This window comes from Pseudomonas rhodesiae (assembly GCF_007858255.1).
Classification (GTDB): Bacteria; Pseudomonadota; Gammaproteobacteria; order Pseudomonadales; family Pseudomonadaceae; genus Aquipseudomonas; species Aquipseudomonas rhodesiae.
In genome coordinates this window covers 1-57,671 of the sequence record NZ_VFEU01000008.1, presented here as the reverse complement: position 1 = coordinate 57,671, position 57,671 = coordinate 1, and the positions used below count along the sequence as shown (strand labels likewise).

General features: G+C 60.9%; 50 protein-coding genes, 1 other RNA gene and 1 pseudogene (1 of these 52 running past the window's edge). 33 read left to right on the top strand and 19 right to left on the bottom strand.

Annotation, left to right across the window (positions count from 1 at the left end; genetic code table 11):
- From FIV35_RS14180 to FIV35_RS14160, 5 genes are all read left to right on the top strand, one after another.
- Positions 1-717, top strand: partial view of a fatty acid--CoA ligase gene (locus FIV35_RS14180; RefSeq protein WP_034137007.1) — the 3' end only. It extends 966 nt beyond the left edge of the window; 717 of the gene's 1,683 nt are visible here — the last part of the coding sequence; its start codon lies off the left edge, out of view; the stop codon is at positions 715-717.
- A gap of 328 nt (positions 718-1,045) precedes the next feature.
- Positions 1,046-2,905 (top strand): DUF1302 domain-containing protein, encoded by a 1,860-nt coding sequence (locus FIV35_RS14175; RefSeq protein ID WP_034137008.1) that lies wholly within the window; start codon positions 1,046-1,048, stop codon positions 2,903-2,905.
- Between the two features lie 28 nt (positions 2,906-2,933).
- A complete protein-coding gene (locus FIV35_RS14170; protein WP_034095949.1) occupies positions 2,934-4,298 on the top strand; it encodes a DUF1329 domain-containing protein in 1,365 nt (454 codons plus the stop codon).
- 313 nt (positions 4,299-4,611) lie between these two features.
- Positions 4,612-7,341 (top strand): winged helix-turn-helix domain-containing protein, encoded by a 2,730-nt coding sequence (locus tag FIV35_RS14165; RefSeq protein WP_034137009.1) that lies wholly within the window; start codon positions 4,612-4,614, stop codon positions 7,339-7,341.
- Positions 7,342-7,458: 117 nt separating this feature from the next.
- Positions 7,459-8,103, top strand: a complete 645-nt coding sequence (locus tag FIV35_RS14160; RefSeq protein WP_034137010.1) for an MBL fold metallo-hydrolase — start codon at positions 7,459-7,461, stop codon at positions 8,101-8,103.
- Between the two features lie 41 nt (positions 8,104-8,144).
- Here FIV35_RS14160 and FIV35_RS29605 read toward each other — a convergent pair whose 3' ends face one another.
- The gene (locus FIV35_RS29605; protein ID WP_156796371.1) at positions 8,145-8,312 is read right to left on the bottom strand and encodes a hypothetical protein; all 168 of its coding nucleotides are present in this window, start codon (positions 8,310-8,312) and stop codon (positions 8,145-8,147) included.
- On the opposite strand from FIV35_RS29605, the gene FIV35_RS14155 reads away from it, so the two are divergent.
- Positions 8,311-9,078 carry a YiaD family glycine zipper/OmpA-like lipoprotein gene (locus FIV35_RS14155; protein WP_034095952.1) on the top strand — a complete coding sequence of 256 codons (768 nt, stop codon included), beginning with the start codon at positions 8,311-8,313 and terminating at the stop codon, positions 9,076-9,078. The genes FIV35_RS29605 and FIV35_RS14155 overlap by 2 nt on opposite strands.
- Positions 9,079-9,146: 68 nt before the next feature.
- On the opposite strand, the gene FIV35_RS14150 is transcribed toward FIV35_RS14155, so the two are convergent.
- The 4 genes from FIV35_RS14150 to FIV35_RS14135 all read right to left on the bottom strand — a co-directional run bounded on the left by FIV35_RS14150 (position 9,147) and on the right by FIV35_RS14135 (position 12,593).
- Entirely contained in the window at positions 9,147-9,728 is a 582-nt protein-coding gene (locus FIV35_RS14150) for a BON domain-containing protein (protein ID WP_012722284.1), read from the bottom strand.
- Positions 9,725-10,318 carry a phosphoheptose isomerase gene (locus FIV35_RS14145; protein ID WP_007904374.1) on the bottom strand — a complete coding sequence of 198 codons (594 nt, stop codon included), beginning with the start codon at positions 10,316-10,318 and terminating at the stop codon, positions 9,725-9,727. Before FIV35_RS14145 ends, FIV35_RS14150 begins: the two co-directional genes overlap by 4 nt.
- A gap of 92 nt (positions 10,319-10,410) precedes the next feature.
- Positions 10,411-10,782 carry a YraN family protein gene (locus FIV35_RS14140; RefSeq protein ID WP_034111801.1) on the bottom strand — a complete coding sequence of 124 codons (372 nt, stop codon included), beginning with the start codon at positions 10,780-10,782 and terminating at the stop codon, positions 10,411-10,413.
- Positions 10,782-12,593, bottom strand: coding sequence for a penicillin-binding protein activator (locus FIV35_RS14135; protein WP_034137011.1), 1,812 nt, complete (start codon positions 12,591-12,593; stop codon positions 10,782-10,784). Before FIV35_RS14135 ends, FIV35_RS14140 begins: the two co-directional genes overlap by 1 nt.
- 187 nt (positions 12,594-12,780) lie before the next feature.
- On the opposite strand from FIV35_RS14135, the gene rsmI reads away from it, so the two are divergent.
- The 21 genes from rsmI (at position 12,781) to FIV35_RS14035 (ending at position 34,178) form a co-directional block, all read left to right on the top strand.
- Positions 12,781-13,686, top strand: coding sequence for a 16S rRNA (cytidine(1402)-2'-O)-methyltransferase (gene rsmI, locus FIV35_RS14130; protein ID WP_162276702.1), 906 nt, complete (start codon positions 12,781-12,783; stop codon positions 13,684-13,686).
- Between the two features lie 96 nt (positions 13,687-13,782).
- Positions 13,783-14,136: RNase P RNA component class A (gene rnpB, locus FIV35_RS14125), an RNA gene on the top strand.
- A 355-nt stretch (positions 14,137-14,491) separates the two neighbouring features.
- Positions 14,492-14,947, top strand: coding sequence for a division/cell wall cluster transcriptional repressor MraZ (gene mraZ / locus FIV35_RS14120; protein ID WP_003171868.1), 456 nt, complete (start codon positions 14,492-14,494; stop codon positions 14,945-14,947).
- Complete coding sequence (rsmH, locus tag FIV35_RS14115) at positions 14,944-15,891, top strand: 16S rRNA (cytosine(1402)-N(4))-methyltransferase RsmH (RefSeq protein ID WP_034095955.1); 948 nt, start codon at positions 14,944-14,946, stop codon at positions 15,889-15,891. Before mraZ ends, rsmH begins: the two co-directional genes overlap by 4 nt.
- Positions 15,888-16,181 carry a cell division protein FtsL gene (gene ftsL, locus FIV35_RS14110; protein WP_034095956.1) on the top strand — a complete coding sequence of 98 codons (294 nt, stop codon included), beginning with the start codon at positions 15,888-15,890 and terminating at the stop codon, positions 16,179-16,181. The genes rsmH and ftsL overlap by 4 nt, the downstream gene beginning before the upstream one ends.
- Entirely contained in the window at positions 16,181-17,923 is a 1,743-nt protein-coding gene (locus FIV35_RS14105; protein ID WP_170245404.1) for a peptidoglycan D,D-transpeptidase FtsI family protein, read from the top strand. Before ftsL ends, FIV35_RS14105 begins: the two co-directional genes overlap by 1 nt.
- Positions 17,923-19,386 (top strand): UDP-N-acetylmuramoyl-L-alanyl-D-glutamate--2,6-diaminopimelate ligase, encoded by a 1,464-nt coding sequence (gene murE / locus FIV35_RS14100; RefSeq protein WP_034137013.1) that lies wholly within the window; start codon positions 17,923-17,925, stop codon positions 19,384-19,386. Before FIV35_RS14105 ends, murE begins: the two co-directional genes overlap by 1 nt.
- Positions 19,379-20,749, top strand: a complete 1,371-nt coding sequence (locus FIV35_RS14095) for a UDP-N-acetylmuramoyl-tripeptide--D-alanyl-D-alanine ligase (protein ID WP_034137014.1) — start codon at positions 19,379-19,381, stop codon at positions 20,747-20,749. Before murE ends, FIV35_RS14095 begins: the two co-directional genes overlap by 8 nt.
- Positions 20,749-21,831 (top strand): phospho-N-acetylmuramoyl-pentapeptide-transferase, encoded by a 1,083-nt coding sequence (mraY, locus tag FIV35_RS14090; protein ID WP_034137015.1) that lies wholly within the window; start codon positions 20,749-20,751, stop codon positions 21,829-21,831. Before FIV35_RS14095 ends, mraY begins: the two co-directional genes overlap by 1 nt.
- Before the next feature lie 6 nt (positions 21,832-21,837).
- Positions 21,838-23,184, top strand: coding sequence for a UDP-N-acetylmuramoyl-L-alanine--D-glutamate ligase (gene murD / locus FIV35_RS14085; protein ID WP_034137016.1), 1,347 nt, complete (start codon positions 21,838-21,840; stop codon positions 23,182-23,184).
- Positions 23,181-24,404, top strand: coding sequence for a putative lipid II flippase FtsW (ftsW, locus tag FIV35_RS14080; RefSeq protein WP_034137017.1), 1,224 nt, complete (start codon positions 23,181-23,183; stop codon positions 24,402-24,404). The genes murD and ftsW overlap by 4 nt, the downstream gene beginning before the upstream one ends.
- Positions 24,394-25,464 carry an undecaprenyldiphospho-muramoylpentapeptide beta-N-acetylglucosaminyltransferase gene (murG, locus tag FIV35_RS14075; protein WP_034095963.1) on the top strand — a complete coding sequence of 357 codons (1,071 nt, stop codon included), beginning with the start codon at positions 24,394-24,396 and terminating at the stop codon, positions 25,462-25,464. The genes ftsW and murG overlap by 11 nt, the downstream gene beginning before the upstream one ends.
- A complete protein-coding gene (gene murC, locus FIV35_RS14070; protein ID WP_034095964.1) occupies positions 25,457-26,902 on the top strand; it encodes a UDP-N-acetylmuramate--L-alanine ligase in 1,446 nt (481 codons plus the stop codon). The genes murG and murC overlap by 8 nt, the downstream gene beginning before the upstream one ends.
- A complete protein-coding gene (locus FIV35_RS14065; protein ID WP_034137018.1) occupies positions 26,899-27,855 on the top strand; it encodes a D-alanine--D-alanine ligase in 957 nt (318 codons plus the stop codon). The genes murC and FIV35_RS14065 overlap by 4 nt, the downstream gene beginning before the upstream one ends.
- Positions 27,856-27,859: 4 nt before the next feature.
- Positions 27,860-28,729 carry a cell division protein FtsQ/DivIB gene (locus tag FIV35_RS14060; protein WP_034137019.1) on the top strand — a complete coding sequence of 290 codons (870 nt, stop codon included), beginning with the start codon at positions 27,860-27,862 and terminating at the stop codon, positions 28,727-28,729.
- A 15-nt stretch (positions 28,730-28,744) separates the two neighbouring features.
- Positions 28,745-30,007 (top strand): cell division protein FtsA, encoded by a 1,263-nt coding sequence (gene ftsA / locus FIV35_RS14055; RefSeq protein WP_034137020.1) that lies wholly within the window; start codon positions 28,745-28,747, stop codon positions 30,005-30,007.
- 117 nt (positions 30,008-30,124) lie between these two features.
- Positions 30,125-31,321 carry a cell division protein FtsZ gene (gene ftsZ, locus FIV35_RS14050; protein WP_034095968.1) on the top strand — a complete coding sequence of 399 codons (1,197 nt, stop codon included), beginning with the start codon at positions 30,125-30,127 and terminating at the stop codon, positions 31,319-31,321.
- 112 nt (positions 31,322-31,433) lie between these two features.
- Positions 31,434-32,345: a UDP-3-O-acyl-N-acetylglucosamine deacetylase gene (lpxC, locus tag FIV35_RS14045; RefSeq protein ID WP_003171886.1), complete on the top strand. Its 912-nt coding sequence runs from the start codon at positions 31,434-31,436 to the stop codon at positions 32,343-32,345.
- A 192-nt stretch (positions 32,346-32,537) separates the two neighbouring features.
- Positions 32,538-32,702, top strand: a complete 165-nt coding sequence (locus FIV35_RS29600) for a hypothetical protein (protein ID WP_156796370.1) — start codon at positions 32,538-32,540, stop codon at positions 32,700-32,702.
- Positions 32,699-33,172, top strand: a complete 474-nt coding sequence (locus FIV35_RS14040) for a type III secretion system chaperone (protein ID WP_052198918.1) — start codon at positions 32,699-32,701, stop codon at positions 33,170-33,172. The genes FIV35_RS29600 and FIV35_RS14040 overlap by 4 nt, the downstream gene beginning before the upstream one ends.
- The gene (locus tag FIV35_RS14035; protein ID WP_034137021.1) at positions 33,165-34,178 is read left to right on the top strand and encodes a hypothetical protein; all 1,014 of its coding nucleotides are present in this window, start codon (positions 33,165-33,167) and stop codon (positions 34,176-34,178) included. Before FIV35_RS14040 ends, FIV35_RS14035 begins: the two co-directional genes overlap by 8 nt.
- 63 nt (positions 34,179-34,241) lie before the next feature.
- Here FIV35_RS14035 and FIV35_RS14030 read toward each other — a convergent pair whose 3' ends face one another.
- From FIV35_RS14030 to FIV35_RS14005, 6 genes are all read right to left on the bottom strand, one after another.
- Positions 34,242-35,735, bottom strand: a complete 1,494-nt coding sequence (locus tag FIV35_RS14030; RefSeq protein ID WP_034137022.1) for a sensor domain-containing diguanylate cyclase — start codon at positions 35,733-35,735, stop codon at positions 34,242-34,244.
- Positions 35,736-35,823: 88 nt separating this feature from the next.
- Positions 35,824-37,146: an OprD family porin gene (locus FIV35_RS14025; RefSeq protein ID WP_034137023.1), complete on the bottom strand. Its 1,323-nt coding sequence runs from the start codon at positions 37,144-37,146 to the stop codon at positions 35,824-35,826.
- Between the two features lie 269 nt (positions 37,147-37,415).
- The gene (locus FIV35_RS14020) at positions 37,416-38,780 is read right to left on the bottom strand and encodes a heavy metal sensor histidine kinase (RefSeq protein WP_034137024.1); all 1,365 of its coding nucleotides are present in this window, start codon (positions 38,778-38,780) and stop codon (positions 37,416-37,418) included.
- A complete protein-coding gene (locus FIV35_RS14015; RefSeq protein ID WP_034095972.1) occupies positions 38,770-39,447 on the bottom strand; it encodes a heavy metal response regulator transcription factor in 678 nt (225 codons plus the stop codon). The genes FIV35_RS14020 and FIV35_RS14015 overlap by 11 nt, the downstream gene beginning before the upstream one ends.
- Before the next feature lie 9 nt (positions 39,448-39,456).
- Positions 39,457-42,552, bottom strand: coding sequence for a multidrug efflux RND transporter permease subunit (locus FIV35_RS14010; RefSeq protein ID WP_034137025.1), 3,096 nt, complete (start codon positions 42,550-42,552; stop codon positions 39,457-39,459).
- A complete protein-coding gene (locus FIV35_RS14005; protein WP_034137026.1) occupies positions 42,549-43,715 on the bottom strand; it encodes an efflux RND transporter periplasmic adaptor subunit in 1,167 nt (388 codons plus the stop codon). Before FIV35_RS14005 ends, FIV35_RS14010 begins: the two co-directional genes overlap by 4 nt.
- Positions 43,716-43,929: 214 nt before the next feature.
- On the opposite strand from FIV35_RS14005, the gene FIV35_RS14000 reads away from it, so the two are divergent.
- The gene (locus FIV35_RS14000; RefSeq protein WP_034137027.1) at positions 43,930-44,163 is read left to right on the top strand and encodes a hypothetical protein; all 234 of its coding nucleotides are present in this window, start codon (positions 43,930-43,932) and stop codon (positions 44,161-44,163) included.
- Between the two features lie 164 nt (positions 44,164-44,327).
- Positions 44,328-45,116, top strand: coding sequence for a transporter substrate-binding domain-containing protein (locus FIV35_RS13995; protein ID WP_034137028.1), 789 nt, complete (start codon positions 44,328-44,330; stop codon positions 45,114-45,116).
- Positions 45,117-45,144: 28 nt separating this feature from the next.
- Here FIV35_RS13995 and FIV35_RS13990 read toward each other — a convergent pair whose 3' ends face one another.
- The 6 genes from FIV35_RS13990 to FIV35_RS13965 form a co-directional block, all read right to left on the bottom strand.
- Positions 45,145-45,888 carry a YkgJ family cysteine cluster protein gene (locus FIV35_RS13990; RefSeq protein ID WP_034137029.1) on the bottom strand — a complete coding sequence of 248 codons (744 nt, stop codon included), beginning with the start codon at positions 45,886-45,888 and terminating at the stop codon, positions 45,145-45,147.
- Between the two features lie 102 nt (positions 45,889-45,990).
- Positions 45,991-46,473, bottom strand: a complete 483-nt coding sequence (locus tag FIV35_RS13985; protein WP_034137030.1) for a GNAT family N-acetyltransferase — start codon at positions 46,471-46,473, stop codon at positions 45,991-45,993.
- 3 nt (positions 46,474-46,476) lie between these two features.
- Entirely contained in the window at positions 46,477-47,379 is a 903-nt protein-coding gene (locus FIV35_RS13980; RefSeq protein WP_034095979.1) for a chemotaxis protein CheV, read from the bottom strand.
- Positions 47,380-47,443: 64 nt separating this feature from the next.
- Entirely contained in the window at positions 47,444-48,418 is a 975-nt protein-coding gene (locus FIV35_RS13975) for a 2-hydroxyacid dehydrogenase (protein WP_034137031.1), read from the bottom strand.
- Between the two features lie 119 nt (positions 48,419-48,537).
- Positions 48,538-49,506 carry a LysR family transcriptional regulator gene (locus FIV35_RS13970; protein ID WP_034095981.1) on the bottom strand — a complete coding sequence of 323 codons (969 nt, stop codon included), beginning with the start codon at positions 49,504-49,506 and terminating at the stop codon, positions 48,538-48,540.
- Between the two features lie 99 nt (positions 49,507-49,605).
- A complete protein-coding gene (locus FIV35_RS13965) occupies positions 49,606-51,801 on the bottom strand; it encodes a hypothetical protein (RefSeq protein ID WP_146374987.1) in 2,196 nt (731 codons plus the stop codon).
- Between the two features lie 190 nt (positions 51,802-51,991).
- On the opposite strand from FIV35_RS13965, the gene FIV35_RS13960 reads away from it, so the two are divergent.
- The 4 genes from FIV35_RS13960 to FIV35_RS13945 are packed head-to-tail and all read left to right on the top strand — an operon-like array spanning position 51,992 to position 56,752.
- Entirely contained in the window at positions 51,992-53,503 is a 1,512-nt protein-coding gene (locus FIV35_RS13960; protein ID WP_034137033.1) for an efflux transporter outer membrane subunit, read from the top strand.
- Between the two features lie 10 nt (positions 53,504-53,513).
- Positions 53,514-55,691: an FUSC family protein gene (locus FIV35_RS13955; protein ID WP_034095983.1), complete on the top strand. Its 2,178-nt coding sequence runs from the start codon at positions 53,514-53,516 to the stop codon at positions 55,689-55,691.
- Positions 55,681-55,881, top strand: a complete 201-nt coding sequence (locus FIV35_RS13950; protein ID WP_034095984.1) for a DUF1656 domain-containing protein — start codon at positions 55,681-55,683, stop codon at positions 55,879-55,881. The genes FIV35_RS13955 and FIV35_RS13950 overlap by 11 nt, the downstream gene beginning before the upstream one ends.
- Before the next feature lie 10 nt (positions 55,882-55,891).
- Complete coding sequence (locus FIV35_RS13945) at positions 55,892-56,752, top strand: efflux RND transporter periplasmic adaptor subunit (RefSeq protein WP_034137034.1); 861 nt, start codon at positions 55,892-55,894, stop codon at positions 56,750-56,752.
- Between the two features lie 26 nt (positions 56,753-56,778).
- Here FIV35_RS13945 and FIV35_RS13940 read toward each other — a convergent pair whose 3' ends face one another.
- A complete protein-coding gene (locus FIV35_RS13940; RefSeq protein ID WP_231980871.1) occupies positions 56,779-57,234 on the bottom strand; it encodes a hypothetical protein in 456 nt (151 codons plus the stop codon).
- A pseudogene (locus tag FIV35_RS13935) lies at positions 57,224-57,671 on the bottom strand (hypothetical protein); the annotation flags it as partial. The gene FIV35_RS13940 and the pseudogene FIV35_RS13935, both read right to left, overlap by 11 nt.

Below are 57,671 nucleotides of genomic sequence, written 5' to 3'. Positions count from 1 at the left end.
GCCCGTGGGATTCAACTGACCGCTGCGTACGGCATGTCCGAGACCGGACCGCTGGTGTCCTGTGCGCATCTCAACGAAGAACTGCTGGCCGGCAGCGAAGACGAGCGCATTACCTACCGCATCAAGGCTGGCTTGCCGGGGCCGTTGGTGGAGGCGGCGATCATCGACGCCGAGGGTCGTTTCCTGCCGGCCGATGGCGAATCCCAGGGCGAACTTGTGCTGCGCGCGCCCTGGCTGACCGAGGGATATTTCAAAGAGCCGCAGAAGGGCGCCGAGTTGTGGGCGGGCGGCTGGATGCACACCGGGGATGTGGCCACGCTGGACGCCTTTGGTGTGATCGATATCCGCGACCGCATCAAGGATGTGATCAAGACCGGCGGTGAGTGGGTCTCGTCCCTGGCCCTCGAAGACCTGGTCAGCCGTCACCCGGCGGTACGCGAAGTAGCGGTGGTGGGCATCGCCGACCCGCAGTGGGGCGAGCGCCCGTTTGCCTTGGTGGTGGTGCGCGAAGGCCATGCAATTGGCGCCCGCGAGCTGAAGGAACACCTCAAACCGTTCGTGGAACTGGGCCATTTGAGCAAGTGGGCGATTCCGAGTCAGATCGCCGTTGTTACGGAAATTCCCAAGACCAGTGTCGGTAAGCTCGATAAGAAGCGTATCCGCATTGACATCATCGAATGGCAGGCCAACAACAGCACGTTCCTGTCCACCCTCTGAGCGGATTTGCCGTGCCCCTGTGGCACGGCGATGCTCTATCTCGCGCCTTCACTTGTGATTTGCCGATTTTCAGCCATCCTTCCCGCGTCGGCCCCCGCCGACATGGCGAAAGGACTGTGGCAGACGGCTCGGTGATGCAAATCACACTTTAGAGGGATCAAGCCCTACCACCTGCTGGCTATAGTCCCACTCAGAGTTTTTCAAGGATGCACCGCTTCGGGCCACGGAGGTTCAGTTGCCAGGCAGCTTTGGAATCGTTGTATTCCGGCTGTTACACGCATCATCTAGAACTCACTGCCATAACAATAATGCACATGGAGTAGCGTCGATGACCTCAGTAAACCAGTTCTGGCGCCGGGCAAAATTGCCTCTGGCCGTCAGCCTCGCCTCTACGCTCGCCGGGCCCGCATTCGGCGTCAGCTTCAATATCGGTGAAATCGAAGGGAATTTTGACTCGTCGCTTTCCGTGGGGGCGAGCTGGTCGACAGCCAAGCCCAACAAGGACTTGATCGGCGCCAACAACGGCGGTCGGGGCTTGTCCCAGACGTCCGATGACGGCCACCTGAACTTCAAGCGCGGCGAGACCTTCTCCAAGATCTTCAAGGGTATCCACGACCTGGAGCTGAAGTACGGCGACACCGGCGTATTCGTGCGGGGCAAATACTGGTACGACTTCGAACTCAAGGATGAAAGCCGTGAGTTCAAGGACATCAGCGACAACAATCGCAAGGAAGGGGCCAAGTCTTCCGGCGGGCAGATTCTCGACGCCTTCGTTTATCACAACTATGCGATTGCCGATCAGCCGGGCAGCGTGCGCTTCGGTAAGCAGGTAGTGAGCTGGGGCGAAAGCACCTTTATCGGCGGCGGCATCAACTCCATCAACCCGATCGATGTGTCTGCGTTCCGTCGTCCGGGTGCCGAGATCAAGGAAGGCTTGATTCCGGTCAACATGTTCTACGTGTCGCAAACCCTGACCGATAACCTCTCGGCCGAAGCGTTTTACCAGCTGGAATGGGACCAGACCGTTACTGATAACTGCGGTACGTTCTTCTCGCAGCCGGATGTGATTTCCGATGGTTGCAGCAATAACCTGCGGGTGCTGAACAAGCGTTCGACCATCCCGGGCGCAGCCTTGCCGACCTTGACTGCCTTGGGTGTGGACGTTAACAACGAAGGCGTACTGGTCCGTCGTGGCCCCGACCGTGATGCTCGCGACAGCGGACAGTTCGGCGTGGCGATGCATTACAACTTCGAACCGCTGGATACCGAGTTCGGCGCGTACTTCATGAACTACCACAGCCGTGCGCCGATTTTCAGTGCGCAGGGTGCGCCGTCGTCGGCCTACACCCGTCCGCTGGGACCGCTTGGCGCCTTGCGCCCACTGGTCGTGGCCGGTAACTCCAATTACTTTGTCGAGTACCCGGAAGATATCCGCCTCTACGGTTTGAGCTTCTCCACCACGTTGCCGACAGGCACCGCATGGAGTGGTGAACTGAGCTACCGTCCCAACGCACCGGTGCAGTTGAGCACCACCGATATCCTCTTCGCCGGCGTGACGCCGATCCCAGGCTTTGGCAACGCGTCCGTACTCAAAGGCACCCCAGGTCAGGATCTGCACGGTTACAACCGCAAGGAAGTGACCCAGTTCCAAACCACCTTCACACACTTCTTCGACCAAGTGATGGGCGCGAGCCGCTTGACCACCGTCGGTGAAATCGGTGTGACCCACGTGGGTGGCCTGGAAAGCAAGTCCCAAGCCCGTTATGGCCGTGACCCGGTATTCGGCCCTGGCACCTTGCCAGGTGGCTTCTGCGACAGGCTTAACCTGTCCACCGCCAATGGCGCTGGCTTGCCCAACGCCTCAGGCTTGAACACCAGCTGCAACAACGATGGCTTCACCACCGCCACCTCCTGGGGCTATCGCGCTCGCGCCATCTGGGAATACCCGGATGTGTTCGCCGGTGTGAACCTCAAGCCTAACGTGGCGTGGTCCCACGACGTGAAGGGCTACTCGCCAGGTCCTGGCGGTAACTTCGAAGAAGGTCGCAAAGCGGTCAGCCTGGGGCTGGATGCCGAATACCAGAACACCTACACCGCAAGCCTGGCCTACACCAACTTCTTCGGCGGCAAGTTCAGCACCGTGGATGACCGTGATTTTGTCGCCCTGAGCGTCGGCGCGAACTTCTAAGCACACTGAATTTCAGGAAGACCGGAATATGAAAATAACTAAAAGTCTGTTGCACGTAGGTGTGCTGGGGCTGTCGATCCTGGCGAGCAACGTCATGGCGGCGGTCTCGGCCGATGAAGCTGCCAAGCTGGGTACCACCCTGACGCCGATGGGCGCCGAGATGGCCGGTAACGCTGCCGGCACTATCCCGAAATGGTCGCCGATGCCGACCAACGCCGGCGCTGTGGATGCCCGTGGCTTCCTGGCCAACCCATACGCCAATGAGCAACCGCAGTTCACCATCACCGCGGCCAATGTCGAGCAGTACAAAGACAAACTGGCGCCGGGGCAGTACGCGATGTTCAAGCGCTACCCGGAAACCTTCAAGATGCCGGTCTACCCGACCCATCGTGGCGCTACCGTGCCGGCCGAGGTGTTTGCCTCGATCAAGAAGAACGCCACCACCACCAACCTGGTGTCCGGTGGCAACGGCTTGGAGAACTTCGAAACCGCGGTGCCATTCCCGATTCCGAAAAGCGGCGTCGAGGTGATCTGGAACCACATCACCCGCTATCGCGGCGGCAGCGTGACGCGTCTGGTTACCCAGGCTACCCCGCAAACCAATGGTTCCTACAGCCTGGTGTACTTCCGCGACCAGTTCGTGTTTCGCGACAAAATGAAGGACTTCGATCCGAAGAACCCGGGCAACGTGCTGTTCTACTTCAAGCAGCAAGTGACCGCGCCGGCACGCCTGGCCGGTGGTGTGCTGCTGGTGCACGAAACCCTGGACCAGGTGAAGGAGCCGCGTTCGGCATGGGTCTACAACGCCGGCCAGCGCCGTGTGCGCCGGGCGCCGCAAGTGTCCTATGACGGCCCGGGCACCGCTGCCGACGGTCTGCGTACCTCCGACAACCTCGACATGTACAACGGCGCGCCGGATCGCTACGACTGGAAGCTGGAGGGCAAGAAAGAAATCTACATCGCCTCCAACAGCTACAAGATCGACGATCCGAAGCTCAAGTACGCCGACATCATCAAGGCCGGTCACATCAACCAGGACCTGGCGCGTTACGAGCTGCGCCGCGTCTGGCATGTGGTCGCCACCTTGAAGGAAGGCCAGCGACACATCTACGCCAAGCGTGACTTCTACATCGACGAAGACACCTGGCAAGCGGCGGTGATCGACCACTACGACGGCCGTGGCCAACTGTGGCGCGTCGCTGAAGCCCATGCCGAGAACTACTACGACAAGCAAGTGCCGTGGTACGCCCTGGAAACCCTCTACGACCTGCAGTCCGGCCGCTACCTGGCGCTGGGCATGAAGAACGAAGAGAAACAGGCCTACGATTTCGGCTTCACCGCCTCCACTAGCGAATTCACCCCGGCGGCCCTGCGTCAGGATGGTGTGCGCTAGGTTGCACGACCCAATGTGTGAGGGGCAGGCCCCCTCCCACATGGGATGCATTCCAGATTGAACGATAATTTGGCAAAGCTCGATCAAAGGGTGGGAGGGGGCTTGCCCCCGATAGCGGGATAACAGTCGGCATTTACGTTGACTGTTACCTCGTTATCGGGAGCAAGCTCCCTCCCGCTTTTTGCCTATCGCGATATTTTTTGTCGCAGTTCTTTTTCAGGCAGTTGTTGCAAAGATCTACAAAGCGGCGGCTTTTACCGCTAGTCTGCGGACATCTGCAATGCCGACAATAGCCTTCAATAAGAGCCCGGTGATGACTGATCTGTCCCGAATCCAAGGGCCTGCCAGTGCGGTGATCCCGTCTCTGGAAGCTCGCTTTTACAGGCCTCCGCTGCCTGACGGCTACGTGCTGCGACCCCGTCTGTGCGAACGGCTGAGTGCCGGATTGCAGGGGCGTTTGTTGCTGGTCAGCGCGCCGGCCGGGTTCGGTAAGAGTTCCCTGGCGGTCGAGTTCTGCCAAAGCCTGCCGGCCCATTGGCAAAGTCTGTGGCTGGGCTTGGGCCCACGGGACAGCGACCCTGGTCGTTTCCTCGAGCGCCTGCTCGAAGGTCTGCAACAGTACTTCTCGCCGCTGGGTGCCCAGTCCCTGGGCCTGCTGAAAATGCGTCAGCGTCACCAACCCTTTGCGTTTGAAGAATGGCTCGATGGCCTGCTCGATGAGTTGGCCCACCATCTGTCCACCCGCGCGCCGCTATTACTGGTGCTGGACGACTATCACTTGGCTCAGGGGCCGGTGCTGGACCGTTGCCTGCAGTTTTTCCTCAACCATTTGCCCGATGGCCTGGTAGTGCTGGTGACCAGCCGCCAGCGCCCGGACTGGCATCTGGCGCGCCTGCGGCTGTCGCGGCATTTGCTGGAACTGAACGAACACGACCTGCGCCTGACCCATGCCGAATCCCTGGCGGTGCTGGATCGCCATAGCAACTCCTTGCGCGGCGAAGCCCTCGATAACTTGATCCGTCGTAGCGAAGGCTGGGTGGCCGGTTTGCGTTTCTGGTTGCTGGCGGCCTCCGAAGCCGGCAACGAGAGTGCCTTGCCCCAGAGCCTGCACGGCGGCGAAGGGTTGATCCGCGATTACCTGCTGGAAGAGGTGATCGACTGCCTGCCGGCCGAGGTGCAGGCGTTTCTGTTCGACACCGCGCCCCAGGAGCGCTTTTGCAGTGACCTGTGCGACGCCGTGCGCGAAGCCCATGACAGCGCGGAGATCCTGCGTTACCTGCAATCTCACCAAGTGTTTCTAGTGCCTTTGGACGAGCAGGGCGTTTGGTTCCGTTATCACCATTTGTTCTCCGACCTGCTGCGCAGCCGACGCGAAAGCAGCCCTGTGCTGCCGGCCGCCAGCCTGCACCTGCGCGCCTGTCGTTGGTTCAACGCCCAGGGTTTGATCGACGAGGCGGTGGAGCAGGCGTTGCGCGCCGGCCATCTGGATGTGGCGGCGAACCTGGTGCAAAACCTGTCCGAAGAACAACTGCTGGCCGAGCAGAATGTCGGCATGCTGCTGCGCTGGAAAATGGACTTGCCCGACAGCCTGCTGATCAGCACACCGCGCTTGATCGTGCTCTACAGCTGGGCATTGGGGCTGGCCTGTCAGTTGGATGCGGCGCAAGAGTTGTCCAGCTACCTCAGTCGGTTTCTGCCGGCGCCCTCGGCCACCGCGCAAAAATCCATGCTGGCGCAGTGGCTGGCGCTCAGCGGCATCATCGCCCGTGGTCGCGGCGATCGCGAGCTGACCCAGCGCTATTGCAGCGAGGCCTTGGACAGCCTGCCGCAGCGTCGTTACGGCCAGCGACTGATGTGCCTATCGACTCTGTCCAATCTGGCGATTGCCGATGGGGATTTATGGCGTGCCCGCGGTTTGAATCGCGAGTCGTTGGAGTTGGCGCAGCGCGTCGGCAACCCGCTGTTCGAGGCCTTGGCCCACTATGATCGCGCGCGGGTACTGCAAGCGCGCGGCGAAATTCTGCGTTCCCTCGACGAAGTGCGCCAGGGCCTGCAGCGCCTGCACGGTCTGGCGCCTCAACGGCTTTATGCGGTACGGGCTCGCCTCTCGCTGTATGAAGGTTACTTGCTGCTGGTGCGGTTTCAGCCCGAAGCCGGCATGGTCCGCCTGCGCGCTGGATTGGCTGAAGCCCGGGCCTGTCGCGATATCAGTGTGTTGATCGGGCATTGCGTGATCGCCAGTTTCGAAGGGCGGCGCGGTGATTTCCCTTTGGCGTTCGCCGAACTCGCCGAGGCCGAACGCTTGATGCATATCTGGGACGTGCCGCCGATCTACTACCTGGCCATGATCACTCTGATCAAGTGCGAGTTGTGGCTGGCCCAGGGCCGCACCGATCTGGCCGAAGCCTGGCTGGCACGGCTGGAGCAAACCTACAACGGCGAGCACGCCGCCGCCGCGCCGGAATTTCACCCGCACCTGCCGCAGCATATCGGCCTGCAACAAGCGGCCCTCGACGCCACGCGCCATCAACGCGCCGCCGCGTTGCAGCGCCTGGAAGAACTGGCGCAGCAAGCCCACGACAGCGGTCGCCAGATGATCGCCCTGATGGCCTTGACTCAGCAGGCACAGTTACTGCTCGAGGGAGGCCAGGAAACCAAGGCGCGCCCGATTCTGGCGCGGGCCCTGGAGGCGGGAGCGGGCGGCGCGCTGCAACCTTTTCAGCGTCTGTTGGACGCCCACCCGGATTGGATGCGCGAGCAACTGGGCCAGGACCCTCACGGCTTGTTGAGTCAAAGCTTGCTAGCCTTGCTGCCCAAGGCAGTAGCGATGTCGCCCACGCCCACCCATGAAGCCCTCAGTGCGCGTGAGCTGGCGGTCCTGCAACTGATCGCCGAAGGTTGTTCCAATCAGGAAATCAGTAACCGTCTGTTTATTTCACTGCACACGGTCAAAACCCATGCGAGCCATATCAACAGCAAGTTGGGCGTCGAGCGGCGCACTCAGGCGGTGGCGCGGGCGCAGGAATTGCGTTTGATTGGTTAAGCATCAAGCGAGCGTGCTTGGAGTGGTCTGCGCAGCGTTCCAGTCTGGTTTAATAGGGCGATTGTTGCGGCGCTACCCGCCCAAGACACCTGATTGATTTGCACTGGAAGACTGCCCATGGACACCACATCGCCCACGCTCATCCGCGAAACCTTCCCCGTCGGCCCCTTGCAGTGCAACTGCACGATCATCGGCGATCCCATCACTAAAAAAGCCATCGTGGTCGACCCAGGCGGCAATCATGAGCTGATCCTGGCGCGGCTCGATGCGCTGGGGCTGAAAGTGGTGAGCATCATTCATACCCACGCCCATCTCGATCACTTCCTCGCTTCGGGTCAATTGAAAGAGAAAACCGGCGCCACCCTGCATCTGCACAAGGATGACCAATTCTTGTGGGATAACCTGGAGATGCAATGTCAGATGTTTGGTGTGCCCTACACCCCGGTGCCGTCGCCCGACCGCTGGCTGGCCGATGACGAAGAACTGGCCTGCGGTTGCGGCGTGGCCTTGCACACCCCTGGGCATACGCCGGGCTCGATGAGTTTCTGGTTCGCTGAGGCCAAATTGCTGATTGCCGGCGACACCTTGTTCCGACGTGGCGTGGGGCGCACGGACCTCTGGGGCGGCGACCAGGCGACTATCGTGCGTTCGATCAAGCAGCGCCTGTACACCCTGGATGAAGGCGCCACCGTGGTGACCGGCCATGGGCCGGACACGCGGCTGGGGGATGAGATGCGTGAAAATCCGTTTGTTCGGGCCTGATGTAAGTGAGTGCATCGTTAAAGCGAAAACGCAGGTTCTATTCAGGAGGCGTCTGCTAGGGTTTTGATAGCGGCAAATGTGACCAATGTTTTGTTACAGCCGCGGCAACGGTCATGGAATTTTTGCCGTTTGTCGCGTTCCAAACTCGGCACAGGTCCATTGCCAATGTCCTTTGCACCACAGAATGCAAAAGTAGGAGCTTCTTTCATGTTCACTCCGCGTCGTCTGCTTGTTGTCGCTACCGCCGTAGCCTTGTTGTCCGGCTGCGCTTCCCCTAATCCTTATGACGGCAGCAGCCAGGGACAGGCGAATAATGAATCCGGCGGTATGAGCAAAACCGCCAAATACGGCGGTCTGGGTGCCCTGGCCGGGGCATTGGCGGGCGCTGCCATCGACCACAACAACCGTGGCAAGGGCGCGCTGATCGGCGCGGTAGTGGCAGGTGCAGGTGCCGCCGGGTATGGCTACTACGCCGACCAGCAGGAAAAGAAACTGCGCGAAAGCATGGCCAATACCGGGGTTGAGGTGCAGCGCCAGGGGGATCAGATCAAATTGATCATGCCGGGTAACATCACCTTCGCGACTAACTCCGACGCGATCTCCAGCAGTTTTTACCAGCCGCTGAACAACCTCGCCAACTCGCTCAAACAGTTCAATCAAAACACCATCCAGATTGTGGGCTATACCGACAGCACCGGTAGCCGCCAACTGAACATGGACCTGTCCCAACGCCGTGCTCAGAGCGTGGCTAATTACCTGACCTCCCAAGGCGTGAGTCCGGCCAACCTGAGCGCACGCGGTGCCGGCCCGGATAACCCGATCGCCAGTAACGCCGACGTCAATGGCCGTGCCCAGAACCGTCGCGTAGAGGTCAACCTCGGTCCGATCCCTGGCCAGCAATACGGTCAGCCGGGCCAGCAGGCTCCTCAGCAAAATAATCAGTTCCAGGGCAATCCATACCAGCAGTACCAATAAACAGCAGGCATTAAAAAGGGCGCCGTGCAATCCATGCACGGCGCCCTTTTTAGTGGGCGGCATTTACTTCAGTCGATGTACTCGAACACTTTCACAATCTTCTGTACGCCGGATACGCCTTGCACCAGGTTGGCCGCGCGAGTGGCTTCCGCCTGGGTCAGCAAGCCCATCAGGTAGACGATGCCGTTATCGGTGACGACCTTGATGCGCGAGCCTGGGATGGCGTTGTCCGTCAGCATCTGGGCCTTGATTTTGGTCGTCAGCAGCGCGTCGTTACTGATCGCCAGCAGGGTGATCGGGTCCATCACCTGCAATTCGTTGTGAACCTTCTTCACGCGCTGCACGGCCGCGGCGGCTTGTTCGGCCTGAGCCTTGAGGTCGGCGCGAGGTGTCTGGCCGGCCAGCAACACTACGCCGTTGAAGCTGGTGACGACGATGCGCGAGGCGCCATTGCCGAGGTCCGGCGCGGCCTTGGCGACGTTGACCTCGACCTTGGTTTCGATCAGTGAATCGTCGATCTTGCTGCCGAAGGTGCGCGTGCCCTTGTCGTCCTGGATGGGGGTGTCACGTGTCGCGGTGATTGCCGTGCTGCAGCCGCTGATGGCGAGGCACAGCGTGATGGCCAAAAGGCTGAGGCGGTTAACGGTCATTCTTCACTCCCGAACAGTTGGCTGTCGATCAGATCGCACAGGCAGTGGATCGCCAGCAGGTGGACTTCCTGAATACGTGCGGTGACATTGGCCGGAACGCGGATCTCCACATCTTCAGGCAGCAGCAACGAGGCCATGCCGCCGCCATCGCGTCCGGTCAATGCTACGACAATCATTTCGCGATCATGTGCGGCCTGGATCGCTTGAATAATATTCGCCGAGTTGCCACTGGTTGAAATCGCCAGCAGCACATCGCCCGGTTGGCCCAGGGCGCGGATCTGCTTGGAGAAGATTTCGTTGTAGCTGTAATCGTTGGCGATCGAGGTAATCGTCGACGAGTCGGTGGTCAGGGCGATGGCCGGCAGGCTCGGCCGCTCGCGCTCGAAGCGGTTGAGCAGCTCGGAGGAAAAGTGCTGGGCGTCGCCGGCCGAACCGCCATTGCCGCACGAAAGCATTTTGCCTTCGTTGAGCAAGGCATTGACCATGACCTGACTGGCTTGCTCGATGTGCGGTGCAAGTACGTCCATCGCCTGTTGCTTGGTGTCGATGCTGGCCTGGAAAAGCTGGCGAATTCGGGATTGCATGTCCATCTGTGTGACCTTAAGTAGCGCGGCTGTTTGGCACAGGAATGTGCAGCCCGCAAAGCAAAGAGCAAAAGTGTGTGGTGAAGATGTCCGGCGAATCAGCTGTCGAAGGCGTTCGGGAGCCAGTTCAGATCAGCGGTACCCGACGGTGTGCTTTCTATGGCAACCACATCGAAACGGCAGGGGGCGTCGGCCCAGCGATGCTCTTCTTGCAGAAAAAACTGCGCGGCGAGTATTAGCTTCTGACGCTTGCGCCCGTCGATACTGGCGAGCGCGCCACCCCATTGTGCGTGTTTTCTGTAGCGGACTTCGACGAATACTACTGTATCGCCGTCAAGCATGACCAGATCAAGCTCGCCGCGTTTACATAACCAGTTCTGCGCCAAAAGGCGCAGACCCTGTTGTTGCAGGTAGTTCAGAGCTTGAAGTTCGGCATCCTTGCCGCTTTGCGCACGGGACCGCTCGGGCATCAGCGCGGGGTGTCCGGCAGGCGCTGGATCTGACCACCGACGAACTTCGCCCACGGCATCTGGCGATCTACGCGTTGGTTGCCGCTGATTCCCAGGTTGCCCGAGAGACCGTCAATCCGAGTGTCCGGCAGCGCCTTGAGCTGGCCCAGGCGTGGCGCCAGACGATAGGCATCCACGCCCATCGCGTAGAGACGCCCGAGGCTGCCATTGGCTTGTGGCCATTGCGCGGCGACCTGGTTGCGCAGCGGGTCGGTGGTGTTGAGCAGCCAAGGGGTTTCACAGAACATCACGTTGGTCATGTCCAGGTACTGGTTCTTGTCGCCGCTGGCGCTGAATACGTGGGACGTCGCATACACGGGCACGTCGCCGGCGTACTGGAAGTTCAGGGTCGGTTTGATCTGCTGGGCCAGTTGCGGGGTCACGGCCAGGAAGATGAACTCGATGTCCTGGCGACGCGAAGGTTGTGCCGCCACATCGGTCCCGACCGTGTTTTGCAGGCTCTTGGCGCGGCCTTCGCTTTTACGCAGTTGGAACAGGTCGGCAATTTGCTGGGCCAGGGCAACCGGCTGGTCTACGTATTCCACACCCATCACCGTACCGCCATGAGCTTCCCAATCCTGACGGAAGGCTTTGTAGACCCGCTCACCCCATTCGCCACGCGGCACCATGGCGGCAGCGCGGTGCAGGCCATCGGCACGGGCACGACGCGATACTTCGCGGGCTTCGTCTTCGGCGGCCAGGCCGAACTGGAACAATTGCGGTGGTGCTTGATCGGTTTCGCTGTAGTTCAGCGCCAAGGTGGTGATCGGCAATTGAGGGCGCGCGCTGAGCTGTTTGACCAGTGGCTTCTCCAACGGACCGACCACCAGTTGCACGCCGGCGGCCTGGGCCTTGGCATAGAAATCGTCGATGGAGGTCAGGCGGGAACTGTCATAGAACTCGATGACCGGCGGCTTTTGCCCGGCCTGTTCGGCCTGGTAGTGAGCCGCCATGAAGCCTTCGCGCAACGCCTTGCCGACAGAAGCCAGCGGGCCGTCCTGTGGCAACAGCACGGCGATCTTGTTCAGGGGTTGGCTGGCCAGCTCCTTGAGCTTGATCAGTGGGGTCGGCAATTGCAACGCTGCCGGATGGTTCGGGTTCTGCGCGCGCCAGGTATCGATAGCGGCCTGCTGTTGCTCCAGGGTGCCGGCGGCCTTGACCGACTGCGCCAGGGTGATCCAGCCGTCGAGCACCGGGTTGCCGCTGGCTTGCAGTTGGTCGGCCGGCACGGCGGCAATCAGGACCCAGATGGCTTCATGGTTGCTATGGGCGGCGTCGCCGGTCAGCAATGGCGCCATGGCGACACGCTCGCGGGCGGCGGCCAGGGTCTGGCCGTCGGCCTCGTAAGCACGGGCATGCACGGTGCCGGTGCGAATCTGCTGTTCGGCCGGCAAGTCCTTGAGGTTCTGCAGGCTCGGGTGGCTCAGGGCGGTCAACGCGGCCTTCGGCTGGTTGCGGGTCATGGCCAGTTCGGCGGCCAGGGTGCTGGCGAATACTTGTGCGGCCGGTTTGAGAGCGTCCAGGGGCACTTGGGCAAGAATCTGCGACGAGCGGCCAGGGTTGTTCTGGTGATAGGCCATGTCCGCCGCGCTCAAGCGCAATAATGCCGCCTTTTCTGGCGTCTTGGCGGTCGTGGCCTGTTCGAGCAGTTGCTCGATACTGGCGTCCGGGGTCCGGGGGAGGTCGCCAAGGCTGGACGAGGGCGAGCTGGCACAGGCGGCCAGTAAGGCAGCGAGGCAGAGGGCGGAGAGCAGCCGCAGACAAGCGATCATGTAAGTGTTCCTGATACCGATCAAATTAGCGTGGAATTGTACCCAAGCACTGGCCCAGGCGCGATGTTACTGGCGTGAAACCGTCGATTTAGGTCGTGCAAATGTTGCTGATTGTGCGCTGTTGACCATTGGTGGCTGAAACATCATCGGTTTCGATGGCATATTTTCGAGGCATCTACGCGCTACAATGGATTTTTTGCCATTCATCGAGGTGTGCGTTTTGACTGCTCCAGGTTCCCTGAATTCCACTGCAGGCTCGCTTTTTGTCGTGGCGACGCCCATTGGCAACCTGGACGACATCAGTGCCCGCGCATTGAAAGTGTTGCGCGACGTTAAATTGATCGCGGCGGAAGATACTCGCCACTCCCAGCGGTTGATGCAGCATTTTGGCATCAGTACTCCTCTGGCCGCCTGCCACGAACACAACGAGCGCGAAGAGGGCAGCCGTTTTATCGTGCGTCTGCTGGCCGGCGATGACGTGGCGTTGATCTCCGATGCCGGCACGCCGCTGATCTCCGACCCTGGATATCATCTCGTCCGCCAAGCGCGCGCTGCAGGCATCAATATAGTGCCTGTTCCGGGGGCGTGCGCGCTGATCGCGGCTCTGTCAGCGGCTGGCCTGCCATCCGATCGTTTTATCTTCGAGGGTTTCCTGCCCGCCAAGGCCGTTGGGCGTCGTGCGCGCCTTGACGCGTTGAAAGAAGAACCGCGCACGCTGATTTTTTACGAAGCCCCGCACCGCATCTTGGAATGTCTGCAGGATATGGAGCTGGTGTTCGGCGGGGAGCGTCTTGCGTTGCTGGCGCGTGAGCTGACCAAAACCTTCGAGACCCTCAAAGGCCTGCCCCTGGAAGCGCTGCGTGCCTTTGTCGAAGGCGACAGCAATCAACAGCGTGGTGAGTGTGTGGTGCTGGTGGCGGGCTGGACGGCACCGGAAAGCGAGGATGCCGTCGGCAGCGAGGCCATGCGCGTGCTGGACTTGCTGCTCAAGGAGATGCCTCTCAAACGGGCCGCGGCTCTGGCGGCGGAAATTACCGGCGTGCGAAAGAACGTCCTGTATCAAGTGGCGCTGGATAAACAGAAAGCCGAATAGTTCCGGGTTGAATGCGGTATTTCGTCCGATGGTGATGGCAGTCGGGCACTTTTAATACTTGTCCTGAGGCCGTCGTGCCGTTAACCTGCGCGGCGGAGAGTCGATTGGACAGTCGCTGCCCTCTATGAAAATTAGGGGGGGGAGGAAAGTCCGGGCTCCATAGGGCGAAGTGCCAGGTAATGCCTGGGAGGCGTGAGCCTACGGAAAGTGCCACAGAAAATAACCGCCTAAGCACTTCGGTGCCGGTAAGGGTGAAAAGGTGCGGTAAGAGCGCACCGCACGACTGGCAACAGTTCGTGGCTAGGTAAACCCCACTTGGAGCAAGACCAAATAGGGTCCCAAGGCGTGGCCCGCGCTGGGACCGGGTAGGTTGCTAAAGATGTCCAGTGATGGCCATCGTAGACGAATGACTGTTCAAGACAGAACCCGGCTTATAGATCGACTCTCCACCTTATTTCCCTCTATCGGAATCTCGGGCAGAAAACCGGTAGTAACGCAAGAATCCCTCCCTGCCAAATCATTGGCAGATGCATCTTCGTAATACCAAAAAAATCTTACTCTTAATAAATCACTTTAACTTCAAGCAATAGCTCTATGAGCTTGCTGTGCTTGTTGGGTCAAAATTATCGCCGAACTCTGGTTTCTCCTCCTTTTACGCTCCTAAATCTCCGTTCTGTAAGGCTTTTCCTTGAATCCGTGCCTTGACGGTGTGGTGGGCGCATTCCTATAGTGTGCGCAAGTGGCGGAAAGTGGCACAAAGTGGGTTTTTTGAACGTAAAACGCTAAAATTTGGAGAAACGCATCTGTGTTTCGCGGAGCTAACGCTATCAGTCTCGACGCAAAGGGCCGTCTCGCTATGCCGAGCCGGTATCGCGACGAGCTGATTTCGAGAAGTTCCGGCCAGTTGATCATCACTATTGATGCCGTTGACCCTTGTTTATGTGTTTACCCCCTCGACGAGTGGGAGTTGATTGAAACCAAGTTGCGCGCCTTGCCTTCATTACGCGAAGAGAACCGCCGCCTGCAGCGTTTGCTGATCGGCAATGCCGTCGACCTCGAGCTCGATGGCAGCGGTCGTTTCCTGGTGCCACCGCGTCTGCGCGAGTACGCCAAGCTCGATAAGCGGGCCATGTTGGTCGGCCAACTGAACAAGTTCCAATTGTGGGACGAAGATGCCTGGGATGCTGTTTCTGCAGCTGACCTGGCTGCTATTCAACAACCGGGCGCCATGCCTGACGAACTGCGTGATTTGATCCTGTGACTATTGATAGCGGCTTTAACCACATCACCGTACTGCTTGACGAAGCCGTTGAGGCTCTCGCCGTACGCGCGGATGGCTGCTATTTGGATGGCACGTTCGGCAGGGGCGGGCACAGCCGGCTGATTCTCAGTCAGCTCGGGCCGGATGGGAAACTCCTCGGGTTCGACAAAGACCCTCAAGCGATTGCCACCGGGCAAGCGCTAGCGGCCGAAGACGGCCGCTTTGTCGTTGTGCAGCGCAGCTTTGCCGAGCTGGGTGCCGAAGTGGCGGAGCGTGGCATGGCAGGCAAGGTGGCCGGGGTGCTACTCGACTTGGGCGTTTCTTCTCCACAGCTCGATGACCCGGAGCGCGGCTTCAGCTTCATGAACGACGGCCCGCTCGATATGCGCATGGACCCCACCCGGGGCGTCAGTGCCGCACAGTTCATCGCCACCGCACCGGTGGAAGAAATCGCCCGTGTATTCAAGGAGTATGGTGAAGAGCGCTTCGCCGGTCGCATGGCTCGTGCCGTGGTTGAGCGCCGCGAAATCCAGCCGTTCGAGCGCACCGCCGACCTGGCCGAAGTGCTGAAAGTCGCCAACCCCGCCTGGGAAAAGGGCAAGAACCCGGCAACCCGTGCATTCCAGGGCCTGCGTATCCACGTCAATAACGAACTGGGCGATCTTGAGGCCGGCCTGGAGGCTGCCCTCGATGCGCTGGAAGTGGGCGGTCGCCTGGTGGTGATCAGCTTCCACTCTCTGGAAGACCGTATCGTTAAACTGTTTATGCGCCGCCTGGTCAAGGGCGAGTCCGACAACCTGCCGCGCAACCTGCCGGTACGGTTCGAAGCTTTTGTGCCGAAAATCAAAATCCATGGCAAAGCGCAGTTCGCTTCCGAAGCTGAACTCAAGGCCAACCCGCGTGCCCGCAGTGCTGTTATGCGTGTTGCGGAGAAGCTGCGGTGAGCAAGCTTTTCGCCAAGCCCCTCCCGGGCGGCAGCTTCTTTATGTTGCTGCTGTTCATCGGCGTACTGGTGTCCGCGATTGCGGTGTCCTACAGCGCCCACTGGAACCGCCAACTGCTCAACACTCTATATGGGGAGTTGAGTGTGCGTGACAAAGCCCAAGCCGAGTGGGGCCGGTTGATCCTGGAGCAAAGTACCTGGACGGCCCACAGTCGTATCGAAGTGCTGGCCACCGAGCAACTGAAAATGCACATCCCGAGCGCGGCTGACGTGCGGATGGTGGCGCCATGATGAAGCTTGAAGGCGCACTGTACCCATGGCGCTTCCGCCTGGTGCTCGGTTTGCTGGCGCTGATGGTGGGGGCGATCGCCTGGCGCATCGTTGATCTGCAAGTGGTCGATCGCGACTTTCTGATCGGTCAGGGCGATGCCCGCAGTCTGCGTCATATTCCTATTCCTGCGCACCGTGGCCTGATCACCGACCGCAACGGCGAACCCTTGGCTGTCAGTACGCCAGTGACCACCCTCTGGGCTAATGCCAAGGAATTGCAAGTCGCCAAGGACCGCTGGCCGGCCCTCGCCGCCGCCCTTGGCCAAGACCCCAAGGCCCTGGCTGAGCGTCTGGAAGCCCAGGCCAATAAAGAGTTCATCTATCTGGTGCGCGGTCTGACCCCTGAGCAGGGCCAGCAGGTGCTCGACCTTAAGGTCCCCGGTGTCTACGGCATCGAGGAATTCCGTCGTTTCTACCCGGCCGGTGAAACCACCGCCCACATGGTGGGTTTCACCGACATCGACGACCATGGCCGCGAAGGCGTAGAGCTGGCCTACGATGAATGGCTCGCCGGGGTTCCCGGCAAGCGACAAGTCATCAAGGATCGGCGTGGCAGGTTGATCAAGGATGTCCAGGTCACCAAAAACGCCAAGGCCGGTAAGCCCTTGGCGTTGTCGATTGACCTGCGTTTGCAATACCTGGCCAACCGTGAACTGCGTAACGCGATCATCGAAAACGGCGCCAAGGCCGGCAGCCTGGTGATCATGGATGTGAAGACCGGCGAAATCCTCGCCATGGTGAACCAGCCTACCTACAACCCGAACAACCGTCGCAACCTGCAACCGGCGATGATGCGCAACCGCGCGATGATCGACGTGTTCGAGCCGGGTTCGACCATGAAAGCCATCTCCATGAGTGCCGCCCTCGAAACCGGGCGCTGGAAGCCCAGCGACAAGGTCGAGGTCTACCCGGGCACGCTGCAGTTGGGCAAGTACACCATTCGTGACGTTTCCCGTACCGAAGGTCCGGTGCTGGATCTGACCGGCATCCTGATCAACTCCAGTAACGTGGGCATGAGTAAAGTCGCCTTCGATATCGGCGGCGAAACCATCTACCACCTGGCGCAGAAGATTGGCCTGGGCCAGCCCACCGGCCTGGACTTCCCGGGCGAGCGTGTCGGTAACCTGCCGAACTACCGCGACTGGAAAAAAGCCGAGACCGCCACCTTGTCCTACGGCTATGGCCTGTCGGTGACTGCAATCCAACTGGCTCACGCCTTCTCTGTGCTGGCCAACAATGGCCGCATGGTGCCGTTGAGCCTGATCCACGTCGATGAAGCGCCGAAAGCGACCCAGGTGATCCCGGAGAATGTCGCCAAAACCATGCAGGGTATGCTGCAGCAAGTGATCGAGGCGCCGCGCGGTGTATTCCGTGCCCAGGTGCCGGCGTATCACGTAGCCGGCAAATCTGGTACCGCGCGTAAGACGTCGGTGGGTACCAAGGGGTACGCCGAGAACTCGTACCGTTCGCTGTTCGCTGGCTTCGGCCCAATGAGCGATCCGCGCTACGCCATCGTCGTGGTGATCGATGAGCCGAGTAAGGCTGGATATTTCGGTGGCCTGGTCTCCGCGCCGGTGTTCAGCAAAGTGATGTCCGGCACCCTGCGCTTGATGAACATCACCCCGGACAACCTGCCGCCCACCCAACAAGCGAACGCCGGGCCACCGGCCGCTGCCGCAAAAGCCAATGGAGGGCGCGGCTGATGTCTCTGAGTTTGAACAAGATCTTCGCCCACGCCGGTCGCGACCTATTGATTCGTGAGCTGACTCTGGACAGCCGCAATGTACGTGCCGGTGACCTGTTCCTGGCCGTGCCGGGTGGCAAGCTTGACGGTCGTGCACACATTGCCGATGCGTTGCAACGTGGTGCCGCCGCCGTGGCTTATGAAGCCGAAGGCGCCACCGTGCTGCCGATCACCGACGTGCCGCTGATTCCGGTCAAGGGGCTGGCCAAGCAACTGTCGGATATCGCCGGGCGTTTTTATGGCGAACCTAGCCGCCACCTCAACCTGGTGGGCGTGACCGGTACCAATGGCAAGACCAGCGTGACCCAATTGGTTGCCCAGGCCCTTGACCTGCTGGGCCAGCATTGCGGGATTGTCGGCACCCTGGGGACCGGTTTCTATGGCGCGCTGCAAAGCGGCCTGCACACCACCCCGAACCCGATTGCCGTGCAAGCGACCCTGGCCGACCTGAAAAAGGCCGGTGCCAAGGCCGTGGCCATGGAAGTCTCGTCCCACGGGCTGGATCAAGGCCGCGTCAGCGCCCTGGCGTTCGATGTGGCGGTGATGACCAACCTGTCCCGCGACCATTTGGATTACCACGGCACCATGGAGGCTTACGCCGCCGCCAAGGCCAAGCTGTTCGCCTGGAATGATCTCAAGTGCCGGGTGGTGAACCTGGACGATGACTTCGGTCGCCAATTGGCCGCCGAAGACAGCGAAGCGCGCCTGATCAGCTACAGCCTGCACGATTCAAGTGCCTACCTGTATTGCCGCGAAGCCCAGTTCAACGACGAAGGCGTGCGCGCCACCCTGGTGACACCTCAGGGCGAACATCACCTGCGCAGTACATTGCTCGGCCGGTTCAACCTGAGCAACGTACTGGCTGCCATCGGCGCGTTGCTGGGCCTGGACTACGCCCTCGACGAAATTTTAAAAGTACTGCCGAAGCTGGAAGGCCCGGCCGGCCGTATGCAGCGTCTGGGTGGCGGCAAACAGCCGCTGGTGGTGGTCGATTACGCCCACACGCCGGACGCCCTGGAAAAAGTCCTCGAAGCGCTGCGCCCCCACGCCAAGGGCAAATTACTGTGCCTGTTCGGCTGCGGCGGTGATCGTGATCGCGGCAAGCGCCCGCTGATGGCCGAGATTGTTGAACGTCTGGCTGACGGTGTGTTGGTCACCGATGACAACCCGCGCAGCGAGAACCCGAGCCAGATCTTCGACGATATCCGTGCAGGCTTCAAAGACGTATCCAAGGCCACCTTCGTTGCCGGCCGCGGTGCCGCCATCGCCCAACTGATCGCCGGCGCCAGCGCCGACGATGTGGTGGTACTGGCCGGTAAAGGCCACGAGGACTATCAGGAAATCAACGGCGAGCGGCATGCCTTTTCCGATCTGGTCGAGGCTGATCACGCTTTGAGCGCCTGGGAGGTTGCCCATGCTTAAGCCGATGCGCTTCAGTGAGCTGACCCAGGCCCTGTCGGGCCGCATGTTGTCGAGCGACTGCCGCTTCGACGGTGTCAGCATCGACAGCCGTGCCATCCAGCCAGGACAACTGTTTGTTGCGCTGGCCGGCCCGCGCTTTGATGGCCACGACTACCTGAATGACGTCGCCGCCAAAGGCGCCGTGGGGGCCTTGGTGCAGCGCGAAGTGCCGGAGTCGAGCCTGCCGCAGTTGCTGGTTGCCGATACCCGCTTGGCCCTGGGCCAACTGGGCGCACTCAACCGTGCCGCGTTCGATAAGCCCGTGGCTGCCATCACCGGTTCCAGCGGCAAGACCACGGTCAAGGAACTGCTCGCCGGTGTCTTGCGCACCCGTGGCCCGGTACTCGCTACCCGTGGCAACTTGAACAATGATTTCGGCGCGCCGCTGACCCTGCTCGAACTGGCCCCGGAACACACGGCGGCGGTGATCGAGCTGGGTGCCTCGCGCATCGGCGAAATCGCCTACACCGTCGCACTGACCAAGCCTCACGTCGCGATCATCAACAACGCCGGTACTGCTCACGTCGGTGAATTCGGCGGTCCGGAAAAGATCGTCGAAGCCAAAGGAGAAATTCTTGAGGGCCTGGACGCTTCGGGCACGGCGGTGCTGAACCTGGACGACAAAGCCTTCGAGACCTGGCGTGTCCGCGCCGCCGGCCGCAAGGTCCTGACCTTTGCTGTGCTGAATGCAGCGGCGGATTTCCACGCATCCGACATCTCGGTGGATGCACGGGGTTGCCCGTCGTTCACCTTGCACACGCCCACAGGCAGCGAGCACGTACAGCTGAATCTGTTGGGCAATCACAACGTTGCCAATGCCCTGGCCGCCGCCGCCGCCGCCCATGCCCTGGGCATATCGCTGTTCGGTATCGCCACGGGGCTGGGCGCTGTGCAACCCGTCAAGGGCCGCACCGTGGCGCAGTTGGCCATCAACGGTATGCGCGTGATCGACGACACCTATAACGCCAACCCCTCTTCCATCAACGCTGCGGTCGACCTGCTCAAAGGGTTCGCCGGGCGCAAGGTGCTGGTGCTGGGCGATATCGGCGAACTGGGCGACTGGGCCGAGCAGGGGCATCGCGAAGTCGGTGCCTACGCGGCGGGCAAAGTCGATGCGCTGTACGCCGTCGGTCCGAACATGGCCCACGCCGTCGTCGCCTTCGGCCCCGGTGCCAGGCATTTCGCCAGTCAAGCCGAGTTGATCCAGGCCATCGGCGCGGCCGAACACGATAAAAACACAACCATTTTGATCAAGGGATCGCGCAGCGCGGTGATGGAAAACGTCGTCGTGGCCTTGTGTGGCTCAAGTACGGAGAAACATTAATGCTGCTGCTGCTGGCTGAGTATCTGCAACAGTTCCACAAAGGCTTCGCGGTCTTCCAGTACCTGACCCTGCGCGGGATTCTAGGTGTGCTGACCGCGTTGTGTTTGTCGCTGTTCCTCGGGCCGTGGATGATCCGCACCCTGCAGAACCTGCAAATTGGTCAATCGGTTCGCAATGACGGCCCGCAGTCGCACCTGTCCAAATCCGGCACGCCGACCATGGGCGGCGCGCTGATCCTGTCGTCCATCGGTGTCAGCACTTTGCTGTGGGCTGACCTGAATAACCGTTACGTATGGGTGGTGTTGCTGGTGACCCTGCTGTTCGGTGCCATCGGCTGGGTGGACGACTACCGCAAGGTGATCGAGAAGAACTCCAAGGGGTTGCCAAGCCGCTGGAAGTATTTCTGGCAATCGGTATTCGGCCTGGGCGCGGCGATCTTCCTGTACATGACGGCCCCAAGCGCGGTGGAAACCACGCTGATTCTGCCCATGCTCAAAGACGCCAGCATTCCCCTGGGCATCGGTTTCGTGGTGCTGACCTACTTCGTGATCGTCGGCTCCAGCAACGCCGTCAACCTCACCGATGGCCTCGACGGCCTGGCGATCATGCCGACGGTAATGGTGGGCGGTGCGCTCGGCATCTTCTGCTACCTGTCGGGTAACGTGAAATTCGCTGAATACCTGCTGATCCCTTATGTACCGGGGGCGGGCGAGCTGATCGTGTTCTGTGGCGCGCTGATCGGTGCGGGGCTTGGGTTCCTGTGGTTCAACACCTACCCGGCCCAAGTCTTCATGGGCGACGTCGGCGCACTGGCGCTGGGCGCGGCCCTGGGCACCATCGCGGTGATCGTTCGCCAGGAAATCGTGCTGTTCATCATGGGCGGTGTGTTCGTGATGGAAACCCTGTCGGTGGTCATCCAGGTGGCGTCTTTCAAATTGACCGGGCGCCGCGTGTTCCGCATGGCGCCGATTCACCACCACTTTGAACTCAAGGGCTGGCCCGAGCCGCGCGTGATTGTCCGCTTCTGGATCATCACCGTGATTCTGGTGCTGATCGGCCTTGCCACCCTGAAACTGAGGTAGAAACGAGTGTCCCTGATCGCTTCAGACCACTTCCGCATCGTTGTCGGCCTCGGCAAGAGCGGCATGTCCCTGGTTCGCTTCCTGGCGAACCGGGGCACGTCGTTCGCCGTGGCCGATACGCGGGAAAATCCACCGGAGCTGGTCACGCTGCGCCGTGACTACCCGCACGTGGAAGTGCGTTGTGGCGAACTGGATGTCGAATTTCTGTGCCGCGCCGACGAACTCTACGTGAGCCCCGGCCTGGCCCTGGCGACTCCGGCCCTGCAAGCGGCTGCGGCTCACGGCGTGAAGCTGTCCGGCGATATCGACCTGTTTGCGCGCAATGCCAAGGCGCCGATTGTAGCCATCAGCGGTTCCAACGCGAAAAGTACCGTCACCACCCTGGTTGGCGACATGGCGGCAGCGGCCGGCAAACGCGTGGCCGTGGGCGGCAACCTCGGCACACCCGCGCTGGACCTGCTCAGCGATGACATCGAGCTGTACGTGATGGAGCTGTCGAGCTTCCAACTGGAGACCACCCACGACCTCGGTGCCGAAGTGGCCACCGTGTTGAACGTGAGTGAAGACCATATGGACCGCTATAGCGGCCTACCGGCGTATCACCTGGCCAAGCACCGGATTTTCCGCGGCGCCAGGCAAGTGGTGGTCAACCGTCAGGATGCCTTGAGCCGTCCGTTGATGGGCGAGGGCCTGCCGTGCTGGACCTTCGGCCTGGGCAAACCCGACTTCAAGGCCTTCGGCATTCGTGAAGAGAACGGCGAGAAATACCTGGCCTTCGAATTCCAGAACCTGATGCCGGTGCGCGAGTTGAAAATCCGTGGTGCCCACAACCAATCGAACGCCCTGGCGGCACTGGCGCTCGGGCATGCCGTGGGGTTGCCGTTCGACGCCATGCTCTCGACCCTGCGCACTTTCGCCGGGCTTGAGCACCGCTGCCAGTGGCTGCGTGACTTGGACGGTGTTAGCTATTACAACGACTCCAAGGCCACCAATGTCGGTGCCGCGCTGGCCGCCATTGAGGGCCTGGGTGCCGATATCGACGGCAAGCTGGTGCTGATCGCCGGTGGCGACGGCAAAGGCGCCGACTTCAAGGATCTCAAGGCACCGGTGGGCGCCCACTGCCGCGCCGTGGTGTTGCTGGGCCGTGATGCCGAGCTGATCGCCGCCGCCCTCGGTGACGCGGTGCCGCAGATTCGCGTGGCCTCCCTGGACGAAGCCGTCCTGCAAGGCAAAGCCCTGGCCCAACCCGGTGACGCCGTTCTGTTGTCGCCGGCCTGTGCCAGCCTGGACATGTTCAAGAACTACGAAGAGCGCGGCCAGCTGTTCGCTCGCGCCGTGGAGGCCTTGGCATGAACCTGAACCTGAGAAACATCATCAAGCCGTACCCGTCGCCGATCATTACCGGGCGCGGTATCGACCTGGATTTCCCAATGCTCGCCGGTTGCCTGGCGCTGCTAGGCCTGGGCTTGGTGATGATCACTTCGGCGTCTTCCGAAGTCGCCGCCGTGCAGTCCGGCAACACCCTCTACATGATGATCCGCCATCTGGTGTACCTGGTGATCGGTATCGGTGCCTGCATCGTGACCATGATGATCCCCATCGCCACTTGGCAGCGCCTGGGCTGGTTGATGCTGATCGGCGCGTTCGGCTTGCTGGTGATGGTGATCCTGCCGGGCATCGGTCGCGAGGTAAACGGCTCGATGCGCTGGATCGGTTTCGGCGCGTTCAACGTGCAACCCTCGGAAATCGCCAAGGTGTTCGTGGTGATCTACCTGGCTGGCTATCTGGTGCGACGTCAGAAGGAAGTGCGCGAGAGTTGGATGGGGTTCTTCAAGCCATTCATCGTGCTGTTGCCCATGGCCGGCCTGTTGCTGATGGAACCCGACTTCGGCGCCACCGTGGTGATGATGGGTGCGGCGGCGGCGATGCTGTTCCTTGGCGGTGTGGGTCTGTTCCGATTCACCTTGATGGTGGTGCTGGCGGTGGCGGCCGTGACGATTCTGGTGCAGGCGCAACCCTACCGGATGGCGCGTCTGATCACCTTTACCGACCCATGGTCCGACCAGTTCGGTTCCGGCTACCAGCTGACCCAGGCGTTGATCGCTTTCGGTCGCGGCGAGTGGCTTGGCGTTGGCCTGGGCAACAGCGTACAGAAGCAGTTCTACCTGCCCGAAGCCCATACGGACTTCGTGTTCTCGGTACTCGCCGAAGAGCTCGGCGTAGTGGGCTCGCTGTGCACTGTTGCGCTGTTCGTGTTCGTGTGTGTACGCGGCATGTATATCGGCTTGTGGGCCGAGAAGGCCAAACAATATTTCGCCGCGTATGTGGCGTACGGCTTGTCGTTCCTGTGGATCGGCCAGTTCCTGATCAATATCGGTGTGAACGTCGGTCTGTTGCCGACCAAAGGGCTGACCTTGCCGTTCCTCAGCTACGGCGGCAGTTCCTTGGTGATTTGCTGCGCGTGCCTGGGTTTGTTGCTGCGTATCGAGTGGGAGAGTCGCACCCACCTGGGCAGCGAAGAGATGGAATTCAGCGAAAGCGACTTCGCCGAGGAGCCGACCCATGGGCGCTAATGTGCTGATCATGGCGGGCGGCACCGGGGGCCATGTGTTCCCGGCCCTGGCGTGTGCGCGGGAATTCCAGAGCCGCGGCTACACGGTGCACTGGCTGGGGACACCGCGCGGTATCGAGAACGAATTGGTGCCTAACGCTGGGTTGCCGCTGCACCTGATCAACGTCAGCGGCCTACGTGGCAAGAGCAAGTTGTCCTTGCTCAAAGCGCCGTTTGTGTTGCTCAAGGCGGTGTGGCAAGCGCGCAAGGTTATCCGTGAGTTGAAGCCTGTCTGCGTGCTTGGCTTTGGCGGTTACGTGACCGGCCCCGGCGGCGTTGCGGCCCGGCTCGCCGGTGTACCGGTGATCGTCCACGAACAGAATGCCGTGGCCGGCACCGCCAACCGCCTGCTGGTGCCGCTGGCGGCGCGGGTGTGTGAGGCGTTCCCGAACACCTTTGGCTTGTCGAGCAAACGCCGCACCACCGGCAACCCGGTGCGTACCGAGCTGTTCATGGGCATCGCTCGCGATGCCTTGGCCGGGCGCAAGGCGCACCTGTTGATCCTGGGCGGAAGCCTGGGCGCTGAACCACTGAACAAATTGCTGCCCGAAGCCGTGGCACAACTGCCGTTGGAGCTACGCCCGGAGATCTTTCACCAGGCCGGCAAAAACCACGATGAAGTCACCGCCGCGCGTTATCGCGAAGCCGGTGTGGAGGCCAACGTACAGCCTTTCATCAAAGACATGGCCCATGCCTATGGCTGGGCCGACCTGGTGGTTTGTCGCGCTGGTGCGCTGACCGTCAGTGAACTGGCCGCCGCCGGTCTGCCGTCCTTGCTGGTGCCTCTGCCCCATGCGATTGACGATCACCAGACCCGCAACGCCGAATATTTGGCCGGGGAGGGCGCTGCCTTCCTGCTGCCGCAAAGAACGACTGGCGCCGCCGATTTGGCCGCACGCCTGACCGAGGTTTTGATGCAACCGGAACGACTTAACAGCATGGCGAGCACCGCAAGCCGCCTGGCCAAACCTGAAGCAACCCGCACCGTGGTCGATATCTGCCTGGAGGTGGCCCATGGTTGAGAATCAGAAAGCCATGCCGCAGCCGGAAATGCGCCGTATCCGTCGCATTCACTTCGTCGGAATCGGCGGCGTGGGTATGTGCGGCATTGCCGAAGTGCTGCTCAACCTGGGCTATCAGGTGTCCGGTTCGGATTTGAAAGAATCCCAGGTCACCGACCGCCTCAAATCCTTCGGTGCGCAGATCTTTATCGGCCACCGTGCCGAGAACGCCGCCGAGGCCGATGTGCTGGTGGTGTCCAGCGCGGTGAACACAGCTAACCCGGAAGTGGCCACCGCCCTTGAACGTCGTATTCCCGTGGTGCCGCGCGCCGAGATGCTCGCCGAGCTGATGCGCTATCGCCACGGCATCGCGGTCGCCGGTACCCATGGCAAAACCACCACCACCAGCCTGATCGCCTCGGTGTTCGCCGCCGGTGGCCTGGACCCGACGTTTGTGATCGGCGGCCGTCTGAATGCAGCCGGCACCAACGCCCAGCTTGGCACCAGCCGCTACCTGATCGCCGAAGCCGACGAAAGCGACGCCAGCTTCCTGCATCTGCAACCGCTGGTGGCTGTGGTCACCAACATCGACGCCGACCACATGGCGACCTACGACGGTGACTTCAACAAGCTGAAGAAAACCTTCGTCGAGTTCCTCCACAACCTGCCGTTCTACGGCTTGGCGGTGGTGTGCCTGGACGACCCTGTAGTGCGCGAGATCCTGCCGCTGGTCAAACGCCCGACCGTCACTTACGGCTTCAGCGAAGATGCCGACGTGCGTGCGATCAATGTGCGTCAGGAAGGCATGCAAACCTTCTTCACCGTACTGCGTCCGGACCGTGAGCCGTTGGATGTGTCGGTGAACATGCCGGGTAACCACAACGTATTGAACTCCCTGGCGACCATCTGCATTGCTTCCGATGAAGGCGTCAGCGATGAAGCAATTGTCGAAGGTCTGTCGCGCTTTGCCGGTGTGGGCCGGCGCTTCCAGGTCTACGGCCAACTGCCGGTAGAGGGCGGCGACGTGATGCTGGTGGACGACTATGGTCACCACCCGACCGAAGTAGCCGCCGTGATCAAGGCCGTGCGCGGTGGCTGGCCGGAGCGTCGCCTGGTGATGGTGTACCAGCCGCACCGCTACAGCCGTACCCGCGATCTATACGATGACTTCGTCAATGTATTGGCCGATGCCAACGTGCTGCTGCTGATGGAGGTCTACCCGGCCGGTGAAGAACCGATCCCGGGCGCCGACAGCCGCAAGCTGTGCAACAGCATCCGCCAGCGTGGCCAGTTGGACCCGATCTACATCGAGCGCGGTGTGGACCTGGCGCCAATCGTCAAACCGCTGCTGCGTGCCGGTGACATTCTGCTGTGCCAGGGCGCCGGTGACATCGGTGGCCTTGCCCCTAAATTGCTGGCGAGCCCGCTCTTCGCCGCTGCCCAGGGGAAGTCGAAATGATCACGAACTACGAAGCCCTGTTTTCCACCGTCAGCCCTGCCGACTTCGGCCGCGTGGCGGTGTTGTTTGGCGGTAAGAGCGCCGAGCGTGAAGTGTCACTCAAGTCCGGCAACGCCGTGCTCAAAGCCCTGCAAAGCGCCGGCGTGAATGCGTTCGGGATTGATGTGGGCGATGATTTCCTCGCGCGCCTGTTGGCCGAAAAAATCGACCGCGCCTTTATCATCCTGCACGGTCGCGGCGGTGAAGACGGCAGCATGCAGGGCCTGTTGGAGTGCGCCGGCATTCCCTACACCGGCAGCGGCATCCTCGCCTCGGCATTGGCCATGGACAAGCTGCGCACCAAGCAGGTGTGGCACAGCCTGGGTATTCCCACCCCGCGTCACAGTGTTCTGTGCAGCGAAGCCGATTGTATTTCTGCAGTCGAGGAACTGGGCACTCCTTTGATCGTCAAACCTGCCCATGAAGGCTCCAGTATCGGCATGGCCAAAGTGAACTCGGCCGCCGAATTGATCGACGCATGGAAAGCGGCAAGTACCTACGATTCGCAAGTGTTGGTGGAACAGTGGATTTCCGGTCCCGAGTACACCATCGCCACCCTGCGTGGCCAGGTATTGCCGCCCATCGCATTGGGCACCCCCCACACCTTTTACGACTACGACGCCAAGTACCTGGCTTCCGATACCCAGTACCGGATCCCGTGCGGCCTCGACGCAAACAAAGAACAGGAATTGATGGACCTTACGGCGAAAGCTTGTGAGGCGCTGGGTATCGCCGGTTGGGCGCGGGCAGACGTGATGCAGGACGACCAAGGCAACTTCTGGTTCCTTGAAGTCAACACCGCACCAGGCATGACCGATCACAGCCTGGTACCGATGGCTGCCCGTGCCGCTGGTCTGGACTTCCAGCAGTTGGTGCTGGCGATCCTGGCCGCCAGCATCGAGGCAAGAGGCTAACGACATGAAAGGCGCATCGCTTCGTCATCAGCCCCCACGTGCACCGAGCCGCAAGCCGGTGCCCCGGGGTGCCAGTCGCATGGTGGCTAAAGAGCCGATGTCGGCGCGCCTGCCGAAAGCCAATTTTGCTTTCCTCAAGGCGCTGTTCTGGCCGGTGTTGCTGGTGGTATTGGGCTTCGGCACTTATGAAGGCGCGCAGCGTCTACTGCCGTACGCCGACCGCCCGATCACCAAGATCAGTGTGCAGGGCGATCTGAGCTACATCAGCCAGCAGGCGGTACAGCAGCGCATCGGCCCGTTCCTGGCGGCGAGTTTCTTCACCATCGACCTGGCCGGCATGCGCCGGGAGCTGGAGCAGATGCCGTGGATCGCCCACGCCGAGGTGCGTCGCGTGTGGCCGGATCAGGTGACGATCCGCCTGGAAGAACAATTGCCGGTGGCCCGTTGGGGCGACGAGGCGCTGTTGAACAACCAGGGCCAGGCGTTCACCCCGCGTGAGCTGGCCAACTACGAGCACCTGCCGCAGTTGTTCGGGCCGCAGCGGGCGCAGCAGCAAGTGATGCAGCAGTACCAGGCCTTGAGCCAGATGCTGCGGCCACTGGGCTTCTCCATTGCACGCCTGGAATTGCGTGAACGGGGCAGCTGGTTTTTAACAACCGGGGCAGGCAGTTCCGGCCTGGGCATCGAGTTGTTGCTGGGACGCGACCGCTTGGTGGAGAAGATGCGCCGCTTTATTGCCATCTACGACAAAACCTTGAAAGAACAGATTACGAACATTGCGAGCGTCGACCTGCGTTACGCCAACGGCCTTGCCGTCGGCTGGCGTGAACCGGCTGCGCCCACGGCAGCGCAACCCGCTGTCGCGAAGAATTAAGAAGAGGCAGGACCCATGGCAAACGTGCAAAGCGGCAAAATGATCGTCGGTCTCGATATCGGCACCTCCAAGGTGGTGGCGCTGGTGGGCGAGGTCGGGGAAGACGGCGCGATCGAAATCGTCGGTATTGGCACGCATCCGTCCCGGGGCCTGAAGAAGGGCGTGGTGGTGAACATCGAGTCCACCGTGCAATCGATCCAGCGCGCCATCGAAGAGGCGCAGTTGATGGCCGGTTGCCGGATTCACTCGGCGTTCGTTGGCGTGGCGGGCAACCATATCCGCAGCCTGAACTCCCACGGCATCGTGGCGATCCGCGACCGCGAGGTCAGCTCGGCCGACCTGGAGCGCGTGCTCGACGCCGCCCAGGCCGTGGCAATCCCGGCTGACCAGCGCGTGCTGCACACCCTGCCGCAGGACTACGTGATCGATAACCAGGAAGGCGTTCGCGAGCCTTTGGGCATGTCGGGCGTACGTCTGGAAGCCAAGGTCCATGTGGTCACTTGTGCGGTCAATGCCGCGCAGAACATCGAGAAGTGCGTGCGCCGTTGCGGCCTGGAAATCGACGACATCATCCTTGAGCAACTGGCCTCGGCCTACTCGGTGCTGACCGACGACGAAAAAGAACTGGGCGTGTGCCTGGTGGACATCGGCGGCGGTACCACCGATATCGCGATCTTCACCGAAGGTGCGATCCGTCACACCGCCGTGATCCCGATTGCCGGCGACCAGGTGACCAACGACATCGCCATGGCGCTGCGCACACCGACCCAGTACGCCGAAGAAATCAAGATCCGTTACGCCTGCGCCCTGGCCAAACTGGCCGGCGCCGGCGAAACCATCAAAGTGCCGAGCGTGGGCGATCGTCCACCGCGCGAACTGTCGCGTCAGGCCTTGGCTGAAGTGGTCGAGCCGCGCTACGACGAACTGTTCACCCTGATCCAGGCTGAACTGCGCCGCAGCGGCTACGAAGATTTGATCCCGGCCGGCATCGTGCTGACCGGCGGCACCTCGAAGATGGAAGGCGCGGTCGAACTGGCCGAGGAAATCTTCCATATGCCGGTGCGCCTGGGCGTGCCCCATGGCGTCAGGGGCCTGGGCGACGTGGTGCGCAACCCGATTTATTCCACCGGTGTGGGCTTGCTGTTGTACGGACTGCAAAAGCAGACCGACGGCATTTCCCTGTCGGGCCCGAGCAACCGTGACAGCTACCGCAGCGACGACGAAGCCAAGGCTCCGTTGTTCGAGCGGTTACAGGCTTGGGTAAAAGGGAACTTCTAACGAAGTTGGCTTCAAGCGACAAGTTACAAGCTTCAAGCTTGCAGCTCATGGCTTGCAACTTGGAGCTGCTGTAAAGCAGTAGGCGAAAAAACTAGAGAAAACGAAAGGAGAGGGAAAATGTTCGAACTCGTAGACAACATCCCCGCTAGCCCGGTCATCAAAGTGATCGGTGTCGGCGGTGGCGGCGGCAACGCTGTCAACCATATGGTCAAGAGCAACATTGAAGGCGTTGAATTCATCTGCGCCAACACTGATGCCCAGGCGCTGAAAAGCATCGGCGCGCGCACCATCCTGCAATTGGGCACCGCGGTGACCAAAGGCCTCGGCGCTGGCGCCAACCCGGAAGTCGGCCGTCAAGCCGCCCTGGAAGACCGCGAGCGTATTGCCGAAGTGCTGCAAGGCACCAACATGGTGTTCATCACCACCGGCATGGGCGGCGGTACCGGTACCGGTGCTGCGCCGATCATTGCCGAAGTGGCCAAGGAAATGGGGATTCTGACGGTTGCAGTTGTGACCCGTCCGTTCCCGTTCGAAGGTCGCAAGCGTATGCAGATCGCCGACGAAGGCATCCGTCTGCTGTCTGAAAGCGTCGACTCGTTGATCACCATTCCCAACGAGAAGCTGCTGACCATCCTGGGCAAGGACGCGAGCCTGCTGTCCGCTTTCGCCAAGGCTGACGATGTACTGGCCGGTGCCGTTCGCGGTATCTCCGACATCATCAAGCGCCCAGGCATGATCAACGTCGACTTTGCCGACGTGCGTACCGTGATGAGCGAAATGGGCATGGCGATGATGGGCACTGGCTGCGCCAGCGGTCCGAACCGTGCACGCGAAGCTACCGAAGCGGCCATCCGCAACCCGCTGCTGGAAGACGTGAACCTGCAAGGCGCACGCGGCATCCTGGTGAATATCACCGCCGGTCCTGACCTGTCCCTGGGTGAGTACTCCGACGTGGGTAGCATCATTGAAGCCTTCGCTTCCGAGCACGCCATGGTCAAGGTCGGTACCGTGATCGATCCGGACATGCGCGACGAGCTGCACGTCACCGTGGTTGCCACCGGTCTGGGTGCCAAGATCGAGAAGCCTGTGAAGGTCATCGACAACACCCTGCACAGCAGCCAGGCCAGCCAGGCGGCTGCCGCTCCAGCCCCTGCGCGTCAGGAGCTGCCGTCGGTGAACTACCGCGATCTGGATCGTCCGACCGTGATGCGCAACCAGGCTCAGGCCGGTGCTGCGGCGTCCCGTAGCCCGAATCCGCAAGATGACCTGGACTACCTGGACATCCCGGCATTCCTGCGTCGTCAGGCCGATTAATGGAATGTATCAGGGCTATGAAGGTGATTGGTGTTCAGCAAAGGTCTGGTCTGCTATTATCGCCAGCCTTTGTTGATACCAGTTCGCAATTTGCGCTGAAGCGGTCCAAGCCATGATTAAACAACGCACCCTGAAGAATATTATTCGTGCCACAGGTGTAGGTCTGCACTCCGGGGAAAAGGTCTACCTGACCCTCAAGCCTGCACCTGTCGACACCGGCATCGTGTTTGTGCGTGCCGACCTGGACCCTGTGGTGCAGATTCCTGCTCGCGCGGAAAACGTTGGCGAAACCACTATGTCGACCACATTGGTCAACGGTGACGTCAAAGTGGACACGGTGGAGCACTTGCTCTCGGCCATGGCCGGTTTGGGCATCGATAACGCCTACGTCGAGCTCTCCGCGTCCGAAGTCCCGATCATGGATGGCAGCGCTGGACCCTTCGTATTCTTGATTCAATCTGCCGGCCTGGAAGAACAGGACGCAGCTAAGAAGTTCATTCGCATTCTGCGGGAAGTGACAGTAGAAGACGGCGACAAGCGCGCCACCTTCGTTCCGTTCGAAGGCTTTAAAGTGAGCTTTGAGATCGATTTCGATCACCCGGTATTCCGTGACCGCACCCAAAGTGCAAGCGTGGATTTTTCCAGCACTTCGTTTGTAAAAGAAGTCAGCCGCGCCCGTACCTTTGGTTTCATGAGTGACATCGAGTACCTGCGCAAGCACAACCTCGCACTCGGCGGCAGCGTTGAAAACGCCATTGTGGTCGACGCGGATGGTGTACTGAACGAAGACGGCCTTCGCTATGAAGACGAATTCGTGAAGCACAAGATCCTCGATGCAATCGGTGACCTCTACCTGCTGGGCAATAGCCTGATAGGCGAGTTCAAAGGCTTCAAGTCGGGCCACGCCCTTAACAACCAGCTGCTGCGCAAGTTGATTGAGCAGACAGACGCTTGGGAAGTCGTGACCTTCGAAGATGCCAGCACCGCACCGATCTCTTACATGCGTCCCGTTGCGGCGGTGTAAGTAACAACTCTCTTTCTTTAGTTTTTAAAGGCTGCCTTCGGGTGGCCTTTTTTTCGTCTTGTAAAAACCTGGGTGGTTATTCAGAAAGGATACGTTCCATTCAGCGTTATAGAATTTTCTGGCAAAGATTTTACATTTTTCCTGAGTCGGAATTTGAGAGTTCCTAGTGTAGTGTTTCCTCCGAAGCTTGGCATGGATGCTCTGATAATGATGTTGGCCAGTTTCGGAGTTATGACTATGTTTTCTATTTTCAAGGCTGTTGGTATCGATATTGTTGTCGGTAGTTACTCGGCTTTATTGGCGCAGTGGGTTGTACGTTATGAATTTCGTGCTTTGGTTGGAGTTTGCAGAGTATGAAAAAAAATGACGCTGTGTTAAAGCTGTTCGGTGATCAGATTGGTCTGCCTGATCTTAAGTTTGATGAGTGCCAGATGTGCCAACTGAAGATAGAAGGCATGAAGTTGGCGATTTATGATAATCGGGCTCAAAGCTGTATCAGCCTGGTTTGCGAATTTCCCCATGTTGCGATAGATGGCTTGGAAATGGACAGCTGGTACCGTTTGCTATTTGAACGTCAGATGGGCTTCTTGCACGAACATATCCCTGTGGTCGGATTCAATAGTGCTTCCACAGCGCTGTTGGCAATGAGCCATATTGTCGATGGTGATGTGTCGCCCAAACGACTTAGCGAGAAGTTGAATGCCCTTATCGATTGGGTTTTGGAAAGTTCATATATGTTTGACACACGCACTCTGAATTCAGCTCGGGTTATACCTGCCCCGGCCCATCATCAATTCCTTCGTCTCGGTGGTGCTCACTATGCCTAGTATCAGCCAGATCCAGACCCCTGGTTTGATTGATTATGCTAAACACGCCGGAAATGAAGGCGTTTTGCAGGGTAATCATATAGAACGTGTGTTTGCGAAAGCAGACGTGGGAATCGGTAACGGTATCGCTAAACCTTATTCATCAAGCGGCCGGCCTACCATGAATGAAGATGTAGCTGCTCGCCAGATAACCAAAGGAATACGCCAATTTATCAGCGGGAAGTCCCACGAGCGGATGATAAAAAATGGAACGCTATGGAACACCGCTCCTGTCTCTTCGGAAAAAACTTATGTCGATGGTCTTTCTAAGACTAACCTGCGCAATCTTCGAAATGAGTTGGGTGCACTAACTCCGGATGAGAAGCAATTTTTGAATAACTATTTCGAAAGTTCGTTATATGCGACGCATAGTACTGGAGCTCCGGTAAAACGCGACGATGGCAGCGTCGGCTTGTTTTCACGTCAAAAATTGATTGATCGTAATATCATTTTTAATACGGAGAACTCTCCCCAAGAAGATATTAAGATTCTCGGCAATGACGACTTTGTATTTTTTGCCTTGGAAGCGGGTGGCGAGCCAAAAAAACCAAGCAGTCGTTTTGGCGGAACTACCTTTCGTTTTGACTTTGAAAGCCCGGCGTTCAAGGATGCTGCGTGGGTGAGTTTGGTAGAAATGAGGTTTGCGCAAACACCGTATCTTGAACGGCATATCGAACCGCTGACGCAAGGCGAATTTAAGGATATTTCCAGGCGAAAGCTGGAACCTTTCCAGACCGTATTTTCCGGGGACGACATGAAAGCGGGAATCGGACTGTCGATTATCAAGGATCTGCGCAAGTTACCGCCGGAATCAAGTAAACGTCTGCTGGCGGGCACAGGGGAAGAACATATGAATAAGTTGATTAACGGCTTGTATCGTCCTGAGATAAAAGTTGCGAGGCACTTTTTCTCGGATAGCTACATGGAGGCGGCCGTCAAAAAAGATGATAAGACAGGTAAATTGTAAGTGAGTCAGCCAATACTCTACAGACGTCGATAAAGCTTCCTGCGCTCACTGCGCGCGATCGTCTCAATGGCGGGTTGCATCGACTATACGATTACGTCCGCCATGCTTGGCCTCATACAACGCCTGGTCTGCACTGAGCAGCAGTGCTTCCAGGGATTGGCGGTTGCGTTTGTCCCAGGTACTCATGCCGATACTCACGGTAATCGGCCCTTCGCTGCCTGCCGCCCGTGGCAAGTGTTCGACGCTGCTGCGGATATGCTCGGCGATGACCATGGCGCCTGCGGCATCGGTATGGGGCAGCACCACCGCGAATTCCTCGCCGCCATAGCGCGCCGCGAGGTCGGCGGGGCGGCGTATGTTGCCGGCGATCACTTGGGCCACGGTGCGCAGGGCCTCGTCGCCGCCGCTATGGCCGTGGCGGTCGTTGAATGCCTTGAAGTGATCCACGTCGATCATCAGCAGGGTCAGTGGCTCGGTCGAGCGTTGGGCGCGATCCCATTCCTGGCGCAGGCGCTCGTCGAGGATGCGACGGTTGGCCAGGCCGGTCAGGGCATCCGTGGCTGCCAGTTCTGACAGCACCCGTTCGGCGCGATAGCGACGTCGCAGCTCGCGACGCAGCATCCAGGCCAGCCACAACAACCCGACGCACAGAATGCCGGTCGCGCCGCTGGTCAGCAGTGCGGCGCGTTTCCAGGGGGCGAACACATCCTCGCGAGACAGCGCCACCACTACGATCAGCGGCAGTGTGCCCACGGTAGTGAAGGTGTACAGCCGGTCCTTGCCGGTGATGGTCGAGGTTGCCTGGAAGCTGCCATTGCCTTCGCGCAACATGCGCTTGAAGTTCGGTCGCTCGCTCAAATCCTTGTTAATCATGTCGCTTTCGAGCAGCGGCTGTTGGGCCAGCAGGATGCCGTGGGTATTGAGCAGGTTGACGCTGCTACCGTTGCCGATGGCCAGGGTGCTGAACAATTGATCGAAATACGCCAGGCGCATGGTCGCCACTGCAACGCCGGCGAACTCGCCATTGGGCCCCGATACGCGCCGACTGAATGCTATGCGCCACACTTGGTCGCAGTCGCAACGGATCTGGAAGGCCCGGCTGATATACAAACCGGCCTGCGGGTCCTTCAGATGCACCTGGAAATAATCGCGATCAGCGAAATTGCGCGGGGTGGGCCGCAGGGTCGAGGAATCCGCGATCACGTTGCCATTGGCATCCAGCATCAGCACCTCGCCTTTAAAGGGCGCGGCGGTGGATAAATCGAATTGCACCAGGTGTTGGATAGTGGCGTCGACCTTGGTCAGGTCCTCGCGCTGCCTGGCGGCTATCAGCCCCTTGAGGGCCAGGTCGTACAGCTCGACGTTGCGCAGCACATCGGCGTTGATCAGCTGGGCGATATTGGTGGACGAGCGCTTGGCAGCCTGTAGCGTGCTGGTGTGTTCGCGGATCAATAACGCCGCGACGATAATGACGATCAGGACGACGGTGAGGCCGCTGCCCAGAAGGAGCAACAATTGCGGGTGTGCGGAAGGGTGGCGAGCACGGCGTGGACTCATCGGGCAGAACTTCAGCGGTGTGGATGCTGGCAGTTTAGTTCTACCCGATGAAAATTGGATACTCGGCTAATAAAGAAAGATCGGCGCCTCAGAACACATCAATCGGATAATCGACGATCACCCGGTATTCATCCACATCGCGGTCCACTGCCGAGTAGCCGTTGCTGCCACGGTGGGTCGCCCATTGCAGGCGCACGGCCAGATCCTTGACCTGGCCGCCTTGCACCACATACTTCAAATCGATATCCCGCTCCCAGTGCTTGGCGTCCTTACCGTCGGCGCTGTACCAGGCGCTATAGCCACGGCTTTGCGGGTCGACCTGGGTCAAGTCGGTCTTGCCGCTGATGTAGGACACCGCCGTGGTCAGGCCGGGCATACCGAGGCCGACAAAATCATAGGCGTACTTGAGCTTCCACGAGCGCTCATTCGGACCGTTGAAGTCCGAGTATTGCTGGGAGTTATCCAGGTACACGCTGTCGCCCTGGGTGATGTAGTCAAACGGCGTATTGCCGTTAACCCGCTGGTAGGCGGCGGTCACGCTATGGTTGCCCACGCCCACGCTGAAATGCAGGCTCCAGGTGTTGTTGTCGATATCCCCCAACAGGGATTGGCCGGTGTCCTGGGTGTGGTAGTAGTGCAGGCCCGGGTTGAGGCTGACCAGGTCGTTGAGGGCGTAGGTGTAGTCCAGGTCGTAGTAGTACTGATGCCAGACGTCCTTGAGCTCGGACGCATAGAGATTGCTGGTCACCCCCGGCACACCGCTGAACGACACACCGGCCCAATCCAGGTGTTGACTGCTGCGGTTATCGGGCAAGGCGCCGTAGCTCGTGCCGATGCGCCGATGGCCGCTCTGGTTGTAGAGCTTGGTGAAGCTGGCTTGGCCGCCCTCGAACAGCCAGCCGTCCAGGCTATGGTTGCTCAGGCTGACGCCACGAAAAGTCTGCGGCAGCATGCGGGTCATGCCACCGGCAATCACCGGGTTGTTGAGGAACAGGTCACCGGCTTTGAGTTCGGTGTCGAAGGCGCGCATTTTCAGGGTGCCGCCGGCCGTGGAGAACGAACCGGGGGCCTTGCCGCTGTCGCTGCCATAGGGAAGGATGCTGGAACCATCGGTGCCGCCACCACCGTCGAGCTTGAGGCCCAGCATGGCGTGAGCGTCCAGGCCGAAACCGACGGTGCCCTGGGTGTAGCCCGATTCGAAGGTGCCGATAAAACCCTGGCCCCATTCCTTGCTGTCGTCGGTGTGGATGTCGCGACGGTCGCGGTTCATATAGTAATTACGGGTGTCGATTCTAAGGTGTGAACCTTCGACGAAACCGTCGGTGGGGAGGCTGTCTGCTGCGTGGGCGAGGGGGATAATCGTTGCTGCAATCGCGAGAAATAACGGGGTGAACGTTAGTGAGTTCTTCACCGGTAAAGCTCCTTTGGGTCACTCGTAAACGGCCGGTGTCGTGGGGGATGCCCGGCCTTTTTGACGGCAAAAAAAAGCCGCTGAAGGTCAGCGGCTTTAAGACAGATTCCCAGCGTAGAGCCCTGGAAATAAGTCGAGGGAAATTCGGGTAAGCGGGTCAGCTGTCTTTGCCGTCGCGCTCATCGATGCGTCAAATTAACGCAGGCGAGCACTGCGAAACAGAGTGTAACAAGATAATAACTGTTGCCCAAACCGCAACAGTCACGCACTTAGAGCGGTAGGGTGATACCGAAAGTATTGCCACGGGTGTCGCTGCGCACAAACACATCCCCGCCGTGCATCAGCGCAATCGCTTTGACGATGGCCAGCCCCAACCCATGATTCGCCCCGCTGTTACGCCGCGAGGCGTCGACCCGATAGAAGCGCTCGAACAGCCGTGGCAGGTGTTCACTGGCGATTGTTTCGCCCGGGTTGGTCACGGCGATTGCCACCTGCTGCGCCTGCACCTCGATAGCTACGTCGATCACCTGACCTGGCGCGGTGTGTTGCACGGCGTTACTCAACAAGTTGATCAGCGCACGGCGCAGGTGGGCTTTTTCGATCTGTACCTGGGCGTCGCCGTGGACCCGCACTTGCACCTGGGCGTCTTCGAGGATGAAGTCCAAGTAATCGAGGGTGGTTGCCACCTCGTCGGCCAGTGAGCTTTCAATCAGTTTGGTGGCCTTGGTGCCCTGATCGGCGCTGGCCAGGAACAACATGTCATTGACGATCGAGCGCAGGCGTTCCAGCTCTTCCAGGTTCGATTGCAACACCTCCAGATAATGCTCGGCCGAGCGCCCGCGTGTGAGGGCCACCTGGGTCTGGCCGATCAGGTTGGTCAGCGGCGAGCGCAGTTCGTGGGCCACGTCGGCATTGAACGATTCCAGGCGCGAATACGCCTGCTCCACGCGGTCGAGGGTGGCATTGAACGAGTTGACGAATTGATTGAGTTCCGGCGGCAACGGCGATAACTGCAGGCGCCCGGAGAGTTTGGGCGGTGCCAGTTTCTGCGCTTCTTCCGAGAGTTTGCCCAACGGCTTGAGGCCAATGCGCGAGACCCAGAACCCCAGCAATGCCGCCAGCAACACGCCCACCAGCGCCAGGCTGACCAACGCCACCAGCAACTGATGCTGGGTGGCGCGGAAGTTTTCGGTGTCGACGGCGATCATAAAGCGCAGCGGCGGGCGCTGGTCCTTGGCCGGGAACTGGCTGACCAGCACTTTAAGTGGGTAGCGGTGGCCGGGCAGATGCAGGTCGCGCTTACCGGTGGGGCCGGCGGCGAAGGCGCGGATCTGCGCGTCGGGATTGCCGTATTCGTAGGCCGGGTCGTTGCTGACTACCCAGAAGTGAATGCGCTTGTCTTCTTCGCTCAACAGCTTGAGTTTGTTGGTGATCTTGGCCCAGTGGTCCGGCGTGCCGAAGCGGTTCACCGAAGATTCGAGCACGCTGTAGCGCGCGTCCAATTCGGCCCCCGGCAACAGGCCCAGGCCGCGATCCACTTGTTGGTACAGCGCACCGCCGATCAACAGGAAGATCAGCGCCGCCACCAGGGTGAACATGCCGCTCAGGCGCAGCGCAATGGAATTAGCCGGCACTGCGGTTCTCCAGCACATAGCCCATGCCACGGATGGTGTGCAGCAGTTTGTGTTCGAACGGGCCGTCGAGCTTGGCGCGCAGGCGCTTGATCGCCACTTCGACCACGTTGGCATCGCTGTCGAAATTGATGTCCCAGACCATCTCCGCGATGGCGGTCTTGGACAGGATCTCGCCCTGGCGGCGCGCCAATACACTGAGCAGCGAGAACTCTTTGGCGGTGAGGTCCAGGCGCACGCCGTTGCGACTGGCCTTGCGGCTGATCAGGTCGATCCACAGGTCGGCGACCGTCACCTGCACCGGCTCATGCCCGCCGCTGCGGCGCGTCAAGGCTTGCAGGCGCGCCACCAGTTCGAGAAACGAAAACGGTTTGCCCAAGTAATCGTCGGCGCCTTCGCGCAGGCCACGGATGCGGTCTTCCACGCGCTCGCGGGCGGTGAGCATGATCACTGGCGTCTGCTTGCGAGCACGCAAGGCGCGCAACACACCAAAGCCATCGAGGCCGGGCAGCATCACGTCGAGCACGATCACTGCGTAGTCATTCTCCAGGGCCAGGTGCAAGCCCTCGACGCCGTCGCGCGCGACATCCACGGTGTAGCCTTGCTCCGTCAGACCGCGATGCAGGTAGTCCGCGGTTTTCTCTTCATCTTCGATAATCAGGACGCGCATGACCCCGCCTCATTCTGTGGTCGCCAGCGCGGGCGCTGGTGTGGGCCGATGGAAAATTTTTTCGAGGTACAAGTATATGACCGGCGTGGTGAACAGGGTCAGCGCCTGGCTCACCAGCAGCCCGCCGACCACCGCGATACCCAGCGGTTGGCGCAGCTCCGCACCTGGCCCGGCGCCGAGCATCAGCGGCACCGCGCCAAGCAGGGCGGCCAGGGTGGTCATGATGATCGGCCGGAACCGCGTGACGCAGGCTTCATAAATCGCTTCCTGGGGCGCCAGCCCGCGCACGCGCTGAGCCTCCAGGGCAAAGTCGATCATCAGGATGCCGTTCTTTTTCACAATGCCGATCAGCAGCACCAGGCCGATCAGCGCCATGATCGAAAAGTCCTGGCCCATCAAGGTCAGCATGATCAGCGCGCCAAGGCCCGCCGAAGGCAGGGTCGAGATGATCGTCAGCGGATGCACGAAGCTTTCGTACAGCACCCCCAGGATGATGTACACCGCCACCAGCGCCGCGAGGATCAGCCATGGCTGGCTGGCCAATGAACTTTGGAACGCCTGGGCCGCGCCCTGGAAGGTGCCGATGAGGGTGCTGGGCATGCCGATCTCGGCCTTGGCCTGGTCGAGCATGATCACCGCATCCCCCAGCGCCACACCGGGTGCCAGGTTGAAGGACAGGTTGGCGGCCGGGAACATACCGTCATGGCTGATGGACAACGGCCCCACGGTCGGTGGGTCGACCTTGGCCAAGGCCGATAGCGGCACCATCTCGTTGGTCAGCGGCGAGCGCAGGTAAAAGTAGTTCAGGCTCTCGGCCTTGCCGCGTTGTTGGCGGTCCAGCTCCAGCACCACTTGGTATTGGTTGATCTCCGTCTGGAATTCGTTGATCTGGCGCTGGCCGAACGCGTCATACAGCGCTTGATCCACATCGGTGGCGGTCAGACCGAACCGCGCGGCGGCCTGCCGATCGATGCTGATGTGGGTGATGCTGCCGCCCAGTTGCAGGTCATTGGACAGATCGCGAAAGGCCGGGTTGGCGCGCAGTTTTTCGGTGAGGCGCTGGGTCCAGGTGTTGAGCGTCGGGCCGTCGTTGCTCTTGAGCACATATTGATATTGGGCGCGGCTGGGGCCGGAGCTGAGGTTGATGTCCTGGCCGGCGCGCAGGTACAGCACGATGCCCGGAACCTTGGCCAGTTTCGCGCGGACGCGGTCGATAAACTGGCTGGCCGATACATCACGCGACCCGCGATCTTTCAAGGCGATCCAGAAGCGGCCGTTGGCGATGGTCTGGTTGCTGCCGGTCACCCCAACCGCATGGGAAAACGCCTGCACCGCCGGGTCGTCCTTGATGATCTCGGCCAGTGCTTTGTGCTTGGCGACCATGTCCGGGAACGACACATCGGCCGCCGCCTCGCTGGTGCCGAGCACGAAGCCGGTGTCCTGCACCGGGAAGAACCCTTTGGGAATAAACACGTAACCGACCACGGCCAACGCGAGAGTCACCCCGAAGATCGCCAGCATGCTGCGCTGATGGGCCAGTGCACGCCGCAAGTTACGCGCATAGCCGGCCAGCAGGCGCTCGCTGAAACCGGGTTTGGCATGGGCGTGATGGCTGGGCGCGCGCATGAATAACGCGGCCAGGGTCGGTGCCAGGGTCAGGGACACCACCACCGAAATCAGGATGGTCGAGGTGGCGGTCAGCGCGAACTCCTTGAACAGGCGTCCGACCACGCCGCCCATGAACAGCAGCGGGATAAACGCCGCCACCAGCGAAAAGCTGATGGACACCACCGTAAAGCCGATCTCGCCGGCACCCTTGATCGCCGCCGCGCGTTGATCGAGGCCGGCCTCCAGGTGGCGGTGGATGTTCTCCACCACCACGATGGCATCGTCCACCACAAAGCCCACGGCGATCACGATGGCCACCAGGGTCAGGTTGTTCAGGCTGAAGCCCATCAGGTACATCAGGGCAAAACTGGCGATCAACGACACGCCGAGCACGCTGGACACAATCAGCGTGGCCGACAGTTGGCGCAGGAACAACGCCATCACCGCCACCACCAGCAGGACCGCGATCAGCAAGGTCACTTCCACCTCATGCAGCGAGGCGCGGATGGTCTTGGTGCGGTCGCTCAGCACACTGACCTGCACCGAGGCTGGCAGCATGGCTTGCAGGCGCGGCAATTGCGCCTGGATGCGGTCCACGGTCTCGACGATATTCGCGCCGGGCTGGCGTGAGATCACCAGGTTTACCCCGGGTGTGTCCCCGGACCAGGCCTGCACGTAGGCGTTTTCCGAACCATTGATGACCTTGGCGATATCGCGCAATTGCACCGGTGCCCCGTCCTTGTAGGACACGATCAACCGTGCGTAGTCCTCGGGATCAAACAACTGATCGTTGGTCGACAGGGTCGATACGCTGTTATCGCCGTAGATCGCGCCCTTGGCCAGGTTCAGGCTCGACTGCTGGATGGCCAGGCGGATATCGGCGAGGGTCAGGCCGATGGCCGCGAGTTTGTCGGGGGAGGCTTGCACGCGGATCGCAGGACGTTGCTGACCGGTGATGTTGATTTGGCCGACGCCGTCGATCTGGCTGATCTGTCGGGCTAGCAGGGTTTCCACGTAGTCGCTCAGTTCGGTGCTGGGCATGCTGTCGGAGCTGACGCTTAGGATCAGCACCGGGCTGTCCGCCGGGTTGACCTTCTTCCAGGTCGGCAAACTCGGCATATCGCTGGGCAGCTTGCCGGACGCGGTGTTGATCGCGGCCTGCACTTCCTGGGCGGCAGTGTCGATGCTTTTGTCGAGGGTAAATTGCAGAGTCAGCAGGGTGGAGCCCAAGGCGCTGCTGGAGGTCATCTGGGTCACGCCGGGGATCGCGCTGAATTGCACTTCCAGCGGCGTGGCCACGGACGAGGCCATGGTGTCGGGGCTGGCGCCGGGCAACTGGGCGCTGACCTGAATTGTTGGAAATTCCGCCTCCGGCAGTGGCGCGATAGCCAGGCGCGGGAAAGCAATCAGCCCGAGCAGCACCAGGGCGAGGGTCAGCAGCAAGGTGGCGACCGGATGGTCGACACACCAGGCCGACGGAGAGCGGCTGCCGTTCATGGCTGCACCGTGGCGTCGACGGTCTGGATCACCTGGGGCGGCTCTTTGAGCACCTCGACCCGGGCGCCGGCCTTGAGCCGCGACTGACCATCGCTGACCAGCACATCCCCGGCCTGCACACCCTGGATCAGGCTGAGGTCGCTGTTCTGATAGGTGACCTGCACCGGCACCACCTCGACCTTGTCACCGTTGACCCGGTACACAAAGTGCGAATCCAGACCACGCTGCACCACGGTCGGCGGCACTACCAGGGCATTTTTGTCGAGGGCGGTCTGGATTTTGATGGTCACCAGTTGCCCCGGCCACAGGCGCTGGGCGGGGTTACTGAACTCGGCCTTGGCGCGCAGGGTGCCGGTGGTGGAGTTGATCTGGTTGTCGATCAGGCTCAGATGGCCCCGGCCCAGTAAATCGCCAGTATGGCCGTCGGTGTCGGCGCCCAGATAGGCGTCGACACTGGCTTTTTCCGGCGCGGCGATCAGGCCTTGCAGGGTCGGCAGCATCTGCTGCGGCAGGGAAAATTCCACGGCGATCGGGTCGATCTGCGTCACGGAAAACAGCCCCTGGGCATCGCTGCTGCGCAAGAAGTTGCCTTCATCCACCGTGCGAATACCGACTCGGCCACTGACCGGCGAACGAATCTGCGTGTAGGAAAGCTGCACTTGAGCCGAATCAATCGCCGCCTGGTTGCCCTGGGCGGTGGCCTTGAGCTGGTTGACCAGGGCTTGCTGCTGGTCATAGGTCTGCTTGGACACGCCGTCATCGACACTCAACGCCTTGTAGCGCTTGAGGTTGACCAGCGCCACCTGCAACTGCGCCTGGCTCTCGCCCAACTGCGCCCTGGCCTGATCGAGGCTGGCGCGAATCGAGCGGTCATCCAGAGTAGCCAACAGGTCACCGGCCTTGACCCACTGGCCTTCCTTGACCAGCAATCGGGTGAGAATACCGTCCACCTGCGGGCGCACTACCACACTGTGCAGCGACAACACCGTGCCGATGCCGCTGACAAACCGAGGCACATCCTGCTGCGTCACGTTCACAACCCGAACCGGGATCGCGCTGGGCGCCGCCAGCCGGGGCTTGGCCGGGCGGGTCACGGCCCAGAGGGCAATCGCGGATACCACGAGGACAACCGCGATCAGGGCGGTTTTTCGCTGAATGTGCATGGGCTGAGGCGCCGGGACAGAGGAGTGAAAGGGTTGGCCGTCTTTATAGCCCGCCAACCCGGTCAGCAAGGTGACTGCTAACTGACAGCGCTGTCAGCAAACGCCGACCATTCGTACAGGCGGTGGTTAAAGATCCGAGGCGGGCAGGTATACTGCGCGCCAGCGAAGCCCGCAAGCCGGCTTCGCTTCATTTTTTGCATGCTCCGGAGCTTCCATGAATTCCCCGACACAATCCCCTGTTGAAGCGGCCGACCTCGCCGATCCGGCCAACGCCGAAGGCGTTGAAAAGGCCGAGATCCCGGCGTTCAAGTTTCCCTTCAAGCCGGGTGAGCTCGCCGGAGCCAAGAACGCCGCACAGCCTTGGTACAAGAACGGCGCCAAGAACGGCCACACCAAAACCCCGGGCATGGCCCCGCCGGGCACTCGGCGCTCCATGGGTAAACGCTGAGAATAAAGTCGGTCGGTTAGTTATGGCGTTTGCCTACAAATACTGCTGATATTTCTGCTTGTAGGATGACATCCGTTTCCAGAAAGCTTGCCAGCTTCTGCCATGCCCCCAGGGTTACCGCGCAGGGATGGTGAAGTTGGTCTTTCCGGAAAAGGATGTTTCCCGTGGCTTTGATACACCTGTGTGTAGCGCTTGCCCTGTTGCTGTCGGTGGATGCCGTGGCGGCCGCTGAGCAACCGCGTGACGAAATCCGTTTCGCCGTTGCCGCACAATTCCCTCCGTTCCAGAGTCGCAACCCGCAAGGGCAACTGGTCGGCTTGAACATCGAGTTGGGCAATGCCTTGTGCGTGCAATTGAATGTGCGCTGCACCTGGGTCGACCAAGTGCAGGTCGAAGACTTCCGTGCGTTGGATGCCCGCCACTTTGACGCAATCATGGGCATTGCCCCCACTTCCAAACGGCGACGTTGGGCGAACTTCACCGATCTTCTCTATCCCTTTACCACCCGCCTGGTGGCGCGCAAAGCCTCCGGCTTGCAGCCCTCTGCCCGCTCGCTCAAGGGCAAGCGTGTCGGCGTGCTGCTGGGCAGTAACCGTGAAGCCTTCGCCCGCTCGAAATGGTCGCCCAAAGGTGTGATCGTCAAAAGCTTCTGGCTCAATGACGAACTGGTCCGCAGCCTGGTGGCGGGGGATATCGATGCCACCTTGCAAGGCACCGTGGAAATTCGCGAGGCTTTACTCGATACCCCCGAGGGCCAGGCTTTTGACTTTCTGGGCCCTCCCGTTTCCGCCGAGTTGCTGGGCGATGGCGTGGCGATTGCGGTGCGCAAGCCGGATACCGCGTTGCGCCAAGCACTCAACCGCGCCCTTGAGCAGCTTATGCACAACGGCGAGTATCAGCGCATCGTTCAACCCTACCGCCTCGATGCCCCGCCCATCGGGCATGACGGATAGTATGTGAGCAGCCGAGGGGCGCAGCGACTTACGCCGCCCGCAACGGGATAAATGCGTAGTTGGCCGGCACCTCGGTCGCAATCTGCGCCCCGGCATCCAGCACCTGCTCGGCGATGTCCAGCCCAGACACATGAAACACCCATTCATTAGGTACTTTCGGTTGCTGCGCCGCGTGGTCAATCGCCTGGGCAAACGCGCCCATGTCCGGCAAGTAAGCCGTGAACCCATCGCCCTTGAGCGCGGTGGTGCGAATGCCCAGCAGTGCACACACCGCTTCCTTGGTCTGCACGTCGTCGCGGTCGGCCTGACGGGAGCGTTCAATCAACTGCGCCAATTCCCGATCCACCAATTGACCACCGACGATCAATGCCGGCCCCTGTTCCCAGGACTCCGGCGGGCATTCTTTGGCGGCAGGGTTCAACGGGATATGCGGGTTGATCTCCATCGGGTAGATGCGACACACCAGCGGGCGCCGTTCATAAATGCGGCATAGGTTGTCTTCGTCAAGATTCCGGCAGCGTCCGGCGTTATAGGCGGCAAACGTGATGGCCACAAATGCTTCGGCAGTGCCGCTGGGAACCACCACCGACCGCCGTTCGGCATGCTCGCGTTGATGGGCGGGCAGGCCCAGGCCGTTGCCGAGAAAGCCTTCCACCAGAACGATGACATTTCCGCCGTCGGCCGCCCACATACGGGCTTCGTCGAGGGTCAGCGGGACATGGTGGTCGGAACAGCATTTGCCACAACCGACGCAGGAAAAATGGGTATTCATGGCGGATCTGTTACCAGGCTAGGTCAGAGGGCACGCGGCAACGGTGACGGGTTTTTACCTCTGTTCGCCGTTGTGCGACTCTGGAAGCAAGTTATGCGCCAGTCACTCGCGATCAACCACGTCGCGCAGCACGAAGCCCATGCCCGCGCTTTCATACAGCCGCCGGGCGCGCAGGTTGCTTTCCAGTACTTTGAGGTCCACGTAGGGTTCGCCGCGCTGCTTGAACACCTGGAACGCGTGCAGCAACAACGCCCGCCCCAGCCCCTGGCCCTGAGCGCAGGGATGCACGCAGAGGTTCTTGATAAACGCGCTGGTCCAGCATTGCGCCACGCCGAGAATGCCCGACTGATTGCTGGCCACCAGACACAGGGTGGGGTCGAACTCCGCATCGGTGGTGAACTGAGCCTGCCAGGTGGGTAGGTCGGGCACGCGCCCGCCGCCTTGGTCCTGGGTCATGCGCAGGACCGCATGAATCGCCGGCGCCAGTTCTTCTCGGTAATGATCCAGCTGCGTACCGGCCGGCCACTGCGGGGCGGGCAGGCTGCCGCCGAGCGGGCGGCGTAGCAGTTGGAAATACTCAACCATCGATCAGCGGCCTTGTTGCGCTACGGTCTGAGCGGCGACCACCAGGCACTTGGTCAGTTCTGGGGAGGAAAACTTGGTCAGCACCGCGTTAGCCCCGGCCAGGCGTGCTTTTTCGCTGTTCATGGCGCTGTCCAGGGAGGTGTGCAGCAGCACATAGAGGTGCTGGAAATCCGGGGTTTCGCGCAGAGTGCGGGTCAGGGCGTAACCGTCCATTTCGGACATCTCGATGTCCGATACCACCACGTTGATCTCTTCGCCGGTGCCTTGCATTTCAAGCAGTACGTCGATGGCTTCCTTGGCACTGCGCGCGGTGTGGCAGGTCAGGCCGAGGTTGCGCAGGGTGTGCACCGACTGCTGCAACGCCACTTGGCTGTCATCCACCACCAGAATCCGCGCATGGCCGAGCACTTCGGCTTCTTCCATGGTCAGGTCGGTGGGTGCGGTTTCAATCGGTGCGGGGGCTATGCCGTGGATCACTTTTTCGATGTCGAGCACCTGCACCAGGCCGCCTTCCACCTGGGTCACCCCGGTGATAAACGCGCGGTTGCCGCCGGAGCCGTAGGGCGGCGGGCGGATATCGGTGGTCAGGCAGTGCACGATCTTGCTCACCGCCTGCACATGCAGGCCCTGCTTGGAACGGCTCACATCGGTGACGATCAGGCAGCCACCGTTCGGATCTTCCAGCGGCATCTCGCCGAGGGCGCGGCTCAGGTCGATCACCGACAGTGAGGAGCCGCGCAGGGTGGCGATGCCTTTGACGTGCGGGTGGGACTCCGGCAGTTTGGTCAGCGGCGGGCAAGGGATGATTTCGCTGACTTTCAGCAGGTTGATGGCCATCAGCTTGCCGCTGCGCAAGGTAAAGAGCAGAAGCGAGAGTGAGTCTGCGCGGGCTTTGGAGGTAGGCATAAAAACCTTCTGTGAATCAGGGAGGACGATCTATGGAAGGTTATCGACCTCCGCGGCCCAGGCTTTAGCCCTTCCACACTTGCGGGTTCACCAGGTCCTGGGGCCTGTGCCCGAGCAGGGCGCTGCGCAGGTTGTCCAGGGCGCGGTTGGCCATGGCTTCGCGGGTTTCGGTGGTGGCCGAGCCGATGTGCGGCAGGGTCACGGCATTGCTCAGTTGGAACAGCGGCGACTCGGCCAAAGGTTCCTGTTCGTAGACGTCCAGCCCCGCGCCGCGAATGATGTGGTTCTGCAAGGCATGGATCAGCGCCGGCTCGTCCACCACCGGGCCGCGGGAAATATTCACGAGGATGGCGCTGGGCTTCATCAGCCCCAGCTCGCGGGTGCTGATCAGGTGACGGGTCTTGTCGCTCAACGGCACCACCAGGCAGACGAAATCCGCTTCGGCCAGCAACTGGTCGAGACTGCGAAACTGCGCACCCAGTTCCTGTTCCAGCGCCGGTTTGCGGCTGTTGCCGCTGTACAGGATCGGCATGTTGAAACCCAGACGCCCGCGCCGCGCGACCGCCGCTCCGATATTGCCCATGCCGACGATGCCCAGGGTCTTGCCATGCACATCGCAGCCGAACAACGGTGCGCCGACGCTGGCCTTCCATTGCCCGGCCTTGGTCCAGGCGTCCAGCTCGGCCACGCGCCGCGCACTGCTCATCAGCAGGGCGAAAGCCAGGTCGGCGGTGCTTTCGGTCAGTACGTCGGGGGTGTTGGTGAGCATGATTCCACGCTCGGTGAGGTACGGCACATCGTAATTGTCGTAGCCCACCGACACGCTCGATACCACCTCCAGCTTGGCCGCGCCTTCGAGCTGCGCGCGGCCCAGCTTGCGGCCCACGCCGATCAGGCCGTGGGCGTGGGGCAGGGCTTCAGCGAACTGCGCATTGATATCCCCCAGCTTGGGGTTGGGCGCGATGACTTCGAAATCCTGTTGCAGGCGTTCGATCATCGGCGCGGTGATGCGGCTGAAGGCGAGGACAGTCTTTTTCATGGCAGGCGGGGCTCATCGACTACGAAAGAATGCCAAGCACGCTAACATTCCTGCCGGCGGTTGTCAGGACACCGCCGAGCCAATCTGAGCACAGGCCCCAATGGGTTGTTTGTTGGCCATCAATTAGCCAACCGCACCCCACCCAAGCTGCCGCTTAATTCATACGCCACCAATTCGGCCTGATGAGCCGCCAGAATCTCCGGCAGCGAGCCGCGCAGGTATTCCACCCAGGTCTTGATCTTCGCATCCAGGTATTGGCGTGATGGGTAGATGGCGTACAGGTTCAGCTCTTGGGAGCGGTAGTTGGGCATGACCCGCACCAGGGTGCCGTTACGCAGGCCTTCGATGGCGGCATACACCGGCAGCAGGCCGACGCCCATGCCGCTGGTGATGGCGGTTTTCATCGCATCGGCCGAGTTCACCAGGAACGGCGAGGTGTTGATCGCCACGCTTTCCTGGCCTTCGGGGCCATTGAACGTCCATTTGTCCAGCTGGATCACCGGGCTGACCAGGCGCAGGCACGCGTGGTTGAGCAAGTCCTGGGGGCGCTGTGCGCAACCTTTGGTCTTGACGTAGTCCGGCGAAGCGCAGGCGATGCTGTAGGTAATGCCCAGCCGCTGGGATACGAAACCCGAATCCGGCAATTCGCTGGCCAGCACGATGGACACGTCGTAGCCCTCGTCGAGCAGGTCCGGCACGCGGTTGGCCAGGGTCAGGTCGAAGGTAACGTCCGGGTGCGTGCGGCGGTAGCGGGCAATGGCATCGATCACGAAATGCTGGCCGATGCCGGTCATGGTGTGCACTTTGAGTTGCCCGGCGGGACGGGCGTGGGCGTCGCTGGCCTCGGCTTCGGCTTCCTCGACATAGGCGAGGATTTGTTCACAGCGCAGCAGGTAGCGTTTACCCGCCTCGGTGAGGGCAATGCGACGGGTGGTGCGGTTGAGCAAGCGGGTTTGCAGATGGGCCTCAAGGTTGGAGACCGCGCGCGAGACGTTGGCCGTGGTGGTGTCCAGTTGGGCGGCGGCGGCGGTGAAGCTGCCCGCTTCGGCCACGCAACTGAAGGCGCGCATGTTTTGCAAAGTGTCCATGGGGGGTTCTCAAGGGCGATGGCAAATTGTGACATGAAGTTGCCAGCAGGTGTGTATCCACTGGGCACGACCTAAGTCGAGGAAAACGCCCGCCAGCGCTCATTGCAATGTCCAGGCCTCGCTGACTTTCGCCACATAATGCGGCATGTAGGCCAGCAGCATCTGGTCCAGTGCCTGTCGCGTCCGCGCACGACTTTCCGGTGTCGGCGCCGCAAGCGCGTCGGCGGCCTGCTGTGTCAGCGTTTCAACCGCCTGATCGAGTGCCGGGCCGATGCGCCTGAGCGCGTCCAGCTCAGCGTTCAGGACACTGCCCGGCGATTGTCGGCCCATGGCGTCGAGCAACTTCGACAGGTCTTCGCTGTGTGCCTGTATATAAAGGTCCCAGCCGGGCCTGTCGTCGGGGTTGGCCAGGTAGCGGCGGGCGATCGGTAGCAGGTGGTCCAGCGAATCGGTGCCCCATTGCTCCTTGTGCAGCGATTGCCGGGTGCGCAAGGACTGCAACTGGACACCGGTGTAGTGGCTGATCGGTTCCGACAAGGCCAGGTCGCGATGCTTGTCGCGGGTATGACGGGTCAGAAGCACCACCGGTTGCCCATGCTTGATCTTGACCAATACATGGATGGACGGTTGTCGGGCGGGGTCGAGCAGCGAAGCGCTGATGGAGCGGATCAGTTCTTCCCAGTCAAAGGTCTGCTTACCCAGGGCTGCGAGTACTTCGCGCAGTGCCGCGGCCACCCCTTTTTTGCACTTGAGCGGGGCGATATCAATGGACAGGTAGTCGCCACTCAGATGTGGATCGTCGGATGTTCGGTGGCTGAGCTCAAGGGTCACGCCTTTACCACCCTCGGCTTGGGATGAGACCGAGGCGCTTACCGACCCGCTCAGTATTTGGCTCGGGGCCTTTATTTGATAGACGCACAACGCCTGCGGACGCAGAAGGGCGCGGTGCTGCTGGATCAGGTCGCGTATGTCGGCGTTTACCACTGGATCGACAGGTCCCAGGCTCTGAAGCAGTACGTAGCGCTCCAGCAGCGAGTGGGCCTGTTGAGTACGCAGGTCAACCACGGCGTTTGCGCGCGATGAGTTGAGCTGTTGAACAAAGTGTCGGCTGCTGGATGCCACATGCGCATTCAGATCCTCCAGCAGCTTGAACAGTGTGTCCGATGATGATTGCCGGGCGGCCAGTTGCTGCCGGGCTAGCCCCGGCGCGGTGTCGTACAGGCCTAGGATATCGAGCGTCTTGGATTGGACAGTGCGTTGCAATGTGAGCGCCATCGAAGTGTTGACCTTCAGGAAGCTGAAGACATCCAGCGCCAGTTTGCTGTCTGCAGTCATTTTAAAACCGCGTTCGGTCATGAGCGGCTGGTCGGTGTGTTGCAGGCAGGGCAATTCAACGTCGCCCAGGCCTTTGCCGGCCAGTGCCTCCCGGGTGTAAGGCTGGCTCTGTGCGCTGTAGTCCCGATGCCTTTGCAAATGAAAACGGTCACTCAAAATGGCCGGAAGATTCCGTACCGTCCGGGCGATATTTTCACTTAGGGATGTACGCACGGAGTGGCTGCGGGCGTCGGCATAGTGCCCAAGGCTTGGGTATTCCCGTGAAGATAAATAGCCAATTCCCAGTTGATGACCTGACGTGGCCGCCGTCACGTTCGCTAGTGTCGAGTTCAGCTTGCCCAGTAGGGCAACCACGCGGGTGCTCCTGATGCGCTGGTCGTCGGTAATTTCCACCAGGGAGTCGGCTGACAGGTAAGGTCCTGCACTTAACTGCCGCGTGGATTCCAGCGCGAATTCGTAGCCAAGGTGGCGATGGTTGATGCGTTTGCCACCGGCATCGATATAACCCAGCGCTGACAACACGCCTTGGGTCAGATGCGCGTGCCTGGCATCGCTGGCAGCGGCGCGGAACTGCCACTTGAGCGCGCGGCACAAACGATAGTCGGCTTCGATGTCCGGAGCATCGGCGCTGCGGTGGCGCTTGAGCAGGTGCTCGGCCTTTTTGAAAAAAACATAGCAGTCGGGTAGTTCTTCAGCTGTCAGCTCCAGCCTGGCCGGACTGTTGGACAGTGTGCGGTGAAGCGCTTCGATCGCCTGTTTATCACGCGGGTCGCCGGCCAGGTTCACCACTTGTTCCAGCACCGTGTCGAGGATCCAGCGCACATCGCGTTGCAAAGGCAACATGCCGGGGGTCAACGGTTCGGGATGGATATGCAGTTGCCTGCGCAAGCCTCTGGCACAGGCGTCGGCGGGTGTCAGATGGGCGGCAGTGGGGGCAATGACGCTCAAGGGAGGAAGCATGGGCGGCTCCGCAAGGTTGACTATCGCCCATTCTGTAGGGTTCTGCGCACCGAACTATGTAGGGCAAGCGCCAGGATTATCGCCTGAACGGTAACAAAGATTCACAGGAATGCCTGCTTATCGACATCCCCCGCGCGCCCTAGAATTGCGTCACCTCTCCCGCTTCACCCATCTCAGGAATTCGCTTGCCGTGCCGCGTCGCATCAGCAGAGAGCTGAAGACTCTCAGTGTTTGGGCTTTATCGTTAGCAATCAGCGGCTGCATCGGAACCGGAGGAATCGCCCCACAAGGCCAGGCCCTCGACGCCAATCAACTGGCCACCGACGAGGCGATCCAGCACGCCGCGCAAGACGCCCATTGGCCCACCGTGCAGTGGTGGCAAGCCTACGGCGACCCGCAACTGGATCACTGGGTCGACCTCGCTACCCAGCACAGCCCAAGCCTGGCCATGGCGGCGGCGCGAGTGCGTGAGGCGCGGGCCATGGCCGGGTTGGCCGAGTCGGCCGAAGCGCTGCAGGTCAACAGCGATACCACCCTCAAACGTCACAACTGGCCCAAGGATCAGTTCTACGGCCCTGGCGAGCTGAGCGGTGCCAACACCTGGGACAACAATACGTCCCTGGGCTTGAGCTACGCCCTGGACCTGTGGGGTCGCGAAAGCAACGCCACCGAGCGCGCGGTGGACCTGGCGCATATGAGCGCCGCCGAAGCGCGTCAGGCCCAGCTCGAACTGCAAAACAACGTGGTGCGCGCCTATATCCAACTGTCGTTGCACTACGCCAATCGCGATATCGTCGCCGCCACATTGGCCCAGCAACAGCAGATCCTCGACCTGGCCAACAAACGCCTCGACGCCGGGATTGGCACGCATTTGGACGTGAGCCAGGCCGAATCGCCGTTGCCGGAAACCCATCGGCAACTGGATGCGCTGGACGAAGCCATCGCCCTGAGCCGTAACCAATTGGCGGCGCTGGCGGGCATGGGGCCGGGGCAGGGCGCGCAGTTGCGGCGGCCGAGCCTGTCCCTGGCCGCGCCGCTCAAGTTGCCGGCGAGTGTCCCCGCGCAACTGCTTGGCCAACGCCCGGATGTGGTTGCCAGTCGCTGGCAAGTGGCAGCGCAGGCGCGGGGCATCGATGTGGCCCATGCCGGTTTCTACCCCAACGTCGATCTGGTCGGCAGCCTCGGTTATATGGCCACCGGCGGCGGCATGCTGGAATTTTTGGCCGGCAAAAAATTCAACTACAGCGTCGGCCCGGCCATCACGCTGCCGATCTTCGACGGCGGCCGCCTGCGCGCGCAACTGGGCGAAGCCAGCGCCGGCTATGACATCGCGGTGGCACGCTACAACCAGACCCTGGTCAATGCGCTCAAGGGCATCAGCGACCAGTTGATCCGTCGCGAGTCCATGGACAAGCAGCAGACCTTCGCCGCGCAATCGGTGGCCTCGGCGCAGAAAACCTACGACATCGCGATGATCGCCTATCAGCGCGGCCTCACTGACTACCTCAACGTGCTCAACGCCCAGACCCTGCTGTTTCGCCAGCAACAGATCGAGCAGCAAGTGCAGGCCGCGCGCCTGAGCGCCCATGCCGAACTGGTGACCGCCCTGGGCGGTGGCCTCGGTGCCGGCGACGACGTGCCGGCACCCGCCAAGACCGTTCCGAGCAAGACCCCGGCGGCGCTGGCCGCGTTCGATCACTGAGTAGGTTGCGATGACTCCCTTGCCTGCACCGCTGCGCTGGCTGCGTTCCCTTGAGTGGCGCCGTGGTTTCTTCGATTGGGCACGCAGCGACGGCGTGACCTGGGTATACATCTTCAAAGTGCTGATCGCGGCATTCCTTACGCTATGGCTGGCCATGCGTCTGGAGTTGCCACAACCGCGCACCGCGATGATCACGGTATTTATCGTGATGCAGCCGCAGAGCGGCCAAGTGTTCGCCAAGAGTTTTTACCGCTTCCTCGGCACCCTGGCGGGGTCGGCGGTGATGGTCTTGTTGATCGCCCTGTTTGCGCAGAACACCGAGTTGTTTCTCGGTGCGCTGGCGATCTGGGTTGGCATTTGCACCGCTGGCGCCACGCGCAACCGCAACTTTCGCGCCTATGGGTTTGTGTTGGCCGGGTATACCGCCGCGATGGTCGGCCTGCCGGCCCTGGCGCATCCGGACGGCGCCTTTATGGCGGCAGTCTGGCGTGTGCTGGAGATCTCTTTGGGGATCATCTGCTCGACCCTGGTCAGTGCCGCGATCCTGCCGCAGACCTCCAGCGCCGCCATGCGCAACGCGCTCTACCAACGCTTTGGCGTGTTCGCGCTGTTCGTCACCGATGGCCTGCGCGGGCGCAGCCAGCGCGACGGCTTCGAGGCCAGCAACGTGCGCTTTATCGCCGAAGCCGTGGGCTTGGAGGGGCTGCGCAGTATCACGGTGTTCGAAGACCCGCACATGCGTCGGCGCAACGGTCGCCTTAGTCGCCTCAACAGCGAATTCATGAGTATCACCACCCGCTTCAACGCGTTGCACCAGTTACTTGAACGCCTGCGCACCGATGCCGCCGACCATGTGGTGGCCGCGATCAAACCGGGCCTGCAAGACCTCGCCGAAGTGCTCGACGGTTTCTCCGGCCGCGCCCTCACCAGCCCCGATGCTGCGCGGCTGGTCAACCAGCTCAGCGCCTACAAGGACAGCTTGCCGGCCACGGTGCGCAGCCTGCGGGCGCGCTTTCAGGAGGGCAACCCCAGCGACGCCGAACAGCTGGATTTTCACACCGCCTATGAGTTGCTGTACCGCTTTGTCGACGACCTGCACAACTATGCGCAAACCCACGCCTCCCTGGCCGAGCACAGCCATGCGCGGGAAGACTGGGACGAACCCTACACACCGAAAACCAACTGGCTGGCCTGCGCCGCTTCGGGGATTCGTGCGTCGTTCATCCTGATCGTGCTGGGCAGCTACTGGGTGGCCACCGCCTGGCCCAGCGGCGCAACGATGACGATGATCGCAGCGGCCACCGTCGGCCTGTCCGCCGCCACGCCCAATCCCAAGCGCATGGCGTTCCAGATGGCCTGCGGTACCTTGATCGGTGCCCTGGTGGGCTTTGTCGAAATGTTCTTCGTGTTCCCCTGGATCGATGGCTTCCCGTTGCTGTGCGTGATGCTCGCACCGGTGATCATCCTGGGCGCATTCCTTGCCTCGCGCCCGCAATACGCCGGTGTCGGCGTGGGCCTGCTGATCTTTTTCAGCACCGGCTCGGTGCCGGACAACCTCACGGTCTACAACCCCTACACCTTTATCAACGACTACATCGCCATGATCATCGGCATGCTGGTGTGTGCGGCGGCGGGGGCGATCATCCTGCCGCCCAACAGCCGCTGGTTGTGGCGCCGTCTGGAGCAGGACCTGCGCGAACAAGTGGTGTACGCCATCAGCGGCAAGCTCAAGGGCCTGGCCTCCAGTTTCGAGAGCCGTACCCGCGACCTGTTGCACCAGGCTTATGGCCTCGCCGTCGGCCAGCCGCAAGTGCAGCGCAACTTGCTGCGCTGGATGTTTGTGGTGCTGGAGGTCGGCCACGCGATCATCGAGTTGCGCAAGGAACAGGCGATCCTGCCGGTGCACCCGGCGTATGCCGAATCCCAGCCGTGGCGCCAGGCGATTCGCGTGATGGGGCGCTCGCTGGTGCGGCTGTTTCTGCAACCCAGCGCGAGCAACCTGGAGCGCGGGCTGGTCGCGGTCGACCATGCGATCAGCCGCGTGCAGGCCACCGATGAACCCTTCGCCCCGCACTTCGATACCTCGGCCCTGCGCCGGGTGAAAAGCTACCTGCACTTTATCCGCACCTCGTTGCTGGACCCGCAATCACCCCTGGCGGCCCTCAAAGGAGCCCCGCATGCCCCGTGAAATCGCGTTCCACGGCATTTATATGCCGACCATGACCCTGATGTTCCTGATTGCCGCAGTGCTGGCCTGGGGCCTGGATCGCTTCCTGGCCGGCTTCGACCTGTACCGGTTTTTCTGGCATCCGGCGTTGCTGCGCCTGAGCCTGTTCGTTTGCCTGTTCGGCGCCCTGGCGCTGAGCGTCTACCGTTGAGAATGCACTGATGAAAAAGTTTTTCAGCCTGCTTGCCACCTTGCTGGTACTGGCCCTGGCGATCTGGATTGGCCACACATTGTGGGTGCACTACATGCAAACCCCGTGGACCCGCGATGGCCGTGTGCGCGCCGACATCATCAATGTCGCCGCCGACGTTACCGGTGAAGTGGTCGACGTGCCGGTGCGCGACAACCAGTTGGTAAAAAAGGGCGACCTGCTGATGCAGATCGACCCGGAGCACTACCGCATCGCGGTCAAACAGGCCCAGGCGCTGGTCGCCTCGCGCAAAGCCACCTGGGAAATGCGCAAGGTCAACGCCCACCGCCGCGCCGATCTGGACGCCCTGGTCATCTCCAAGGAAAACCGCGACGACGCCAGCAACATCGCCGACTCGGCCCTGGCCGATTACCAACATGCGCAGGCCCAGCTGGAAGCAGCCGAACTCAACCTGAAACGCACTCAGGTCGTGGCGGCCGTGGACGGCTACGTCACTAACCTCAACGTTCATCGCGGCGACTACGCCCGCATCGGCGAGCCCAAGATGGCCGTGGTGGATATGCACTCGTTCTGGGTCTACGGCTTCTTCGAAGAAACCAAGTTGCCCCATGTGAAAGTCGGCGACAAAGCCGATATGCAACTGATGAGCGGCGAGACGCTAAAGGGCCATGTGGAAAGCATCTCCCGCGGCATCTACGACCGCGACAACCCCGAAAGCCGTGAATTGATCGCTGATGTAAACCCGACCTTCAACTGGGTACGCCTGGCCCAGCGGGTGCCGGTGCGGATTCACATTGATGAAGTGCCTGAGGGCGTGGTGTTGGCGGCGGGGATTACCTGCACGGTGATCGTTGACCAAGCGCAGAATTGAAAGTGGGGGACAGATCAGGCACTGCTTCAGGTTTTTGCGTGGGCTCTTATTTTTCGTCGACGTTTGACCCGCAGCATGCTGACGTAGCGGCGATGGTTTCTTGTGTTAAGGATCAGCAGGCAGAACAGCGATTGAAACAATGGAAATAGCGCAAACAAGGTAACGGGGTGGTTACCTAAGTATTCCGCTGCAAGCAAAGCGTTCAAAATTGCAACACTCACAAGTGCGGGGGGGCCTGAACGAACCCCCCTCATCACCAAGGCTAAACCAATACACATAGTCATCACGAGTATGGCGCTTGCCGCTACCGCGTATGCGCTGGGGAGATAGTGGATTCGGGTGTAGTAAGACAGGCTATGTGACAGATTGCCCGCGCTACTGACCAAGCTCATCGAAACCGCGGTTCCTACAGTGAAAGCGAAGCGCTTGGTGTAGATGCGAACTGTACCGGAGGGCTGCAAGGGCTTGACTTTAGTGATCATAGCTCTCGAACTCCTCATAAATTGCGATGATGATGTGGTTGATATTTCCAGATAGGCTGCTGCCAGTCACGGCAAGAATGGCGCCCAGCTGATCGCCAAGTTGAAGGAGAATGTCCTGGCGTAGTTGGGGATTGCTTAAGCGTTTGGGAAGTTTCCCGGCCAGCTGTTTTAGTCGGATTATTTCTCGGGGATGACGGGGGTTTTGCAGGCGTAGTATTTCGTTGGTCAGTTTTGCGCGATCCTGGCGGCTCATGTGTCTTAAAATATCAGTCAGGTTGCGACCCGTCGCATGTTTGATAGTCATGACGGTTCTAAGGAAACTCTGAAAAAGACTTTCTGATTTGGCAAAATACCGCGACCCCACCCACCGAGTTTCCCGATGAAGCAGATGACCTTCGCCGACGCCGAGTACGCTGGCAAGCGCAAGCAAACCCGCA

What these genes read in the sequence shown, in the direction of transcription:
- FIV35_RS14175 (WP_034137008.1), top strand. Translation starts at nt 1,046, where the DNA reads ATGACCTCAGTAAACCAGTTCTGGCGCCGGGCAAAATTGCCTCTGGCC.
- FIV35_RS14170 (WP_034095949.1), top strand. Translation starts at nt 2,934, where the DNA reads ATGAAAATAACTAAAAGTCTGTTGCACGTAGGTGTGCTGGGGCTGTCG.
- FIV35_RS14165 (WP_034137009.1), top strand. Translation starts at nt 4,612, where the DNA reads ATGACTGATCTGTCCCGAATCCAAGGGCCTGCCAGTGCGGTGATCCCG.
- FIV35_RS14160 (WP_034137010.1), top strand. Translation starts at nt 7,459, where the DNA reads ATGGACACCACATCGCCCACGCTCATCCGCGAAACCTTCCCCGTCGGC.
- FIV35_RS14155 (WP_034095952.1), top strand. Translation starts at nt 8,311, where the DNA reads ATGTTCACTCCGCGTCGTCTGCTTGTTGTCGCTACCGCCGTAGCCTTG.
- FIV35_RS29605 (WP_156796371.1), bottom strand. Translation starts at nt 8,312, where the DNA reads ATGAAAGAAGCTCCTACTTTTGCATTCTGTGGTGCAAAGGACATTGGC.
- FIV35_RS14150 (WP_012722284.1), bottom strand. Translation starts at nt 9,728, where the DNA reads ATGACCGTTAACCGCCTCAGCCTTTTGGCCATCACGCTGTGCCTCGCC.
- FIV35_RS14145 (WP_007904374.1), bottom strand. Translation starts at nt 10,318, where the DNA reads ATGGACATGCAATCCCGAATTCGCCAGCTTTTCCAGGCCAGCATCGAC.
- FIV35_RS14140 (WP_034111801.1), bottom strand. Translation starts at nt 10,782, where the DNA reads ATGCCCGAGCGGTCCCGTGCGCAAAGCGGCAAGGATGCCGAACTTCAA.
- FIV35_RS14135 (WP_034137011.1), bottom strand. Translation starts at nt 12,593, where the DNA reads ATGATCGCTTGTCTGCGGCTGCTCTCCGCCCTCTGCCTCGCTGCCTTA.
- rsmI (WP_162276702.1), top strand. Translation starts at nt 12,781, where the DNA reads ATGGATTTTTTGCCATTCATCGAGGTGTGCGTTTTGACTGCTCCAGGT.
- FIV35_RS14105 (WP_170245404.1), top strand. Translation starts at nt 16,181, where the DNA reads ATGAAGCTTGAAGGCGCACTGTACCCATGGCGCTTCCGCCTGGTGCTC.
- murE (WP_034137013.1), top strand. Translation starts at nt 17,923, where the DNA reads ATGTCTCTGAGTTTGAACAAGATCTTCGCCCACGCCGGTCGCGACCTA.
- FIV35_RS14095 (WP_034137014.1), top strand. Translation starts at nt 19,379, where the DNA reads ATGCTTAAGCCGATGCGCTTCAGTGAGCTGACCCAGGCCCTGTCGGGC.
- mraY (WP_034137015.1), top strand. Translation starts at nt 20,749, where the DNA reads ATGCTGCTGCTGCTGGCTGAGTATCTGCAACAGTTCCACAAAGGCTTC.
- ftsW (WP_034137017.1), top strand. Translation starts at nt 23,181, where the DNA reads ATGAACCTGAACCTGAGAAACATCATCAAGCCGTACCCGTCGCCGATC.
- murG (WP_034095963.1), top strand. Translation starts at nt 24,394, where the DNA reads ATGGGCGCTAATGTGCTGATCATGGCGGGCGGCACCGGGGGCCATGTG.
- murC (WP_034095964.1), top strand. Translation starts at nt 25,457, where the DNA reads ATGGTTGAGAATCAGAAAGCCATGCCGCAGCCGGAAATGCGCCGTATC.
- FIV35_RS14065 (WP_034137018.1), top strand. Translation starts at nt 26,899, where the DNA reads ATGATCACGAACTACGAAGCCCTGTTTTCCACCGTCAGCCCTGCCGAC.
- FIV35_RS14060 (WP_034137019.1), top strand. Translation starts at nt 27,860, where the DNA reads ATGAAAGGCGCATCGCTTCGTCATCAGCCCCCACGTGCACCGAGCCGC.
- ftsA (WP_034137020.1), top strand. Translation starts at nt 28,745, where the DNA reads ATGGCAAACGTGCAAAGCGGCAAAATGATCGTCGGTCTCGATATCGGC.
- ftsZ (WP_034095968.1), top strand. Translation starts at nt 30,125, where the DNA reads ATGTTCGAACTCGTAGACAACATCCCCGCTAGCCCGGTCATCAAAGTG.
- lpxC (WP_003171886.1), top strand. Translation starts at nt 31,434, where the DNA reads ATGATTAAACAACGCACCCTGAAGAATATTATTCGTGCCACAGGTGTA.
- FIV35_RS29600 (WP_156796370.1), top strand. Translation starts at nt 32,538, where the DNA reads ATGGATGCTCTGATAATGATGTTGGCCAGTTTCGGAGTTATGACTATG.
- FIV35_RS14040 (WP_052198918.1), top strand. Translation starts at nt 32,699, where the DNA reads ATGAAAAAAAATGACGCTGTGTTAAAGCTGTTCGGTGATCAGATTGGT.
- FIV35_RS14035 (WP_034137021.1), top strand. Translation starts at nt 33,165, where the DNA reads ATGCCTAGTATCAGCCAGATCCAGACCCCTGGTTTGATTGATTATGCT.
- FIV35_RS14030 (WP_034137022.1), bottom strand. Translation starts at nt 35,735, where the DNA reads ATGAGTCCACGCCGTGCTCGCCACCCTTCCGCACACCCGCAATTGTTG.
- FIV35_RS14015 (WP_034095972.1), bottom strand. Translation starts at nt 39,447, where the DNA reads ATGCGCGTCCTGATTATCGAAGATGAAGAGAAAACCGCGGACTACCTG.
- FIV35_RS14010 (WP_034137025.1), bottom strand. Translation starts at nt 42,552, where the DNA reads ATGAACGGCAGCCGCTCTCCGTCGGCCTGGTGTGTCGACCATCCGGTC.
- FIV35_RS14005 (WP_034137026.1), bottom strand. Translation starts at nt 43,715, where the DNA reads ATGCACATTCAGCGAAAAACCGCCCTGATCGCGGTTGTCCTCGTGGTA.
- FIV35_RS14000 (WP_034137027.1), top strand. Translation starts at nt 43,930, where the DNA reads ATGAATTCCCCGACACAATCCCCTGTTGAAGCGGCCGACCTCGCCGAT.
- FIV35_RS13990 (WP_034137029.1), bottom strand. Translation starts at nt 45,888, where the DNA reads ATGAATACCCATTTTTCCTGCGTCGGTTGTGGCAAATGCTGTTCCGAC.
- FIV35_RS13985 (WP_034137030.1), bottom strand. Translation starts at nt 46,473, where the DNA reads ATGGTTGAGTATTTCCAACTGCTACGCCGCCCGCTCGGCGGCAGCCTG.
- FIV35_RS13980 (WP_034095979.1), bottom strand. Translation starts at nt 47,379, where the DNA reads ATGCCTACCTCCAAAGCCCGCGCAGACTCACTCTCGCTTCTGCTCTTT.
- FIV35_RS13975 (WP_034137031.1), bottom strand. Translation starts at nt 48,418, where the DNA reads ATGAAAAAGACTGTCCTCGCCTTCAGCCGCATCACCGCGCCGATGATC.
- FIV35_RS13970 (WP_034095981.1), bottom strand. Translation starts at nt 49,506, where the DNA reads ATGGACACTTTGCAAAACATGCGCGCCTTCAGTTGCGTGGCCGAAGCG.
- FIV35_RS13965 (WP_146374987.1), bottom strand. Translation starts at nt 51,801, where the DNA reads ATGCTTCCTCCCTTGAGCGTCATTGCCCCCACTGCCGCCCATCTGACA.
- FIV35_RS13955 (WP_034095983.1), top strand. Translation starts at nt 53,514, where the DNA reads ATGACTCCCTTGCCTGCACCGCTGCGCTGGCTGCGTTCCCTTGAGTGG.
- FIV35_RS13950 (WP_034095984.1), top strand. Translation starts at nt 55,681, where the DNA reads ATGCCCCGTGAAATCGCGTTCCACGGCATTTATATGCCGACCATGACC.
- FIV35_RS13945 (WP_034137034.1), top strand. Translation starts at nt 55,892, where the DNA reads ATGAAAAAGTTTTTCAGCCTGCTTGCCACCTTGCTGGTACTGGCCCTG.
- FIV35_RS13940 (WP_231980871.1), bottom strand. Translation starts at nt 57,234, where the DNA reads ATGATCACTAAAGTCAAGCCCTTGCAGCCCTCCGGTACAGTTCGCATC.